This is a genomic window from Flavobacterium sp. 38 (assembly GCF_057799715.1).
Map to the genome: position 1 here is coordinate 576715 of NZ_JBYNWZ010000002.1, position 57671 is coordinate 634385.

The window sequence follows — 57671 nt, forward strand, 5'->3', positions numbered from 1 at the left end:
CTTTTTACAGGAAAAGTGTTTTCTCATTTATGGTTTTTAGGAAAAGAATCGGTTCAAAATATAGCTATTCAGAAATTCATTTATCCAAGAGGAAAATACCGCTGGATAGCGCATTTTTGTATTGCAATCGGCTGTTTATCTGCTTTTGCCATTACTTTTCCGTTGACATTTGGATGGATTCATTTTACTTTGGCACCGAATTCTATTTCAGTTTACGAAGCCCATTTTTTTGGTTTTAAAGTAATGGATTTTGAATTGGGTTCCATAATGGCATTTTTGACTTTTCATGCCTTAAACTGGTCCTCTTATTTGGTTATAATTGGATCTGTTTATTATTTGAGACGCCGCTTAACCAACCCAGGTTTAATTGCGACGCAGACCTTTGAAGGCGATTTGCTGCCACTGATTTTATTGATTGCAATTTCAGTAACAGGTTTGTGCCTGACGTATTCCTATCAGTTCATGAAAGGATTTGCATTTGATTTCCTAGCTGTAATTCATGCTGTGACGGTTATTATGTTTCTGATCTGGATTCCGTTTGGGAAATTCTTCCATATTATTCAACGTCCGGCTCAGATTGGAGCACACATTTACAAACAAGAAGGAATTAAAAAAGGAATGGCTGTTTGTCCGCATACAGGAGAAGAATTTGCAACAAAACTTCATATCGACGATTTAAAAATTGTAACCAAACAATTAGGTTTCGATTTTACCCACGAAGACGGAACATCTCATCTTGATCTTAGTCCTGAAGGAAAAAGATCACGAGTAGCTCAAGCGCACTTAAAAGCTCGAATAGGTGGCGGAAACTTATTTGGATAATTTTTAAAGTTTCAAGTTTAAGGTTTCAAGTTCCTAACAAAACGTGAAACTTGAAAAGTGAAACAAAAATATAACAAAACAAAAAACATGGCAAAACTACCAGTAGAAATAGAAAAAATAATTGAAGATTTTGGACCGCATTTAAACTATGCTCCAGTTGATGGCTATGATGGAAGAGACGAACCTGATGATATTGTAAAAACACACTGTTGTTTCTGCGGTATGCAATGCGGCATACAATTATCTGTAAAAGACAATAAAGTGGTGGGTTTTGAACCTTGGATGGAATTTCCTTTCAACGAAGGTCGTCTGTGCCCAAAAGGAGTACAGCGCTATCTTCAAAACAATCATCCTGACAGACTTTTACATCCGCTTCAAAGAGTGGAAGGGAAAGGTTTTGAAAAAATTTCATGGGATAATGCGATGGATAAAACCGTTTCTGAAATTAAAAGAATTCAAGAGAAATACGGCAAACATGCTTTTTCGATGCTTTCTGGAGTTTCGTTAACCAATGAAAAAAGCTATTTGGTAGGAAAATTTGCCAGAGTCGCTTTAAAAACCAGAAATCTGGATTACAATGGACGCCTTTGTATGGTAAGTGCGGGCGCGGGAAATAAAAAAGCTTTTGGCTTGGATCGCGCATCCAACAATTACTCAGATTTAGAATATGCCGAGGTAATTATTGTGACAGGAGCCAATATCAGTGAGACTTTTCCAACTTTAACCCATTGGATATGGAAGGCCAGAGATCGCGGAGCAAAATTAATTGTAATTGACCCAAGAATGATTCCTTTGGCAAGAACATCCGATATCCATCTCGATGTCAGACCGGGAACAGATTCTGCTTTATATGGTGCAATGCTTAAATATTTGGTGGATAAGGACATGCTCGATCATGATTTTATAGATAATTATACTTCAGGATTTCAGGAAACGATTGATGCCGTAAAAGACTATACTTTAGAATGGGCAGAAGAAGTTACAGGAATCGATAAAGAAAAAATAAAAGCTGCGGCCGAATTATGGGGTAAAGCAAAAACAAGCTTTTTATTGCACGCAAGAGGAATTGAACACCATTCAAAAGGTGTTGATAATGTGATAGGCTGTATTAATCTGGTTTTGGCGACAGGCAGAATCGGAAAGCCATATTGCGGCTACGCAACCATTACTGGACAAGGTAATGGTCAGGGCGGAAGGGAGCACGGTCATAAATGCGATCAATTGCCTGGAAACAGAGATATTGAAAACCCTGTGCATCGACAATATATTGCGGATGTTTGGGGAATTAAAGAAGAAGATTTGCCGCACACAGGGCTTACAGCTTATGAAATTATTGAAGCCATTCACAGAGATGAAATAAAAGGATTGATTTCAATCTGTTTCAATCCATTAGTTTCGCTTCCGAACAATAATTATGTGCGTTCGGCTCTTGAAAAATTAGAGTTTTACGTCTGTATTGATTTCTTTTTGAATGAAACCGCGCGCCACGCCGATATTGTTTTGGCAGGATCTTTACAGGAAGAAGAAGAGGGAACAACCACATCTGCAGAAGGACGCGTAATTCGAATCAGACAAGCGGTTACGCCTCCGGGAGAAGCTCGAACCGATACTTCTATATTATTGGAAATCGCTGAAAGATTGGGAGAAAAAGACAAATTTAATTATAATAATAGTGAAGAAATTTTCAATGAATTGCGTGTGGCTTCAAAAGGAGGAACAGCAGATTATTTTGGAATTACCTATAAAAAAGTTGAAGACCATATGGGTGTTTTCTGGCCTTGCCCAACCGAGGATCATCCAGGAACACCAAGATTGTGGGAAGACAGGAAATTTAAAACACCAGACGGAAAAGCACATTTCAATCCCGCGCCATATAAACTTCCTGGCGAAGTTACCGATGAGGAATACCCGATAACCTTAACAACGGGACGTGTGGTTTCGCAATATTTAAGTGGAACACAAACACGAAGAATTGGAAAATTGGTAGATCAGTTTCCAGAACCAATGGTGGAAATTCATCCCGAAATGGCTCAGAAATACAACATTCAGCAGAGAGAACTAGTGAAAGTTTCAACCCGAAGAGGAGAAGGAATTTTTCCTGCCAATATTGTAGAAACCATTAGAAAAGATACCGTTTTTATACCCTACCACTGGCCAGGGAAAAAATCGGCCAATCAGTTAACGCCAGGAACTTTAGATCCAATTTCTAAAATTCCTGAGTTTAAAGTATGTGCGTGCAAATTGGAGCCACAAGGAACAATTGCCCCACCGGCTAAAGAATCTGAAGCTTACGCAAGTATTTAATCTATAAAAAGAACTTTATGAATTTAACCAATTTTAATACAAGCGAAGAATTTTTTGTAGATATGCAGCGCTGTATTGGTTGTAAAGCCTGTGAAATGGCTTGTGCCGAATGTGAAACAAATGGCCAGCAGACTTTGATAAGTGTAAATTATGTAGATCGTGCATTAACCATTCAAACTACGGTTCAGGTTTGCATGCATTGTGAAGATCCAGTTTGTGCTAATGTATGTCCTGCAGATGCTATTTCTCAGGACGAATTTGGAGTGGTTCACACTGCAAATACAGAAAGATGCATTGGCTGTTCTAACTGTGTCATGGCATGCCCATTCGGAGTTCCGAAAAAAGTCGAAGAATACGATTTGATGATGAAATGTACAATGTGTTACGACAGAACAAGCGTAGGTAAAAAGCCAATGTGTGCAACAGTTTGCCCAAGTGGTGCTTTATTCTACGGTACTAGAGAACAGATAGAAGAAATGAGGCCGAATAGTACACCGATCAATAATTTCATTTTTGGAAAAGAAAAAGTGAAAACTAAAGTCAATATCATGATGCCAAAAGGCAGTACAGAATTAAGAATTTATTAAAAATGGAGTCATGTCTAAAGAAGATAATTTAAATCAGAACTGGAAAAAAGATTTTCCGATAAAAAAACAAGAATCAACTCAAGTCAGCCGACGCGATTTTGCTAAATTCTTAACTTTTGTTTCAGGTGGACTAATGGTTGGAAGCGGTTTTGTTACCGCCAAAGCCTTTTTAATGCCTAAAGAAGAAGTGGAAGGGGAGCATTTTATTTGTAATAAAGAAGATATTCCTGTTGGGGGAACTAGAGGTTTTGTTTTAGAAGGCAGTACGATTCCGTATATTTTGATTCATTTAGAAAGCGGAGATTTTAGAGCTTACGAACAAAAATGTACGCATCTTTCTTGCTCCGTATTCTACAAACCTGGAACAGGAATTATACATTGCCCTTGCCACGAAGGATCTTTTGATGCAATGACCGGAGATGTACTTGCTGGACCGCCGCCTCGTGCCTTGCCTCAATTAGAAGTGTTTTTTAAAGAAAACGCTGTTTTTGTTAAATCATTAATTGAAAAGAAAGACAGTTAATTTAATTTTTGAATTATGAGTACGTTTAGAAGAAGTCAGAATAGCGCCAACCCAAATAAACTGAACAATATACTTTCGACATTAATTTTTATTTTAATTCTTAATGTCAGCATTCAGATTTGGCTTTTGTACGCCTCTTTGAATAATGCATTAGATAATAATAAAGAAATTTTAATTCCTGCTTTTATAGCTTCTGCAATTTTATTTTTTATTGGTTTCTCATGGCTATATTATCTTCCTAAGGGAAATTTTAAAAGGAAATAGAACTAATTCTTAATTTAAAATAGCTATTTTATGTTTTTATAAAAGTTTTGAAAATAAATGCATTAAATTTATAATTCTAAAATAAAATTATAACTAAATAGATTTTAAATAAGTAAAAGTACTTATATTTGTATAAGTATTTTTTGCTTTTAATAAGATAGCATAATGATTAAAGTTGAAGAAGCCATCGCTATTATTGAGGCAAATAGCACGAAAATGCCAACAAAACAGATTGCTGTTAGTAAAGCGCTGGGATATATATTGGCGGATAAAGTAAATTCGCCAATCAATATGCCTCCATTTCGTCAATCAGCGATGGATGGATACGCTTTTACACACAGTATTCGACATCAATACGATATAGTTGGGACTTCGCAAGCTGGAGATCATTCGAATATAAAATTAAAAGCAAGCGAAGCGATTCGAATTTTTACTGGCGCTTATGTTCCTGACAATGCAGATACAGTTGTAATGCAAGAGCATGTAATGGCAAATGAAAATTCAATTTTGATCGCCACAATGCCAGATAAATTAGCAAATGTGCGTCCTAAAGGGGAGCAAATTGCTAAGAATGATGTAGTTTTTGAAGCTGACACTTTAGTCACTCCAGCTGCAGTTGGATTTTTAGCTTGTTTAGGAATTACTGAAGTTGAGGTTTATAAAAAGCCCAAAGTAGCCATTTTGGTTACTGGAAATGAATTGGTTGCTCCAGGTGAGAAACTTAAAAAAGGAAAGATATTCGAAAGTAACTCGATTATGCTTCAGGCTGCGCTTCAAACTATTGGAATTGAGAAAACGAAAGTGTACAGAGTAAAAGATAATTTGAAAGCAACGAAAAAAGCTTTAAAAGAGATCTTGAAAAAAAATGATATTGTTTTGATTTCCGGCGGAATTTCAGTTGGAGATTATGATTTTGTAAAGGAAGCTTTATTGCAAAATGATGTAAAAGAGCTTTTCTATAAAATCAATCAAAAACCAGGAAAACCAATGTTTTTTGGTTCAAAAAATGAAACTCTGGTATTTGCACTTCCAGGAAATCCTGCTTCATCGCTTACAAATTTTTATATTTATGTAGCGCCAGCGGTTAAGTATAGAATGGGTTTTGCAGCAATTCATAGACCAAAAGTAGTTCGAAAATTAAATTCTGATATTAAAAACAATACTGGAAAAACCTTGTTTTTAAAAGCAAAATATAACGAAACCAATGTCACTGTTTTAGAAGGTCAAAGTTCTGCAATGCTTAATACATTTGCTGTAGCGAACAGTTTATTAATTGTTCCCGAGAATATTGAAGAGTATAAAAAAGGTCAAGAGGTCGTTTTATTGCCAATTGATTAGATTTTTTAGAGAATAGAATAAATAAAAGAGAATATAGAGCAAAGAAGATAGATTTTATGGTGGATGATAAAAAGCGCTGTATAAATAAAAACATATAGCTAGTAATTTCCAGATCGATTGGAAAAACTTGAAACCTGAAACTTGAAACAAAGAACAAAGAACAAAGAACAAAGAACAAGAATGAACTTATTAAGCTCAGAAAATATAGTCCTATTTAGTTTTGCATTAATTGTAATTGCATTTTTATATTCAAGTGTAGGACATGGCGGAGCTTCGGGATATTTGGCTTTGATGAGCATTTTTGCATTTCCGATTTCAATTATGAAACCATCGGCTTTATTGTTGAATTTGTTTGTTTCGAGTATTTCATTTTGGTTTTATTACAAGAATAATTATTTCAAACCCAAACTGTTTTATCCATTTGCAATTGCTTCGATTCCAGCAGCATTTATTGGTGGCTTTATAACTTTAGATAATACGATTTATAAAATAATTTTAGGAATTGTATTGGTTTTTGCAGCATTGAGGCTGTTTGGAGTATTTAATTTTAAGGAAAAAGAAGAAGTAAAAATCAATCTTCCGTTTGCTTTGGCAATTGGTTTTTGCATCGGATTATTGTCTGGAATGCTGGGAATTGGCGGCGGAATTATTTTGAGTCCGATTCTATTGTTTTTAGGATGGGCTTCGGTTAAAGAATCGGCGGCGATTTCAAGTTTATTCATTTTTGTGAATTCTTTTGCTGGAATGTTGGGATTCTTTTTAGGAGGAAAAACAGTGCCAATGGAAAGTTTTTATTTGGTTCCAATTGCAATTGTTGGAGGAATGTTGGGAGGTTTTTACGGAAGTGGCTCTTTCTCAAACAGAACATTAAAAATGGTTTTAGGAACTGTGATTTTAATGGCAAGCGTTAAATTGATTTTTCCTTAAATAATGAAATGTTGTGGAAAATCTAAAATAAAAATTAACCGCAAAGTACGCAAAGTTCTTTATCTGAAATGATTTTATTGAAGATAGTAAAGTTCGCAAAGCTTTGTGTTGATTTAGCTTTGCGAATTTGAATAAAAATATATTACAACATAATGAACATTGCCTACGGTTTCAACCGTGGGAACGCATTGTAAATCACCTCTGCGAATCATTATGTAACCACGGTTGAAACCGGGGCTAAGGTAAAAAAGGGAAGGGAATGACAAAGATTGGGAAAACTTGAAACTTGAAACCTGAAACAAAAGAAACCTGAAATAAAAAAACTATGAAAACACTAACAGTATTTATTCTTTGCGGTGGAAAAAGCACCAGAATGCAATCAGAAAAAGGATTGGTTTTGTTTCAGGATAAGCCATTCATTGAGCATATCATTCAGGCGATTTTACCAATTACAGATCAGATTAAATTGATTACGGCATCAAAAGAATACGATTATTTGCAGTATGAAAAAATACCTGATCTTATTGAAGATAAAGGTCCGCTGGGCGGAATTTACACCGCATTATCACATTCTGAAAGTAAGTTTAATCTGATTTTAAGTTGCGATATTCCGTTAATTTCAACCAAATTATTGCAAGAATTAATTTCAAAACATACAAAAGAAGCTGGAATCGCAGTTTTTGCTTCGGAAAGCAAAACACATCCATTAATTGGAATTTATTCTAAAAATATTCTTCCAGTTATAAAAGAAGCAATTGATTCTAATGAACTAAAGATGATGGATTTGTTGGCAAAACTGCCTCATCAGATAATCAATATAGAAGAAAGTGAAAACTTTCCTTTAACCAATATTAATTCGGCAGACGAATTAAACGACCTGAATATCAATTTAACTTAAAGACTATGCGAAATTTAAAAACACCAAAATTGACGATTGTAGGCGCAGGTCCAGGCGATGTTGAATTGATTACGCTAAAAGCAATTAAAGCTTTAGAAAGTGCCGATGTAGTTTTGTACGATGCTTTAGTAAACGAAGAATTGCTGGATTATGCATCAAATGCAGAAATTGTTTTTGTTGGAAAACGATTGGGATGTCACGCTTACACACAAGATCAGATTAACGAATTGATTGTTTCAATGGCAAATCGTTACGGTCATGTAGTACGTTTAAAAGGAGGAGATTCTTTTGTTTTTGGAAGAGGAAGCGAAGAAATTGATTATGCGGTGAAATTTGGTTTGGAAACGGCTGTTGTACCGGGAATTTCTTCTGCATTGGGCGTTCCGGCTACTGCAGGAATCAGTTTAACACAGCGTAAAATTGCGGAAAGTTTTTGGGTTATTACAGGAACAACTTCGAATCACGAATTATCAAAAGACATTCATTTGGCCTCAAAATCAGCGGCAACTGTAGTTATTTTGATGGGAATGCATAAATTAGAAGAGATAATTTCGATTTATCAAGAGAATAGAGCAGATGATCTTCCAATTGCCATTATTCAGAATGGAACAAAAAATTCAGAACAAAAAGTAATCGGAACTATTAGTACAATTACTAAATTGGTATCCGAAAAGAATATTTCATCACCAGCCATTATTGTGATTGGTGAAGTAGTGAAAAATACATCAAAATTGACGGAATATTTTCAAGAGCATTTTGATGATGAATTCATTTTTCAGAATTTAAATTTATAAAAATGATTGAAGTTAAATATTTTGGAGCTGTCGCTGAAAAAACAAGATGCGAATTCGAAAAATTGTCTTGTTCAGAAGAATTATCACTGCAAAAATTATTGCAGGATTTAGACGAAAAATATCAATTGGAATCGCTTACTTTCAGCGTTGCGGTAAATCAAAAAATAGTTTCAAAAGCAAGCGATTATACATTGCAAACCAGCGATGTTATTGCTTTATTGCCACCATTTGCTGGAGGTTAAAAATAAATTTATGAGCGGAACGGCACGATATAACAGACAAATCATACTTCCTGAAATAGGAGATGTAGGCCAGTACAAATTGCTGAAATCTAGAGTTTTGGTAATTGGCGCTGGAGGTTTGGGCGCTTCAATTTTGCCTTATCTGGCTGGTGCTGGAGTGGGCGAAATCGGGATCGTCGATGATGACGTTATCGAAGTTTCTAATCTGCACAGACAAGTTATTTACAAAACTTCGGCGGTTGGAAAAGGAAAAGCCGCAGAAGCAAAAGCGATGATTTCAGAGTTAAATCCGCTTATTCAAGTGAATGTTTTTGCAGAGAAATTGTCGGGGAAAAATGCGATTTCCTTATTTGAAAAATACGATATTATAGTTGATGCAACAGATAATATTGCCATTAAATATCTGATTAATGATGCGTGTCTTGTGACCCATAAGCCAATGGTTTACGGGTCTATTTTTAGGTTTCAGGGTCAGGTTTCGGTTTTCAATTACGAAAATGGTCCAACGTATAGATGTTTGTATCCAGAGGAAAAAGCAAATGCATTGAATTGTGAAGATGCAGGAGTAATAGGTGTTTCGGTTGGAATTATCGGAATGTTTCAAGCTAATGAAGTCCTAAAAATAATTCTCGGAAATGGAGAAGTCTTAAGCGGAAAAATATTGGTTTATAATATGTTGAAAAATGACCAGCAAAAGTATGATTTTGAGAAAAGCTCCAGTTTAGAAATAACTAAAGTAGAGTTTGAAAGAAAATATAATTCTGCTGAAAATCAAATAGAAGAAATTAAATTTGAGCTTCTTTTGAGTGAAATAGAAAATGAGGAAGTTCTTTTTTTAGACGTTCGAAATGAAGACGAACTGCCCAAAATAAAATTGATTAACAGTATTCAGATTCCGTTAATGAATTTAGAAAATGAAATGGAAAAACTGAATAAAAACCAAACGATTTACGTTTTCTGTCAATCTGGAATTCGAAGTAAAATCGCGGCTGAAACGCTTCAGAAAAATCAATTTCAAAAGGTAAAAAGTGTTATTGGTGGAGCTTTAGCAATGAAACAAATATTAAAAGAAGAGAAGATATAGCGACAGATTATATGGATTAAAAGGATTTTTCTGTGCGTGGATTTTTTGCCACGAATTGCACGAATTTTCGCGAATTGTAAAATTAAAATCAAAAAAATTAGAGCAATTTGTGTAATTCGTGGCTAAAGAAAAAATCAAAATAATCTTTTTAATCTGTGGCAAAAAAAATAAAAAGTAATGAGTAAAAATGTATTTGTAGAAGGACCGATCTCGCCTGAGTTTATAGCAGAATCGATCGCTAAACACCAATCTAAACATACGATTGGAGCGCATAATATTTTCTTGGGGCAAGTTCGCGCGGACGTGATTCACGACAATACGGTTGTTGCTATCGATTATTCGGCATATAAAGACATGGCAAATGAAGCGTTATATGCAATTCGAGAAAAAGCCTTCGCTAAGTTTGATTTAACCTGCATGCACATTTATCACAGTTTAGGCGTTGTAAAAGCGGGCGAAATCTGTTTGTTCGTTTTTGTTTCGGCTACACGACGCAAGCAAGTTTATGAAGCCACAGAAGCCATTGTAAACTGGATTAAAACCGATGTGCCGATTTTTGGTAAAGAAATGTTTGAAAACGATACATTCACTTGGAAACAAAATACCTAAGAAACTATAATGGTAGATATTACACATAAAATAAACACTTTAAGGAAAGCAACTGCGACTGCAATCGTAAAAGTCAGCAAACAAGAAACGATTGATGCTGTTGTCAATAACTTGGTGCCAAAGGGAAACGTGTTCGAAATGGCCAAAACGGCGGGATTATTTGCAGTAAAAAACACGCATTTATCCATTCCAGATTGTCATCCGCTTCCAATTGAATTTACTTCTGTAGAATACAATATTGAAGGCTTAGAAATTCATATCATTTTCAATGTAAAAACCGTTTACAAAACGGGAGTTGAGGTTGAGGCGATGCACGGAGCATCTATTGTTGCTTTGACCATGTACGATATGCTGAAACCGATTGATAAAGAAATCGAGATTTCGACCATCAAATTAATAAATAAAGAGGGCGGAAAATCTTCGTTTAAAAATAAATTTTCGAATGCAATTAAAGCTGCAGTTTTCGTTTGTTCCGATTCGATTTTCGCAGGAGATAAAGAAGACCGATCTGGAAAAGTTATTGTAGAGAAATTAGATTCATACGGAGTTGAAACTTCTCACTATGAAATTATCCCTGATGAATTGGATATTATTCAGGAAAAAACAAAAGCTTTCGCCAAAGAAAATCAGCTGGTGATTTTTACTGGCGGAACTGGTTTGTCACCAAGAGATGTAACTCCGGAAGCTTTGGAACCATTATTAGAAAGCAGAATTCCGGGAATTGAAGAAGCGATTCGTAATTATGGACAGCAAAGAATGCCTTATGCAATGTTATCCAGAACAGTTGCGGGAACTTTAGGCAAAACGGTAGTTTTGGCTTTGCCAGGTTCTACAAATGGAGCGAGAGAATCTATGGATGCTGTTTTTCCGCATTTGTTGCACGTTTTTCATATTTTAAAAGGTAAAAATCATGACAGCCTCTAACACTATTTTGACGGATGGTTTTGGGCGCAAGCACAATTATCTGCGCATTTCGCTGCTGGAAAAATGCAACCTGCGTTGTACATACTGCATGCCAGCTGACGGAATCGCGCTTTCTCCAAAAGCAAGTTTAATGACTGCAGAGGAGATTTTTGCCATTGCCCAGACTTTCGTAAATAATGGTGTTGACAAAATAAGATTAACAGGAGGAGAACCTCTGTTGAGAAAAGATTTTCCTGAGATTGTTTCGAAATTAGCAGCGCTTAATATTTCGCTTTCCATCACAACAAACGGGATTTTAATTGACCGTCATATTGAGGTTTTAAAGCAGTTTAAAATCAAAAAAATCAATTTGAGTTTAGATACTTTAATTGCATCAAAATTTCATTCGATAACGCTTAGAAATCAGTTTGAGAAAGTAATTGATAATCTGCATTTGCTTTTAAATAATGATTTTAAAGTAAAAGTAAATGTCGTTTTAATGAAAGGTTTCAATGATAACGAAATTGTTGATTTTGTAAAACTGACTCAGTTTCTGCCTATTTCTGTACGCTTTATTGAGTTTATGCCTTTTGCAGGAAACGAGTGGGATAGAAGCAAAATGGTTTCTCAGAAAGAAGTATTGTCTTTTGTAAATACTCATTTTGATGAGAATCAGGTGGAGAAACTTGAAGATGAAAAAAACTTTACGGCAAGAACGTATAAAATAAAAGGCTTTCAAGGTGATTTTGGAATCATCAGTTCGATTACCAATCCGTTTTGTGACAGCTGCAACCGCATCCGCTTGACGGCTGACGGAAAAATAAAAAACTGCCTTTTCTCCAATTCAGAAACTGATTTGCTGACTGCTTTTAGAAATGGAGAATCTATCACCGATTTGATTTCGGAATCCATTCAAAATAAAAAGAAAGTAAGGGCAGGAATGACTACAATTGCTAAGATTAACGATCCAGCACTTCATTCTGATAATCGCAGTATGATTTCGATTGGGGGGTAATAAAAAAAAGAACCCAAAGGATTCTTTTTAAGTCTTCCAAATTGGAATTTGGAATTAAAATATTGGAATTTTCAACTCCTATTTTTTCTTTTTAGCTTTAGCCTTTTTCAACGCTTTTGCTTTCTTTTCAGCAGCTTTTTTAGCTTTGGCTTTATCCTTTGCCTTTTTAGCTTTTTCTTTTTTCTTCTCTGCAGCTTTTAATTTTGCTTTTTTAGCTTTTTCTAGTTTTTTGATAACCGCCTTAATCGCTTTTTCCCTTTTCTTTTCTTTCTCTTTTTTGGCTTTAAGTTTAGCTTTAAGCTTTGATTTTATATCGTTTTTTTCTTTGCCAATTTTCTCCACAGTTACAACAGGTTTGTTTTCTTCAAAAGGCACTGGAATATCTTCGGTTTTAATTTCCACAATTTCAGAAACGATAGGTTCTGCTTTTGCAGGCGCTGTTGCTGTTTTTTTTACAGTCGCTCTCGGCGTTGTTTTAGACGCAGCTCTAACAGGTGTTTTTGCGGCAGGTTTAACAGTCGCAGCAGGTGCTTTTGCAGCGGTTGTTCTTGAAGCTGGCGCCTTTGTTGCTGTTGGTTTTGCAGCAGTTCTTGTTGTTCTTTTTACCGTTGTCTTGGTTTCTGGCTGTATTTCTGTAGTCTTTTCTACAGTTGTTTCTGCTGGAATATCAGTGTTGTTTACAGCAGGAGTACTTGGATTTCGTTTTATCATAACTGTATTTTTTATTGAATAATAGATAGTAACCAAGTAATTTTAAAGCTTTTGAAGTATAGAGCTTTAATATAAATTCTTAGTTAAGCTAAATATACGCAATTTTTGAATACGAAATACTGTGCTTTTATCGAAGTCATTAATTTTCAACTGCTTCTAGAATTCTAAAATTACTTTTTGGTGCTTCGCATAAAGAACAGCAATATGTTTCTGGCAGATTTTCAAATAAAATCCCTTTGGGAACTCCTTGGGTTTGATCTCCGTATTCAGAATTATAAAGAGTCAAGCATTCCTGGCATTGATAAACATCCAATTGCGGTTTTTCTTTTTTCTGCGGATTCTCAGCTGTTTCAGCTGCTACATTTCCAAGGCCTTCAAAATATTTTCGGCTTAATTCAATTAAAATAGTAGGAAGCTCGAGTTTATCAATATCTTGTGAATGAACAATGTATTCGCGCGTATTTGGGTCGAAATTCTTAGCAAACAAAACATTGTAAGTATCTCTGATTTTAATAGATTCTAAAGCAGCGGGAAGTTCATTTTTTTCGATAACAATCGAAGTAAAATAATGACCGTCACGATTGTATTCCGAAATTCCGAAATTCAATCCGTACGTGCTGATGTCAAATTGATCGAGTGTACGAACTAGAAATGTTTTCAAGTTTAAAGCCCATTCCATTGCAACTGGCAAATGCCAATTTAATTCTAAAAGGGAATGGCGAACATTGATTCCTCTTTTACCTAAAAACTTTTCCCATTCCAATTTTCTGTCTTTTGGAATTCCTTTGATAATGAAAGATTTCCAAGGTGTAATGCAGATTTTACCAATTTTGCATTCAAAGCATAAATCGCACATTTCTTTCAGAAAATCGAGATCGTAAAGATTATTTCTCCAATACAATCCCAGCCAATATTGATCAATTCCCATTCTATTCATTCCTTCGTAATACGGAAATGGATAAAACGGAATATTCAATGGTTTGTCAATTGTTCTGTTGTTGGTATCTAAAGCTTCGCTAACTAAGGTAAAAAGCATTTCAACATCAATAGAATCTTCTTCAGAGATTTTCTCGATTTCGTAATAAATTTTAGCCAAATCCCAGCTGTAAATCAAAACAGGATAAACTTCTATTTTTTCCCATTTCGGGAGACGAATATATAAATACCAATAATCTTCATGTTCTGAAGCGATAAAATTCAAATGTCCGGTAAACAAAGGAACCAATTGTTGCTTCGGATCGGTTATATTGACTTTTAGTTTTGGCTGTTCTTTAAATTCTTCTAGAACGTATAAAAAACGATTTCCCGTAAGCCAATTGGTATTTCTAAAAATATCTGTCGAAACGTAAGAAGAGACAATATTGTTGCCGCTTTTTTGATCAGGATACACAAAATGATGCTTCCCTAAAGTGGTTTTATCTAAAGACTTAAACCCTTTCGGAAAAATAATATCCTGTCTGGAACCAAAAGAAATTGAATCCAGTCCTTCTTCCAAAGCGATATTAACGACTTCGCGCAATTCTCCTGGCGAAATAACGCCTCCTTTTACTATTAATCTTGTTAGTTCCATAGTTTTTTGTTTCAGGTTTCAGGTTTTCTTTGTTTCACGTTTGTCAGGCAGAGCGGAGTCGAAGCCCGATTCCAATTGGAACGCCCTTCGACTCCGCTCAGGGTGACATTTCGTTGTTTTTAGTTTCAAGTTTCACGTTCCAATAACTTGAAACTTGACCCGAGGCTGAAAGCCGAACGGGCGAAGCAAACAAAGAAAACCTGAAACAAAATTTAAACCTTACATTTCGCCAATATCTCTTTAACTTCAGTTTTACAGCTTCCGCAGCCTAATCCTGCGCCAGTGTTTTTGCATAAATCGGTAAAATCGCAGACACCACTTTTTATGGTCTCTTCAATGTTTCCGGCTCCGACTTGACTGCACGAGCAGACTAATTTGCCCAAAACCGGTTTTGCGTTCGAACTTCCTCTTAAAAGCGTATTTCGTTTGTCTGATAATTCGATTTTGCTTTCAATCATGGTTTTAAATTCGGCAAACTCGTTTTTATCGCCCATTAAAATCGCTCCAACCAAAAGATCGTCTTTTACAATACATTTTTTGTAATAACGTTTTTTCAAATCGGCAAAAACAATTTCTTCGTACGAATCGTCATTTTCGGGGATATTAATATCGCCAATACTGCACAGGTTAATATCTTCTAGTTTTAAAATATTCATTAAAATAGAACCTTTGTAATAACTGCTGATATCGCCGGCTAAAAAGTTGGCCAAAATATCTGCCTGTTCTTCTGCCGCAGAAGTAATTCCGAATAATTTATTGTCAAATTCGGCAATTTCGCCAATAGCAAAAATATCTGGATTTGAAGTCTGAAGATATTGATTTACTTTAACGCCACGTCCGCAGGCCAAACCGCTTTCGCGTGCGATTTCAATATTCGGAATCGTTCCAATCGTATATACAATCGCATTGGCGGTGATGATTTTGCCACTTTTTAAAGCAATTTCAATTTCATTCGGATTATCGGTTTCAAAAACAGTACTTACTTCATTATCAAAATAAATCTGAATGTCACGAAGCTGCACTTCTTCTGCCAGTAATTTGCTTGAAATTAAATCCAATTGACGCTCCATTAATCGCGATGCACGCTGAATTATAGTGGTTTTTACTTTTTTATGTTTTAAAGCCGCTGCCAATTCCAAACCTAATAAACCGCCACCAATAATAACAACGTGCTGTTCTTCTGGCGGAAGATTAGTGCTGTCTAAATGTTTTTTCAAACGATCAGCATCTTCTTTTCGTCTAACGGTAAAACGTCCAGGCAAATGAAGCTGTGCATTTTCTGGAATAAAAGGACGGCTTCCTGTAGCGATAATCAAAGAATCAAAACTGTGGATTTCTCCCGTACTGTCTAAGATTGTTTTTTGTTTTGCATCTAATTTTTCAATTGCAACCCCAGCTTTCATGGTAATTTTTAATTTATTGAAAGCTTCGCCGTCTTTTACTTTCAAGAGCTGTTCCCAAGTAAATTCTCCCGTCATATATTCTGGAAGCAAAACACGATTGTAAAACGGATTTACTTCATTCGAAAAAACAATAATTTCGTCGGTTGAATTGAATTCACGGTAATTTTGAATAAATCGGAAAGAAGCCGCTCCAGCACCTACAATGGCAATTTTCTGAAATGGTTTTACATATTTTTTAATGGAAACCGTTGTGAATTTAAAATCAGGTTCTTTTGAAACTGGATCTACAACTGTATTTGTTAAATTGTTTGTTCTGTTTAAATCATTTTCAAGTTGTTTTCCCCAATGCATCGGCAAGAAAACGACTTTTTCTTTGATCGAATCGGTTACTTTTGCTTTTACGCGAACTTCGCCATTTTGACTTGAAACCACAACGATATCACCATTTTTAATATCATTTTTAAAAGCATCAATCGGATTGATTTCTAATACCGGACTCGGAATATGTGTTAACAATCGAGATACTTTTCCCGTTTTGGTCATCGTATGCCACTGATCTCGGATTCGTCCTGTTGTCAGAATAAATGGAAATTCTGCATTAGGCTGAACTGATGTGTTTTCTATAGAAACCGGCAAATTAAAAATGGCTTTTCCCGAAGGCGTATAGAATTTTTTATCGGTAAATAACCTTGGAGTTCCCGGATGCCCATAATCTGGAACTGGCCATTGGAAAGTACCTTCGTTTTTTAAACGATTGTAGTTTAAAAACGAAATATCAATATTGGTGTTTTTGGTAAGCGCGCAATGTTCTTTGTAAATCTCTTCTGCACTGTTGAAATTGAATCCGTTGAAATTCATTTTTTTAGCAAAACGAATTAAGATTTCAATATCTGGAAGCGCTTCTCCAGGCGCATTGATTCCTTTTGGCAGATACGAAATACGACGTTCCGAGTTTGTCATCGTTCCTTCTTTTTCCAGCCATCCAGCAGCAGGCAATAATAAATCGGCAAATTTTGCTGTATCTGCATTATGCGAAATATCTTGAACCACAACAAATTTGGCATTTTTAAGCGCTTTTTCGGCTCTTCTCGAATCTGGTAAACTCACTAATGGATTGGTACAGATAATCCACACCGCTTTCATTTTTCCAGATTCTAAAGCTTCAAACATTTCTGTGGCGGTTAAACCTGGTTTGTCTGATATCTCGTCTACACCCCAGAAATCTGCAACTTCTTTTCGATGCGTCGGATTTGCAATGTCTTTGTGTGCGGCCAAAAGTGTAGCCATTCCGCCAACTTCGCGCCCGCCCATAGCATTCGGCTGACCTGTTAATGAAAATGGTCCAGAACCTGGTTTTCCAACTTGCCCTGTTAATAAAGACAAATTCAGCAATGCCGTATTTTTATCAACCCCAACAGCGCTTTGGTTTAAACCCATTGCCCAAAGCGAAATAAATCCTTTTGCTTTTCCGATAATATCGGCGGCAAGTTTAATGTCTGGCACCGAAATACCGCAAAGTTTAGAAGCTTTTTCAAGCGAAGTGCCTAAAACCAAATCTTTATATTGTTTAAAGTTTTCGGCATTATTTTTAACGAAATCATGATCTACATAGCCTTTTTCGATAATTCGTTTGGCTATGGCGTGATATAAAATAATATCAGAACCTGGAATAATCTGCAAATGTAAATCGGAGAAAACAGCGGTATCGGTTCTCCTCGGATCGATACAGATTATTTTTGTTTTCGGATTTTTCTCTTTATGTTTTTCAAGTCTTCTGAGTAGAATAGGGTGGCACCAAGCAGGATTGGCTCCTGTAATTAAAAACGTATCGGCCAATTCGATATCATCGTAAGCAATGGGAACCGAATCTTCGCCAAAAGTCTTTTTATATCCTACAACTGCAGAACTCATGCAAAGTCTGGAATTGGTATCGATATTGTTGGTTTTCAAAAAACCTTTGACCAGTTTATTGACTAAGTAATATTCTTCTGTTAAGCACTGTCCCGAAATATAAAATCCAACGCTATCTGGACCGTGTTTTTTTATAATAGAAGAAAAAACGGCAGCAGCTCGGTCAAGTGCAGTATCCCAGCTTACGCGTTCCAGCGGATAAGATTTACTGCCTCGCATTTCAGGATATAAAATTCGATCTGAAGTATCATTAACTACGTAATGCAGGTTCATTCCTTTAGAACACAGCATTCCTTTGTTTACAGGATGATCTTTATCGCCTTCGACCATTACACCATTTTTAGCATCGTTGGTCACGATTATGCCGCAGCCAACGCCGCAGTAGGAACAGGTAGTTTTGATCTTCGTAGTTTGCATTTGGTGTTCTATTTAGAGATACTACTTTTATTGAATAGTCTTACTTTAGATAAGTACTTATGCAAAAATAAGTACTTTTTACGTATTAATACTTAATTTTTGAATTTATTTTTTTATTTTTGATGAAAATAAATGAGGAACAACACATTAGTTTTTAATCTGCTAAATATTAGAACTCATGAAAGAAGAGCAAGCTGTATGTTATTCCTGTACAAATGAGAATTGTTTTATAAAGAAGCATCTGCATTTAGAGCAGATGACCAATTATATTTCTAAAAAGCAAAATATAATCTGCAAAAAATCGGATCGATTTATTACGGAAGGTGCGCCTTTGCAAGGGCTTTATTTTATTTGCAAAGGAAAAGCTAAAACCGTCAAAACCGGAATTAACGGCCGTGAACAAATTGTGCGTTTAACTAAAAACGGTGATATTATCGGTTTCCGCGGATTCGGTACGAGCAAACGTTATCTGATTGGTGCTTATGCCTTAGAAGATACGGTTTTGTGTAATTTCAGCAACGAAACGATGCTGGAAATTTTACAGCACGTTCCTGAGTTTACTTATACTTTGATGTTGTTTTATGCCGAAGAATTAAACAAAAGTGAAAATAATATCCGCAAAATTGCACACATGAATGTCCGCGAGCGTGTGATTGATTTGCTATTGTATATTCATCGCAAATTCGGACAAACTAATGGTTTAATTGATATTGAGCTTTCGCGAAAGGAAATGGCCGACTTTGCCGGAACTACAGAAGAACAGGCGATTCGTATTTTATCCAGCCTTAAAAAAGAAGCTTTGATTAAAACCGAAGGAAAACGTGTTGGGATTATTCATGCCGAAAAACTTCGCTCAGAAATTATGGAGCATAAGTATTTTTAAGGTTCTAAGCTACTAAGATTCTAAGATGCTAAGACTTTGCTCTTAGTTTTTATTTTACTTTTTTACCATTTTCGTAGATGAAATTTAATTCTTCTCCATTTTTAGATAAACAAAATTGTTTTCCATTTTTCTTCCCGTTTTTATACTCGCAACTGTAAACTAATTTACCTTCTGAAAAAGATTCCTCTAGAATTTTGTTTTCATTTTCATCAAAATAAGTCGAGAGATATATCTTTCCGTCAAAATCTAATTTGTCTTCTTTTTTCTTTTTTAAAACAAGATTTTCATGATAATATATTTTTCTACATGGAATACCCTTTTTGCTTTTGTTATAATATTCAGAATAAAGCATTATTCGGCCTTCTTTAAAATCAGTTTTTGATAATAAAACATCATTTGATCGACGATTTTCTATGGATCCTGAAAAAATAGAGTCATTACTGACTTTGTAAACAAGTCCATCTTTAGCGTATAAATCTTGAGATGTAAGAGTTGTGTTTTCTTGCCCAAAAGCTTGAACAAATAGGAATAAAAATATAACTACTATTTTTTGATGCATGATTATTTCTTATTTTTTTCTTCCAACAAATCGAATCACAGATCCAGTTCCGTTATGGAATAAACCTTCACTAAGTTCAATTTCTTTTTCTTCTAATTCTATGATTTCATAATCGGGAAAATCGGCTTTTATTTCTTCAATAGAAAATAAAGATTCGATGTCTTTTGGTCCGCCGACTTTTTCATTTTTGGTTACGTATTCTAAATGTTTTTTACTGAAAGCTTCAAAAATAATTATTCCGTCTTTCTTTAAAAGTTTATCCAACTGTTTGTGGATTTTAGATTTTAGAACAGCAGGAAAATGAGCATAAATTAAAGCAATCGCATCAAATTGTTGTTCTTCGAAATCCAAAGTTTCTAATTCGCCAACCTGATAATCAATCGAAACATTATTGTTTTTAGCGAGAAGAAGCGCTTTGTTCCTGCCTTCTTCACTAATGTCAAAAGCCGAAACTTGCCAGCCTAATTTTGCTGCAAAAATAGCATTTCGTCCTTCGCCTTCAGCAGGAAAAAGAATCGAACCAATTTCTAATTTTTCAATTTGTTCTTTTAAGTAATTGTTGGGTTCTTCGCCGTATGCAAATTCTTCGCTTTTGTAACGGTCATCCCATCTTTTTGTCCAAGTGTTGTTCATTGTGTTATATATTGAATTTGATTATTAAAGGTTTATGATCACTATGCATCGTCCAGTCTTGATAACGTCCGATTTCGACATTTTCTAAAGTTTCGATAAAATCATTTGAAGCAAAACAATAATCAAGATGATATGGTTTGTTTTCATGACGATAGAGATACCAGGTTGGGTGCGCTTCTTTACCTTGAATTTGATTGAAGTATTTATGATACGTGCTGAAAATATTCTTTTCTGCTAATTTATTTACGACTGTAGTGTGATTTCCTTCTCGTCTTGGTTTGTCCCAAATCGTGTTGCTGTTAAAATCTCCAATTAAAATGGTATTTGTTTCTTTAATCAAATCTTCATAATAATTAATCGCTTTCCAAACTTGCGTGACGTAAGGACCATCTTTATCTGTTGGATTATTTGCCCAAATAGCAAACATGGTAAAATCAATTTTTCCGCCTGTAACAGCAATTGGGAGAATATTTTTGAAATTTGGATTATGGCATTCCATTAATTGAAATTTGTATTCTCCGTATGAAAAAACACCAATTCCTTTATGCGGATTTGTTCCATACCAAAGAATATCTGAAGGAGATTTTGCGTCTTCTGGAAATTTCAACCTTTCAGGATTTTCACATTCAGAAATTACGGCAATATCAGGATTGAAAGCTAGAATATATTGAGCTTTTTTCCTGAATGCCATATTGCAATTCCAAGCAATGATTTTCATACATATTAATTAAAAAAAAATAATTAAAAAGTGAAATCAAATATACCTAATTATTAATATTTTAATGTTTCTTTTTACAACAAAAAAAGCCCTTTTTCAAGATCAGGAAAAGGGCATTCTATTATTTGTAAATTTAATTTATTGTAGTTCTGTAATCTTAACCAACAAGTCTTGTTGTGCCGCAATTGATATCAATTTCTGCAAAATGATGTTTTCCCATCACGATAAGTAGCCTGTCTGAATTATAACCAACATATCTTATTTCAGGAGTTCCTTTTTTCGGTTTTCCGCAAATAGAAATCACATTGGTTTGCCATTTCAATTTCTTTCTTTTGTAAGCAGAAATGGTTTGTAAATCATTTTCAACATAGTAAACAATGTTGTTTTTTTTAATGCCTCTTTTTTGCGTTTTTGCAAAATTTATTTCTGAGCCTTTTGAAATCAAGGCATCATTAAATTTTTGGGCAATACCAGTTTGGGTAACCAAAAAGGTTAACATAGATAATTTTAGAAATGGTTTCATTAGGATAGAATTTGGGGTTCTTAATCGGCTCAAATATAAATAATTAAAACATATAATGTGTATTTATTACATTAAAAAAAATACCCTTTTCCGAAATAGGAAAAGGGTAAAATATAGAAGCTAATTTTATAGAAAAATTATTTTTTCCAGCTAAAAATTCTTGGATTCACAGAAATCATTAACCAAGCCCAGTTGTTAGTATGGCCTGCATAACCAGGAGACTTTAAAACTTCTAATGTTTTAGAGCCAAACATTTGAGAATAACCTCCTGTAACTGTGATATCTTTTTTGAAATTGTAACCAAAAGTTGCATCAATTTCCGTTCCTAAATACGAATCCATTTTGTTGTTTGCCACAACCACATCAGCAGCAGATAAGAATACATGTGGCATTAAAGCAAATTGCCATTTGTTTACATTATAACCCAATTTAACGAAAGCATCTTGCAACCCAACATTGTTTAAGTGATTTCCAACATAAAAGTAATCCATGTAACCGTTGAATCCGTGGTTGGTTCCGAATATTGGATTGAACGATTTAATCACTGTACTTCCGTCGTTTGAATCTTTTCCAGATAAAAATTCATAACCTAAACCAGCTTTAAAGGAATCAGTTATAGCATAGTTAAAATTAGCGGCAACGTTATAGGCACTTACTTCTGCATCACTACTTTTTCCTGTTTGTCCGTACAGCCAAAAGTTGCTGTCAATTTTATCTTTTTTATAAGTAAGGTAAGTACCAAAAGTTTGTTTGTAGCTTAATAATAATTCAGTAGGAGCAGTAGTCCTTGTATATTCATATCCAGTATTCAATACTAAAAAACTTAAACCTAAATCACTGCTAAATTGATTGTGATACCAAGCGTATTGCATTGCTTTATAGTTAGCAACAGTATAAGGTGTCTGAAACACATTTTCTGCTGTTGAATTATAGGCGCCTCCAAAATCTAACTTTTGTTTTTCGGTTTTATAAGTAATCGTTAACGCGTCATGACTTTGCCCTTGTTGCGCCCAGTCCATTTCTCCAAGAATACGCTGATTATCGTAAGAAAGCACTTGTCGTCCCATTTTTGCACTCCACTTTTCGGTAAAATTATATTGTGCCCAAGCTTCAAATACAGCTACGCCATTTTTATCGGCAGTAGTTGCAGGGGCAACATCTCCCCAAGTCCTGGTATTTTGAAAAGTCAGTCTCACCGTTAAATCGTCTTGTTTGAAATTTAGATTCAAGCGAGAACGCTGCGAAATTTGCGAAGTTCCTTTTTGTCCTTCTGGCAAAAGTGTTTTGTATCCGTTTCTATATTCAAAACGCGGTCTGATCTGCAGATTTGCATCCAATTCCTGAGCCTGAAGATCAATACTTAATCCTATTATAAGTATTAAAACTAGTTTAAGTTTTTTCATAAATTGTCATGTTTATTTTCTTAGTGTAAATTTATAAGAAAAAGCCGTCATTTAAATATGATTTAAATCATATTTCTAATTTTTTTTTAATTTAAGTCTAATAAGCAGGCTCTAATTTTGCTTTACTTACTTTAATTTGTTTTTCTTTAGATAGTTGTGCAATAGTGAAATGCATCCAAACAAGACAAATAGTAGAAAATATTAAAATGAAAATCCATGAACTTGACCAGATTCCAGTTGCGGTTAATAAATATCCGAAGATAATTGGACCAAAAAATCCGCCTAACCCGCCAATCATACCAACCATGCCGCCTACAACACCAACTTCGCTAGGGAAATATTCTGGAATATGTTTGTAAACTGCTGCTTTTCCGATTCCCCAAGAAATTCCGATCAGAATTACTAAAACTAGAAATACCCACATGTTGGCATCAAATTTAATGACTGTTACACCTTTAGCAATCAGTTCTTTTTTTGCAACACTTTGATTGTGTGACACAACGACATCCTGCCAGCTCGAGGAAGTTGGAAAAATGGTATTTTCAGCCGTGTTAGCGGTTTTTTGTGCAATCGGATATTCTTTATCTCCAATTTTTACCGTTTTATCATTAATTTCATTAACAACGCCTTTCTTAGCGGCTAGTATTCCTGGACCAGAAGTGGTGATTTCCATTTTAGGAATCGATAATAAAGCACTTAAAATTACTGAAGAACCCAAAACCCAATACATTACTTTTCTTGCTCCGAATTTATCAGACAAGTAACCGCCAAAAGCTCTAATTACGCCAGAAGGCAAACTAAACATGGTAGCAAATAAACCTCCCATAACCAAGCTCGTTTGGTAAACGTTCATGAAGTTTGGCAATAACCATTGTGAATAGGCTACAAAACAGCCAAAAACTAAGAAATAATAGGCTCCAAAACGCCAAACTCTTTGTGATTTTAATGGAGTTAGCATTTGAGAAATAGTTTTTCCGTTGCTTTCTATTTTTTTATTTTTTGCGAAAATTAAAAAAGCAATGCCAATTACGACTAATGAAACAGCATAAATAATAGGAAGTGTTTTCCATCCATTTTGCGGATCGTCAATTGAAAAATGATTTAGTAATGAAGGAGCAAGAAAAGTAGTGATAGCTGCGCCTGCATTTCCCATTCCGAAGATTCCGAGTGCGCGACCTTGCCATTCTTTTGGGTACCAGATTGAGGTATAGCCAATTCCGACTGCAAAACTAGTTCCGACCATTCCGAATAGAAAGCTTAGTAAAGCAAACATTGCAAAACTGTCAGCATAGGGAAGAAGAAACAGCGGAATAGAACAAAGCAGTAATAAAAGTGAAAAAACATATTTTCCGCCAAATTTATCCGTCAAGATTCCGATTGGAAGGCGCATGATAGAGCCAGTTAAAATTGGAATACCTAAAAGCCATCCTACTTGAATAACATCCCAATGGAAAATTCCATTATCAACTAAAAAAGTTACTAGAACACCATTTAATGTCCAGCAGGCAAAACACACTGTAAATGCCAATGTGTTCAAAAATAAAATTTTGTGTGATTGCGATAGTGAGTTTGAATTTTTCATAGTACTTATATTTTTATGTAAAAGTAAGTACTATAACTTAGTAAAAACCTGCTAAAACGCAGTTTTTGAAAAATAATTACGTATTTATACGTATTTTTTAAATCAAAGAATACTCAGCTGCTTTATTTGAAAGTTCCATTAAGTTTTTCACTTTCAGTTTTTTCATTAAGTTGAAACGGTGTACCTCGGCAGTTCGTTTGCTGATGTCTAAAGCTTCGGCGATTTCTTTGTTTCCTTTTCCAGATAATAAAAGAGTAAGTATTTCTTTTTCTCTTTTGGTAATCATCATTTCTTCGCCTAAAGTTTGTTTAGGTTCTAATGATGCCGAAGAACTAGTTAATTGACCAATTAGGATAGAAGAAATATCCCCACTGAAATATTTTCCGCCACCAGAAACACTATGAAGTGCTTTTAAGAATTCTTCTTTGCTTGAGCCTTTTAGTAAATAGCCGTCGGCTCCCGCTTTTATAGATTTTAACACATATTCTTCCGATTCGTGCATTGAAAGCATGATGATTTTTACGTTGTTATTCTCGCTTCTAAGTTTTTCTACTACCTCAATGCCCGTTAAGTTAGGCATACGAATATCTACTATAAGTAAGTCAGGCTTTGTCGCAGCAACTACTTCTAGCGCATCTGCACCATCTATTGCTTCACCTACAACCTCAATGTTTGCTTCGTTTTCCAGTAAAGATTTGATTCCGTCTCTAACAAAAACATGGTCATCTGCCAGTACTACACGAATGTTATTACTCATAGTTTACTTAATTTTGATTCTCGATTTTTACGTATATTCATCTAAAAAGAAGATGCTAATATACGTACTTTTTTTAAAAGTAAATTCCAATATTAAAATTTCTAATGTTGAAAATTCCAAATTCCAATTGCTGATGGACTCAACTTTGACAAAGTTAGTTCCTTCCAGTTTGTCATTCTGAGGCACGAAGAATCTTCGTAAGTAGCTCTACAAAGATTGTCGATTTAGATTTTGGAGTTTCTCGCGAAGATTGCTTCGCCAATTCGCTGTCGCTTGTGTCTTCGTTCCTCAGAATAATAAAAATGGTGTTATTTATTATAATATTGCGTTCAATTGCCTCCAGCTTTAGCTGGAGGTTTTTAGAGATAAAGTAGAAGGCTTTAGCCAAATGTGTAAGTTTGGCTAAAGCCTTTTCAGGACTTATTTATGTTCCTCCAGCTAAAGCTGTAGGCAATTGATTTTTATTTTTATGATATCTGAATTAATAAAAACATTTTCTGAAAACGACTGCCCGCGAGAGGGATAGAAGCTGGCTACCGAAGTAGCGCGGATAGCCCGACAGCATCCTGAGAAAAAGGGGTATTAGCGCAAAGTAAATTTCCCTTTTTGTCGGGATGGTGGCTCGCCCTTATTTTAATTAGATAATGTGTTAATTAGATAATTGGTCAATTAGTCAATTAGATAATTACTATCAGTTACTTTAAATAATTATCTAATTGACAAATTATCTCAATTGACTCATTTTAAAATTGGAATGTTGAATGTAATTCGGGTTCCTTCTCCAGGAATGGAGTTCATGAAAACGCGGCCGTTAATGTATTGAATTCTTTCTTTCATAAATAAGAGACCCATTCCAGATTCGCTATTGCGTTTTTTGTGGACTGCGTTGACATCAAAACCTTTGCCATTGTCGTCTACTATAATACTTAACAATGTTTCACTGTGAGAAAGTTGCACTATAATATGCGACGATTCGGCATACTTTATGGCGTTGTTGATGGCTTCCTGCGTGAGACGGTAAATGTTGATTTCGATTAAGGAATCTAAGCGCTGGTCAAAATCGGTTTTGTTGTAGAAAAGGATTTCTTTTCCTGTAAGTTTTGAAAGTTCTTGTGTTAGTTTTGATAAAGACGAAACGATTCCGTGATCGCTCAATTCTGGTGGCATTAGGTTGAAAGTTGCCGTTCGGACGCCCTTGATAATATCCAAAGAAAGTTTCTTCAAATACTCAATTTTTTGTTCCGATTTTTCTCTGTCGTCGAGATTGATGCTTTCCAAACTGAATTTTAAACCCGTTAACATCTGTCCAATTCCGTCGTGAATTTCTTTGGCGATTCGGTTTTGTTCGTTTTCCTGATTTTCAACAATTTTGCTTGAAATAATCTTCTGCTGATTGATTTTTTCTGTTGTATTTTCAAGATTCAAACGTTCGACTTCGCGCTGTGCTTTTTTACGTTCGGTAATGTTGAAACAAACAATTAAAAGTTCCAGTTCGTCTTTTTTGATCATAACGGGAACCATCGATAAATCGAGCCAGATTTCTTTTTCGTCTTTATTAATGATTTTGATTTCACCTTGCCAACCACTTCTTTGTTTTTCGAAGATTAAGCGATCAAAATTCACCTGCTCTTTTTCGTCTTCGGTTAAGACTTCTGAGAATTTTTTGTTGGATGAAAACTTGGTGTAATTAAGCAGTTTTGCAAATTTTTCTCCAATATGAATGATGGAACCGTCTGGCGAAATTCGGCAGTACAGCAAAGTGTTTTCCATCGCATAATTAAGCGATTTCAGCTCTTTTACCGAGTTTTCTTTAATTTCACTGATAATTTCAGTGTCGTATGCCAGTTTTAAAGCTTTCTTTTCAGAAGATAAAAGCTGGGCAATTAATCTTTCGATTTTTTTGTTGGTTGGTTTGAAAATGAAGAAAAATTCTAAAAGTAAAACCAATAAGGTAAAACCAAAAATCCAATATTCGATTCGGCGCTGTTCGGTTACTTTTTCGTGTGCTTCAAGATCGTATTGGGTTACAATCTGATTCATTTTAGAAAGAAAAAGGCCTTCGTTTTCTAAAATGGTCTGAACCAATTTTTGATTTTCAGCAACTGATTTTTTCTCTTGTAAATTCAGTAGAAAAGAATCCGTTGTTTGTGCTATTTTATTGAAAATCGGATTGATTTCCAGATAGAGTTTGTTGAGGGTTTCACTTTTTTCTTTCGGAAAAGCGAGGCTGTCATTTCCATTTTCGAGTGCATTTTGATTCTTTTTCCACAGTTCTAAAACCTCTTTTAAATGGGAAGCTTTTTTGGCTGTAGCCGAATCGGAAACGTAATGTAAAATGAGAACTTCTTTGACAATTTTCTGGCTCAGCATTCTTTGCTTTCCAGAAAAGTTAATGATTTTAGAATCGCTTAATTGTTGGTTCAGATTGTATTGAACCAAGAACTGACTGATAATTATAGTTAAGGCAATAGTAAGAAGCGCAAAAAAATACAGTCGTCGTAAATTTTTGAAAGTGATTTTTTCTGCAGCTTCCTGATTGCTTTTCTTCATTTAAATCTTTTTACAATCCTAAAGATGCTTTTATAAGGTTTAAATTCTCTTCAGAATATTTGATTTTAAGGGCTTCGGCATGTCCTTTGTCCGACATTTTATCCCAAGTTTTCTTGATGATGTTTTTTAGTTTTTCTTCATCATGTTTTTGAACGAAAGGTTCTAAGTAATAATCTAAAAACACCAGACAGATCACGTCTTCAAGCAATTGGGTTTCGGCGTCTTTTTTAAGTAGTTTTTTTTCGATTAAAAAAGAAACGCGATCTATAAAGGTCTGATCGTAACCTGCTTTTTCTAAAATTCCTGCAGTAGTTTTGGCGTGAAATTTTTTCAGTTCTTCTCTCCATTTTAAATAACCAACACGATCCATTGGGTATGATTCTCTCGCAACTTTCCATCTGCAAATGTGCTGTGCTTTTGAGGCAATCTGAACTTCTTCTGAAGCATTGGGTTCAAACTGCATCAGTTTTTTGTACATCCTGTTGGAATATAGCAATTCTTTAGGATATTCCTGATTTTGATCGATTTCGATGTTCGGATCTTGAGCGTTTTCAGCATCAATCCATTCGCTTGCTTTTTGGAAAGGTGTTGTCATTTTTTGGTTTAGTAATAGATTTCAAAGATACGGAATAAAGTTTTTTAGCCACGAATTCACGAATGGATATTTTTTGCCACAAAATAAAAGTGTTAAACTTTATGTGTAATTTTTTTTGCCACAGATTATACAGATTGAAAGGATTAGATCTTTGTGCATAATTTTTTTCGCCACGAATTTCACGAATCGGCACGAATTAAATTAGTGTAATTTGTGAAATTCGTGGCTAAAAGAAAAAAATAATCCTTTTAATCTGTATAATCTGTGGCATATAAATTAATCCACAAAGCCTACGAAAACTTCGTCTTCTACAATTTTTACAGGATATGTTGCAATTCGATAATCGTCGCCGTTTAGGTTGGAACCGTCAACAAGTGAAAAGGTTTTTTTGTGCATTGGGCAGGCAATTTTCGGAATATCGTCTGTTGAGCCAGTCATTCCTCTTGAAAGTACCATTTCCATTTTGTGCGGACATGCATTTTGGCAAGCATACCAAGCGTTGCGACGCGCGAAATTGAAAATTGCGATTTGCTTGTTTTTGTATTTGATACAGCCGCCGCGATTGGTTGGAAAATCTTCAATTTTGCCCGCTTTGAACCAAATTGTCGCATCGCTCGCGTGTACAGTTTCGTATTGATTTAAGATTTCTTCCATGATGCTTTTTGTTTTATTTCCTGTTTCTTAGCCCTCTTTTTACAATCATGAGAGTTATGATGGCGCAGTAAAAAAGAGGGTAAGAAGGACAGCAAACGTTTAATTTATTTTTTTTTCTTTTTTTTGGAGCTTATTGTTTTTGCCACGAAGACGCAAAGGCGCTAAGTTTTTTATTTCTATTCTTTATTTTTTAGTCGCGCAAAGTCGCAAAGTCGCAAAGTTTTTTTTCTTTTTTTGGAGCTGATTTTTTAAACACATAGACATAGATTTAACTAGTTTGAAAAAAGAATTGTCAAAAGAAAATCATTTAAATGGAAAGTGAAATGTCTTTTTGGGTTCGCAAAATCTATGTCTCTTTGTGGTTATTATTTTATTTATGACCACGCTTTTGGCGCCTTTTGATCTCTTAATGGAACAAAAGCAATGTTGTCGTCTTTTTCGTCTGAGTTCACAAAATGATTGAAACGTTTCAATAATCTTGGTTTTTCTAATACTTGTTTCCACTCGCATTCGAAAGTATTTACCAAAGTCTCCATTTCAGCTTCTAACGTTTCACAGATTCCTAAACTGTCTTCGATAATTACTTGTTTTAAATACTCTAAACCGCCGTCTAGTTTTTCTAACCAAGTTGAAGTACGAATCAGCGGACCAGCCGTGCGGATGTAATACATTAAGAAACGGTCCATATATTTAATTACAGTTTCCTTGTCGATTTTCTCGGCTAATAAAACAGCGTGTTTTGGATTTGCGCCGCCATTTCCGCAGATGTATAAATTCCACCCGCCTTCAACAGCGATTAATCCGAAATCTTTTCCACGTGCTTCGGCACATTCGCGAATGCAGGCTGAAACACCGCCTTTTAGTTTATGAGGAGAACGAATTCCTTTGTATCTATTTTCTAGTTCGATGGCAAATCCGGCACTGTCGTCCATTCCGTAGCGGCACCATGCATTTCCAACACAACTTTTTACGGCACGAAGTGATTTTCCGTATGCGTGACCGCTTTCAAAACCATTGTCTATTAATATTTTCCATATTTTTGGCAAGTCACTTAAATGCGCTCCGAATAAATCGACTCTTTGTGCTCCAGTGATTTTAGTATATAAATCGAATTGTTTTGCCACTTCGCCAATTACGATTAGTTTTTCGGCTGTAATTTCACCTCCGGCTACTCTCGGAACAACAGAATAAGTTCCGTTTCTTTGAATGTTAGCTAAAAATCTATCGTTTGTATCTTGAGTTGTAACGTGTTTATTTGCAGTGTCGTTGTAAATACTAGAGAAAATAGAAGCAACAACCGGTTTGCAGATTTCGCATCCGTCGCCTTTTCCGTGATGATCCAGAACATCGTAGAAATTTTCGTATTTGTTGATTTTAACCAAATCAAATAATTCCTGACGTGTATAGCTAAAATGCTCGCAAATAACTTCTTTTACTTCTTTTCCTAATGATTTCTGAGCTGCTTTCACCAAGTCTGAAACCATTGGTTTACAGCCTCCGCATCCTGAAGTTGCTTTTGTAGCTTTTACAACATCTGAAAAAGTGGCACAGCTTTCGTCTAAAATTTTACAGCAAATTGAGCCTTTAGTAACATTTTCGCAAGAACAGATTACAGCTGTATCTGGCAAATCCATTACACTTCCCATTGAAGAACCTTCAGAACCGTCGCGTGAACCTAAAATCAAATCTTCTGGATTTTTAGGCAATGCCATTTCGTTAATGTAAATCTGGAAAAGTGAATTGTAATCGCTAGAATCTCCGACTAAAATTCCGCCCAACAATTTTTTAGAATCTTTGGTAACGTTGATTCTTTTGTAAACACCACTTAATTTGTTTTCATAAATAATTGCCGTAACCTCATTATTTTCAATGAAAGGATCACCAAAACTTGCCACTTCAACACCAATTAATTTTAATTGTGTAGACATATCAATGGTTTCTCTCATAGTTTTATCACCATTCAAGATTTGCTCTGCGGCGACATCAGCCATTTCGTAACCAGGAGCAACCAGTCCGTAAATATTATGATTATAAAGAGCCGCTTCACCAATTGCAAAAATCGCTGGATCTGAAGTCTGCATTTGATTGTTAACCACAATTCCGCCTCTTACGCCAACTTCCAATCCTGAAACTCTTGCTAGTTCGTCGCGAGGTTTAATTCCAGCAGAAATTACCAGCATATCGACTTTTAACAATTCATCGTTAGCGAACATCATTCCGGTTATGCATTCTTTTCCGTCAATATATTGCGTTGCTTTATTCAGATGAATTCCGATGTTTAATTCTTCGATCTTAGACTGAAGCATATCACTTGCGCCTTGATCCAATTGTCTTGGCATCAAACGCGGAGCAAATTCCACCACATGCGGATTCAATCCTAAATCTCTAACAGCTTTTGCAGCTTCTAAACCTAATAGTCCGCCTCCTAAAACCGCCGCTTCTGTAGCGCCTTTTTGTTTTATCTTTTTGGCGTAAGCCATAATTGCATCCAGATCTTCGATGGTTCTGTATACAAAAACACCTTCTTTTTCTACACCATCAATTGGCGGTACAAAAGCAGAAGAACCTGTCGCTAAAACTAAGTAGTCGTACGTATGTGTTTTTCCTAGATGCGTATGAATTGTTTTTGCATCACGATTAATATCTGTAATTAATTCAGATGTATTGAGAGTAATATTATTTTCTAAGTACCATTCAGTTGTTGATAGTGATAAATCATCAGCTGTTTTTCCTCCAAAGTATTCGCTTAAGTGAACGCGATCGTAAGCTCGCCTTGGTTCTTCTCCAAATACTGTCACTTGATACTTTTCTTGTCCTGATTTTGCAACAAACTTTTCGCAAAATTTATAACCAACCATGCCGTTTCCAACTACTATTACTCTAATCATGATTTCTTTAATTAAGTATTACTACGCAAATATAAGTATTTATACTTATAAAAATACGTAAATATTTTATTTTTTAAGTACAATGTGTGTTTCGATTACTACGTATTTTGACTTAATCTTTTACGTAGTGCGGGTTTTGAGTGATTTTGCAGTTACTTAGTTTTTTTAAATTTGAAAACATTCTAAATAAGCATTTCAAAAAAATGTCGTAAATTCATAGGAATTTTATAGGTGTTTTGAAAAAAGGAACATTTTTAAACTGAGATCTCATGAAAAAAATACTTTCAATATTGTTGTTTTCATTTTTAGTGATAGGCTGTAAAACGACAGCAAATAAAGAAGCTGCAGGAGTTGCCGGAACCACTTCAACAATTTCTACAGAAGAAGATTTAAAATATTATTTTAAAGGAACTGGAAATGAACCGTTTTGGGGAATCAAAATAGGGAATGAGGAAATTGTTTTTACGTCGTTAATAGCTGGTAAAGAAAAAATAACTTTTCCTGCTGTTGATGCAATTAGGGCAATGGATGCTAATGTAAAAATGTATAAAGTAAGTAACGAAAGCACTTCGGCAACGATTACAATTCAGCAGGTGGATTGTCAAGACTCGATGTCTGGCGCGATTTCTCCTTATAGTGTAAAAGTTGAAATCAAGAATAATTCAGAATTAGAAACGAAGAAACTTAGTGGTTGCGGAAAATATCTTACCGATTATCGTTTGCATGATATTTGGGTTTTGGAAGAATTGAATGGTTATAAAGTTTTTGCTACTGATTTTCAAAAAGAAATGCCAAGAATCGAAATTAATTCGTCAGAAAATAGATTTTCTGGTTTTGGCGGATGCAATGCGATTAGTGGACAAATCTTTTATGAAAAGGATTTACTGCGATTTACAAAAGTGATTTCGACCTTAATGGCGTGTCCGCAAGGAAATAAAGAAGGGGAGTTTTTGAAAGCTTTGCAAAGCACAACAACCTATTCTATTGGAAATAATCAATTGACTTTGTCCAATCCTTCTGCGAAATTGGCTGTTTTTAAGAAAGTGGATTAAAATTATTTTTCTCCCGCAGATTTAGCTGATTTTGGAGATTTTTTTCTGCCACTCCCGATAACTATCGGGATTCACAGATTAAATGAATTTTTATCTATATCTGCAAAATCTGCGAGAGATTTTTCGCGTAGTTTTGTCATTTCGACGAAGGAGAAATCTTCGCGAGAAACTCTACAAAGATTGTATTTTCGATGCGGAGCTACTTGCGGAGATTTCTCCTTCGTTGAAATGACAATATTGTGTGAAATTCGTTAGACTAACATTGTTTCTATCACTCAAACAATTCCTTCGGTTCGTCATTTTCTTCTTCGTCGCCTTCAACAAAATCCAATTCCAAAGCTTTTACACTTTGAACCGCATTTCCGGCAATACCTCGAATCGAACCGTACATTCCTAAAGTATTATGGACTACTTTTTCGATTTGTTTTTCGCGCTGTTTCCAGATTCTCTGCATCGCTCTTTTTTCAGAATCGAGATCGCTTTGCATTTGCGTGAAACCTTCTACGATTCCTTCAATCTGCAAACGGAATTCGTTGCTGGTTAAGAAATCATATAACATCGACATTTTATCACCTTTGTTTTCTTGCGCCTGAACTGCCTGATTAATTTGAATAAGTGATTGACGTAAAACAGCGCTCAAACCTTTAAATTCTTCATAAGTACAAATCCAGATTCCGTCGCGCATTCCCATTCGTTCCATTCCAGAAGGCATAACTTCGGTTACTAAAACTCCGATATTGGCTCTTTTGGTGCGAATATCGTTTTTGAATTTCTCAATCCATGAAGGCTGAAAAGCTTTTGTTCTTTTGCTTTCGTAATAAATTGAACCGCAATTTTGATGTTCACGGGTATTTACGATTTGAAGGCAATCGGCACCATTTGCACCTTTTTTAACTTCGTCTATACTGTCAAGAGGAAAGTTGTTTGCCAGCCATTCTTCAATTGCCAATTCCATTACTTCGCCTTGCAATTGCATCGAACCTTGTTCTTGTTTGCGTTTCATTTCTTCGGTCAGCTTTTTTTGTTCTTCAAGCTGTTTCTGAAGTTCTTTAAATTTAAGTTCGTTTTTATCGTCTTCCTGCTTTCTGATTTTTTCACGTTCCAATGCCAGTTGCGCGTTTAACTGCTTTTCGGCTTCGGCTTGAATCGCTTCTTTCATTTCCAGTTTTTCACGCTGTAGTTTCGCGATTTCACCTTCCATTTTATTCAATTCTCTGATTTTTTCCGATTTTTCAGAGAGTTCTTTTTCCATCAAAAGCAGACGGTCTTTGTTTTCTTCTTCAAGTTTGGCTTTTAGTTTTTCGCCAATTTCTTTTTCAGCTGTTTTTTTCTCGCGCTCCAAACGTTCAGCAAAAAGTTCGTTTTCTTGCTTTTTCTTCGCTTCAAATTCCAGTTTGGCTTTTTCCAATTGTTCGTTTTTAAGTTCTAATTCCTTGTTTTGAACATTAGCTTTTTGTTGAAACTCTTTACGGATGCTGTCTTCCAACTGATGTTTTAAAACATCATTGACATCGATAGGGGTTCCGCAGTTTGGACACTGAATTGAAGATTGCTCAGCCATTTTTATTGATTGTATTATTGTAGCATTATAATTTGCTAAGGTATTTAAAAGTTCTCTTTTTCTAATGTGGATTTCTGTACTAAATTGTAACGATTTTTTGTTATAGCTATTTTTTTTGCCACGAAGACGCAAAGGCGCAAAGTTTTTTTTACAAAGTGGCCACTTAGTGTGTCTTCCTGAGCGAAGTCGAAGGACACATACTGTATATCAAACCTTTGTGGATTTAGCATGAGATCCTTCGACTTCGCTCAGGAAGACATAAAAGGGATATAAAAACTTTGCGCCTCTGCGACTTTGCGCGATTAAAAAAACTTTGTGCCTTAGCGCCTTTGCGGCAATAAAAACTCAACAGCAGATTGCGTAATTTCAGAATGATCGTCTTTTGAAGTTATTAGGGAAACATTCGTAAATAAATTAACTTTTTTCAATTCAATAAATCCAATCTCTGAATCATGATTATTTTTGGCAATATTGGACGGAACAATCGAAATTCCTAAACCGTTTTTAACCAATTGTACGATTGAATTAATATTATTGGCTTCGTGAATAATCTTTGGCGTAAAGCCATAAAATGCACAAAGTTCCAGTAAAACTTCGTGATAATGCGGAGCGTAATCTTTATTGAAGAAAACAAAAGTTTCGTCTTTCAGTTTTAAAATCTCATTTTCTGATTTTATTGAAACCGAATTCGTATTGTAGACCAAAGAAAATCCATCCTTAAACCATAAATGCGCTTTTATTTTAGGTGAATGAATGGGCGATCGAATAATTCCCATTTCGATTTTTCCTTGTTCTAAAGCATCGATTTGTTTGATGGTTGAGATTTCGAAAAGCTTAAAATTTACGTATGGGAATTGTGCTTTCAAATGTTTTATCAAATCTGAAATTACAGACGAATAAATCGAACTGATATAAGCGATTCTAAATTCGCCCGAAACGTTTTCTGCAATTTTTTTGGTTTTTACTGAAATGCGCTCTAAGTTTTGAAAAATCTCTTTTACCTCTTTTTCGAAATATTTTCCAGCTTCGGTGAGTTCTACTTTTTTATTGTTTCTGATGAAAAGCTTTGCCTGAAGCTCGTCTTCCAATTCGGCTATTTGACGGCTTAGTGGTGGTTGCGAAATAAAGAGTTTTTCTGATGCTTTGGTAAAGTTCAGTTCTTCGGCAACAGCCAGAAAGTATTTTAAGTGACGTAATTCCATGATACTTTAAAAGTATTATTAATTGATAAAAATAGTATTTTTAAAGTATATATTGAATTTTTAGTTTTGGAAAAAGAAAAAATAAGTCTCTCGCAGTCCCGATAGCTATCGGGAGCAGATACAGCAGATTATTAGTTTTGATAAAATCATTTAACTACAATTTCCAATCTATAATAGCACAAAGATTCGCTCGATCTGCTCCGGATAGCTATCGGGACTGCGGGAGAAAAAATTTTAGCCACAGATTACACAGATTTTTAATCTTTTTAATTTTTTAATCTGTGGCAAATATTAAAAACAAATCATATGAAAAAATCAACTATTGAAGAAATCAGAGAGCGTTTTGACAATGATGTCGAACGTTTTGCAAATTTAGAAACAGGACAAGTTGCTACAATTGATGCGACAGTTTCTTTAGAATTAATAACGGAAGCCTGTAAAAGAATTAAACCAAATGCTACAACTATTTTGGATATTGGCTGTGGCGCTGGGAATTATACTTTAAAAATGCTTTCGAAAGTTCCAAATTTGAATTGTGTTTTGGTAGATTTAAGTAAGCCGATGTTGAATAAAGCTTTAGAAAGAGTTTCTGCTGAAACTTCAGGAAGGGTAGAAGTGAAGCAAGGTGATATTAGAGAAGTTGATTTGCCGGAAAATCATTTCGATTTTATTTTGGCGGGTGCGGTTTTGCATCATTTGAGAGATGATAACGATTGGGAAACCACTTTTGAAAAATTGTTTAAATTATTGAAACCAGGAGGTTGTTTGATGATTTCGGATTTGATTACGCAAGACACCGATTTATTGAATGAATATACTTGGCAGCGTTATGGCGATTATTTAGAAGGAATCGGCGGCGCTGAATATCGCCAGAAAGTGTTGGATTATATTGAAAAAGAAGATTCACCAAGATCGATGAATTACCAATTGGATTTGATGAAAAAAGTTGGTTTTTCTAAAGTCGAAATTTTACACAAGAATATGTGTTTTGGTGCTTTTGGCGGAATTAAATAAAGAGTTTTTAGCCACGAATTACACGAATTTTATTTTTTAAAATCTATACGCAAAGTATTTAAAATAATTCGTGAATTCGTGGCGGAAAAACTTATAGAATCTGTGCGGTTTTGTATACCTGAATGGGGCTTGAAACTAAGTTTTCTGTTTTTTGAATGAATTCCTTTAAATAGGATTGTTCGTTATGTAAATCCAAACCAGGCTGATCTCTCCATTCTTCCCAAAGAATAAAAACATTTTCTGAAGTGTGCAAATCGTAACGAATACAAGCGGCTTCTTTTCTGGTTTCGGTAACCAAATGGTTTAACAGATTTTGAACTTCAATTAAGTTCTCAGGTTTGCTTTTTAAGATGGCAGTAATTGAAATCATAATTATAAGTTTTTAAAGGTTTCTTCTAGATGTTTGGTATAATTCTCTTTAAAGATAACGATATTTTCTGGTGTAGCGCCTTTTTCTACATCATGAAAATGAAATCCGTTTATGCGTTCCATTCCGGTGAATTTGTTCATTTTGTGAAAACCAAACATTACGCCGTCGTCAACAGAAGTCTCATCGAAGAACTCGCCTGGGAGTGTAAAAGCGGTTGCAGGTGCGTTCCAGCTTGTTGTAAGCATATATTTGCGTCCGTGCAAAAGTCCTCCAGTTCCGTAATTGATATCTGGATTTACACGGCTTCTTCCGTCGCTTTTGTAGATTCCGTTGTTGTGTCCTTGTGTGAAAACGTCGTCGATGTATTTTTTGAAAAGATTTGGTAATTGAAACCACCAAACTGGTGTGTGATAAATGATTAAATCTGCCCAAACGAATTTTTCTACCTCTTTTTGAAGATCGATTTCGTCTTCAATATGAGTTGTTTTTATTTCGTAATTGTTGTTTTTTGAAAGGAATTCAACTGTCCAATCCTGAACAGTTTTGTTGAATTGTCCTCCTGAATGGGCAAATTTCTGCCCGCCGTTTATTATAAATATCTTTTTCATTTTTAACTGTTACTTCTTTTGAAAACTGATGTGTGAGGGATAGAGGCGGTATCTCCCGATTTAGAAAAACAAGGCTTTTTAGCCGTAGTTTTTGTTAATCGGGAATTTAGCCGAAAGCCCGACCCGCTTTTTCTGCGGGGCACACCCAAATTATTTTAATGTTTGAGATTTTTTTTAAACACATAGGAACATAGTTTTTTTTCTTTCTGGAAAAGGAAGTGGAAAGAAACTAGTTTCTCACACATAGTCCCGAAGCTTTGGGATGAATTGATGCAAGTGAAACGCCTTTATGCTCAAAGTTGAACTATGTTTCTATGTGTTTAGAATATATATAAAGTGTTATTTCACTTTTGAAATTGCCTGATTGATGAAATCTAATTCTGAGGCTGAAAGATCAAAATCTAATGCTTTTGCGTTTGAAATAGCTTGTTCTGCATTTCTGGCTCCGGCTAAAACTATTGAAATTCCTTTTTGTAAAGTCGTCCAGCGAAGGACTAATTGCGAAATTGAAATGTGTTTGTCGTTTGCTAAAGAACTTAATTCTTCGATTAAAGTTTTTACTTGTTGTAAATCGAATTTTCCGAAATAGCCGTTTCTGTGATCGTCTTCTTTTAGTTTGCTGTCGGTGAAATATTTCCCTGTTAATAAACCTCTTTCCATTGGACTGTAAGCAATGATTCCGATGTTTTCTGCTACTGTAAATGGAATTAAATCATTTTCGATTGAGCGATTTAACATGCTGTACGCTACTTGATTTGACGCAATTTGAACTGTTTTTTGAGCTTCTTTAATTTGATCGATATTGTAATTGCTTACTCCAAAAGCTTTGATTTTTCCTTGTTGAATTAGTTTTTCAACCGCTTCCATAGTTTCAGAAATTGGCGTTGTTGAATCTGGCCAGTGAATTTGTAATAAGTCGATATAATCGGTTTGAAGTCTTCTTAAACTGTCTTCGATTTCTTTGATTACGTTTTCTTTTGATGAATATTTGTAAATCGGCACTTTTTTACCGTTATCGTCAGCGTCGAAAAAGAAATCGCCTTTTCCGTTGTTGCTTCCGTCCCAAACCAAACCGAATTTTGTCAATAATTGCACTTTAGAACGATCAACGCTTTTAACAGCCTCGCCAATCATTTCTTCGCTTAAACCAAATCCGTAAAAAGGAGCGGTGTCAATTGTAGTAACGCCACTGTCAATTGAAGCATGAATTGAGTCGAGTGAATCTTTCTTTTCTGTTCCGCCCCACATGGTGCCGCCAATGGCAAATGCGCCGTATGTGATTGCTGATAATTCTAGTTCTGAGTTGCCTAATTTTCTATATTCCATGATTGTGATTTTTTCTGTTTAAAATTGATGAGGCAAAATTATACTGTTTTTACGAGTTTTATTTGGTATATATTTGTCTTTTTTAGGTATATTTGCATCTTCAAATAATTTCGACATGAAAAAAGAAAATTTATATGAGCCTTTTACGGTTTCGTTTGAAACGCTGAATGAATATCCAGATGTGGGAGATCGTCATAATTTTTTTGAGCTGGTTTATATTTTGGAAGGCACTGGTTCTCAATGTATCAATAAAAATATTTTTACGTATGATCCGGGTCATTTGTTTTTATTGACGCCAGAAGATTGCCATAATTTTACGATTGAAACGAAAACGAAATTTTTCTTTTTACGATTCAATGATATTTATTTGAAAAACTCGAGTCTGCAGAATGAAAATATTCAGCGATTGGAATATATTCTTCAAAATGCGAATCATCAGCCGGGTTGTATCTTAAAAAATGATCCTGATAAATGTCTGGTAAAAGTGATGATTGAAGCGATTTGCCGCGAACATCAGGATAAAGATGTGTACAATCAGGAATTGATTCAGCAGTTGGTGAATACGCTGATTATTATTGTGGCACGAAATATAGCGAAATATCTTCCGGAGCAGGTTTCTATTAGTACGGAAGCTAAAGCGATGGATATTCTGCAGTATATTCAGAACAATATTTATTATCCTGAAAAGATTAAAGCGGAATCAATCAGCGATTATTTTGGAATTTCGAATACGTATTTAGGTCGTTATTTTAAGAAACATGCGAGCGAAACGATGCAGCAATATATTAGCAATTATAAAACGAAACTGATTGAACATCGACTGCAATTTAGCGATAAGCGTATTAATGAAATTGCGTATGAGTTTGGTTTTACGGATGAAAGTCACTTTAATAAATTCTTTAGAAAGCAAAAGGGGTATAGTCCATCTGAATTTAGAAAGACGATTCGATTGAGTGCTTAAACACGAATTGCACTAATTTGCACGGATTTTTTTTGCCACGAATTACTCGAATTTCCACTAATTTTTATTTTGCCACTGATTAAATGGATTATAGAGGATTTTTTGTGACTTGATAATTTTTGCTCTCGCAGATTTAGCAGATTAAACAGATTTTTCTAGAATAAATCCGCGCAATCTGCTAAATCTGCGAGAGAAATAAAAAATAAAATCCGTGTAAATCTGCGTTCGCGAAAGTGAATCCGTTTTATCCGCGTGCTTTAATTTTCTTTGCCAATAATAAAATCGAAATGTTCTGTTTTACCGGTTTTTAGATTATTGATTTCGTTTTGAATTAATTCTTCCAGAGAATTGGCAACAATTTCTCGTGACCAAGATTCATTTTGAAGTTCGATAATCTGACCGAATTTTCCTTTTGAGGCTGGATCGGTATCGAAAACTAAATAATCTCCGTTTCTTCCTGTAGCAAACGGAATCCATTTTGGGTTGGCGTAATTGTCTGTGTTGATTTTTTCGAAGTCTATTTCTTGTTCTGGCAAATCATCTTCATCAAATTGTAAATCTTGTATCGAATTCCATTCTTCTTGAATGTCTTCAAACGGAATCAAATCATAACTCCAATTGTTTACTCCAAATTGAAAAACTGCAGTTACGGCATCGTAATCGACATTTTGAACTTTATAAAAATTTAATAGAGCAGAAGGGATGGTTATTTCGTCTTCTATAACGGAATGATTTTTTATGTCTTCTTCTGAAATTCCTTCTGTAAGATTGTAGTAGTCGTTGTTTGTAGAAACAATTTTATTGATTTCTGAAATCCATTCCTGCCATAAAGGTTCGTATACTTTAAATTCAGGGTCAAGAGCGACTGCGGTTTTTTTAGGTTTTTCTTCTTCTTCGCGAGCAGAAATACTTAAGCTTGTGATTTTTCCGTCTTCTTTATCAAACCAAACGCTGATTCCATTTAGGATAAAAGCACCGCTTCTGTCGCCTTTAAAAAGTTTGACAAGCTGATTTTTGTTGTTTTCGTAGTAGTGAAATAATTCTAGTCCGTCGAAAATAAATTGGCCGCTAAAGATGTTTTTTGCACAATAATCATATTCTCTAACTTCAAACTCAATTGCAAGACTTTCTGCTTTTTCTCCTTCTTTAGAAAAAGCCATAATGCCTTGATCGTCCCAAGTGTAAACGTGATTATGCTTTTTTTGAATGTGTCTAGAATCTCCTAAAGCTTGTTTTAAAACTGTTATATCAATTGGGAATTCGATGTTTATGCTGTTAATCTGAAAGCCGTTTTTGGATAATTCAATTTTTGTCATTGCTGCTTTTTTGAGGAGTTTAAACTAGATGATTTTCTTAATTACGCGTAGATTATGTGTGTGTTTATTCAGTTCAGGATTATAAATGCCAGAGTGATCCAAACGGTCAATACGAACTTTACCGCTTGCATGGATAATGTAATTGTTTTCCATAATGATCCCGACGTGAATGATGTTTCCTTCGGCATTATCAAAAAAAGCTAAATCGCCTGGTTCGCATTCTTCGATAAAGCTTAAAGGTTCACCTTCAAGTGCTTGTTGCGATGCATCGCGGTGAATTTTATAGCCGTTTAATTTGTAAACCATTTGGGTAAAACCAGAACAATCAATTCCGAAAGGCGTTTTTCCGCCCCACAAATACGGAGCATTCAAATACATAAAAGCAGTTTTAATAAGCGCACTTTTAGGTTTTATGCCACTGGTTTTAGTTCCTTCAAAATCAAAATTAGAAGTGTTGATTTCGTTATTGTTTAGAAAAGATAACGAAGCTCCCAACGGAATTGGAAGTAAAAGGTTATTTGGAGCTGTGATGTAATCAATTAAATCGGCATTTAAGATAATTGCCTCTTTGCTCAACTGATCAAATTGCTCTTTTGAAATTACCTGATATTGCTTAGAATCGACCCAACCTTCGTAGTCGTCAAACTGAATCCGAATTTTAGCCCACTGATTTTGGCGTTCTAAAATTTCGATGTGTTCGCCAAACAAAAGCTGTGTTACGATTTCACTTCTGTCACTAGCTTCAGCTCGAACGGGTACTATGGCAAGATTGCAGATTCCGAACATGTATGGAAATTTATAAGTTGAAAATCAGGAGTTGTTTATTGATAACTCCTGATTTTTATTGATATTGTTTTAAGCTCTTTCGATAACAATTGCCGATGCTCCACCGCCACCGTTGCAGATTGCAGCAGCTCCAGTTTTTGCATTGTTTTGTTCTAAAACGTTTAGCAAAGTTACAATGATACGCGCTCCAGAAGCTCCAAGAGGATGTCCAAGAGAAACAGCGCCGCCGTTTACGTTCACTTTGTCGTTATCCAAATTTAAGATTTTTGCATTAGCTAATCCTACAACAGAAAATGCTTCGTTGAATTCGAAATAATCCACATCTGAAATTGAAATTCCAGCTTTGTCTAAAGCTTTCGGTAACGCTTTTGCTGGACTTGTAGTAAACCATTTTGGTTCTTGCGCAGCGTCTGCATAGCCTTTTATGTACGCTAAAGGTTTTAATCCTAAAGCGTTTGCTTTTTCTTCAGACATCAAAACTAAAGCTGCAGCTCCGTCATTGATTGTTGAGGCGTTAGCAGCAGTTACAGTTCCGTCTTTAGTAAAAACTGGTGCTAAAGAAGGAATTTTATCTAATTTTACATTAGTATATTCTTCATCTTTTGAGAAGATAACTGGTTCACCGCGTCTTTGAGGAACTTCAACTGGAACCACTTCGTTATCGAACTTTCCAGCGTCCCAAGCTTTTGCACTTCTTTCGTAAGATTGAATTGCGAAAGCATCTTGTTCTTCACGGCTGATTTTATATTCAGTTGCACATAGATCAGCGCAAACTCCCATTGCGTTGTTATCGTAAGCATCTGTCAAACCATCTTTCTGCATACCGTCCAACATTGTAGCTGGACCAAATTTGTTTCCAGCACGCATTTGCACATAGTGTGGAATCAAACTCATGCTTTCCATTCCACCCGCAACTACAATTTCAGCATCTCCGCATGCAATTGTCTGAGCGGCGAACATTACAGCTTTCATTCCAGAAGCACAAACTTTGTTTACAGTTGTAGCAGCAACTTCTTCAGACAAACCGGCAAACAGTGCTGCCTGACGCGCTGGAGCTTGTCCAACACCCGCCTGAATTACATTGCCCATGAAAACTTCATCCACAAGTTTTGGGTCAAGATTGATTTTTGAAAGGGCTCCTTTTATGGCAGCAGCTCCTAATTTTGGTGCAGGTACAGTAGATAACCCGCCCATGAAACTTCCGATAGGTGTTCTAACGGCAGAAACGATAACAACTCTTTTGTTCATGTTCTGTTTAATAATAGTTATCTAGCAAATTTACTGTTTATTTGAATAAATTCAAATTTTGTATTGAATCGGGTGAATTTTAAATTTAAGGTGAAATTTTTGTTAATTCTATTCGTTTGATTGTGAAGTGGTTTTGAAAAAAGATGAAAAAAAACTAAAAAAACTCAAAAAAAAGCTTGTGAGAAATGGAATGTTGTTATACATTTGCACTCGCAAAACGGAAGCAATTCCTTGAGCAAGGAGAGGTGCCAGAGCGGTAATGGAGCAGATTGCTAATCTGTCGACGGGTAACCGTCGCCAGGGTTCGAGTCCCTGTCTCTCCGCTTAAATTTTGCCTCGGGGTGTAGCGTAGCCCGGTTATCGCGCCTGCTTTGGGAGCAGGAGGCCGCAGGTTCGAATCCTGCCACCCCGACAGAAACTTTGCCATAAGTTTTAAAAGTAATGGTTCCATAGCTCAGCTGGATAGAGCAACGCACTTCTAATGCGTAGGTCGAAGGTTCGAATCCTTCTGGGATCACAACAAAAGCCACTCAAATTGAGTGGCTTTTTTGTTTTGTACAATCTGCTCATTTTACCGATGATTTTTAAGGAGTTTTCGATTTAATTGATTTAGAATTGTATTTTTATATAAACTTTTCTAATACCACAAATCAATGGAATCTCTTATATCAAAATATAAAAGTCTTGGAATTGCTGATGTATTGCATTATGAGAAATTTAATTTGATTTCCATTAGCCATCATTCTACAAAAATTGAAGGATCAACGTTAACTGAATTAGAAACTCAAATTCTCTTAGATAACGGTTTAACACCTAAAGGAAAACCAGTGAATGATACATTTATGGTTACAGATCACTTTAATGCACTACATTTTATCATTGAGAAAGCAAGAAATAAAACGCCAATAACAATAGAATTGATTAAAGAAATTAATTTTTATGTAATGAAAAATACGGGAGGCCTTTATAATACTGTTTTTGGAGAGGTGGATGCTAGCAAAGGAATGTTTAGAAAAGGAAACGTAACTGCTGGAATTTCCTATTTTCCTAATTATGATAAAGTAGAAAGATTGACTAATGATCTAATTGGATTTATTAATGAAAAAATGAAAACAAATTTATCAGTCGATGAAAAATTAAATTTATCGTTTGATGCTCATTTTAATCTTGTTAGTATTCATCCGTTTTATGATGGAAATGGCAGAACTTCAAGATTGCTGATGAATTATATCCAGGCATTTTATGATGTTCCACTTGCCATTGTTAATAGCGAAGATAAGCAAGAATATATTCAGGCTCTGATTGATACAAGAGAAAAAGAGGATATTGGGATTTTTCGAGAGTTTATGAAAAAGCAATATGAAGAATATCTTTTAAATGAAATTAAAAAGTTTGAAGATGGGTTTACTTCAAAATCAGGAAAAGGGTTTGGTTTTCTTTTTTAGATCATGTTTTACCAGTTAGGAGCGTCCCTTTATTTTATTCGAAGAAAATAGTGGCTTAAGGTCCTCTCTGATAATAAAATTCCGTTATCGGCAAAATATGCAATAAAATATCCTGCTCGAATAGTTTATTTTTGCCGATAGCGGAATTTATGATGTTTTACTGTTTTAAAAAATTAATGCCAATCTTTTGAACTCAATTCAAGTGACGAAATTTTTAGCATTTTTAATGTTCATCATGGCCTGTAGAATCTTTTCCCTCAGTCATATCTATAGTTTTTGGATGCAGGGTCACCAGCTGTAAAACGATGGCAGTGACAACAACAAATAAGAGCATTATAAAAACGTTTCTCATTCCTCCATTATCAGCTGCTTTTCCTAAAAACTCAGTAATAACGGCTCCAGCCGAAATACCTACAAAATTCATAATTCCATATCCAGTAGCCCTGTAGCGAGGTGCAACAAACTGACAAAGAATCGGCATATTGTTCGTGTCGTATATTCCAAATCCAAGTCCAAAAAGTATAGCCCCAAAAATAATAGCCTCTATATTAAAGCAGTAACCAAATAAAAATAATGCCGGGATGGTAAGAAATAACCCAATAACACTGGTGTAAATTCGTCCTTTAAGATGTTTCATCACCCATCTGTCTGAAATGGCACCACCAATTAAAACGCCAAAAAAAGAAGACATGGAAATGGTGACGGTTGCCATTGGTCCCGCTAAAGACATATCTAAATGTAAAGTTTCGGTAAATAAGGTGGGCAACCAGTTTTTGGCAGCCCAGCCTGGTAAACTTGGCGCAGCAAAATAAAAGAGTAAAACCCAAAAGGAGATATTTCCAAATAATATTCCCAATCCTTTGAACATTTGCCTGAATTCATAATTGACAGATGATTTTTTTGAAGGATCAAAAAAGTAGACTTTCTTTTCCTGTAAAAAAAACAGCAGTACTATACTATAAAGCACACCGAGTAAACCTACAGAGTGAAAGCTGAAATGCCAAGAAAAATGCTTCGAAATAGTGGCTCCAAAACCACCGAGTGCCTGTCCTAAATAAATTCCAGTAGTATGAATCGCAATTGCAAAAGAGCGTGTTTTTTCCTGATGGTAATCTGCAATCAAGGATAGTGCAGCTGGAATATAAAAGGCTTCGCTAAAACCCATAATGCCACGCAAAATATAAATCTGATTGAAAGTCGTGGCATAACCCATCGCCATAGTCACCCCTGACCAGATAAAAAGACTTCCTATAATTATTCTCTTTCTGTTAAACCGATCCGCTATAATTCCTGAAACAGGACTCATGAGTGCATATATCCAAAGGAAAATAGCCATCAAAAGACCGAAATTTTCAGCTTTAGCCAATTCAGGAATATCATCCATCATCGCTGATTTCATAGTAGAGAGCATTTGTCGGTCTAAATAATTCAATAAAGCAACAAACCATAATAGGGCAACAACAATCCATGGATAGGATTTTTTTTCATTCAATTTTGCAATCATTCTCTTTTTTCAAAATAAAGGCCGAATATACGAATTCAAACGCAACAGCAAAGAATTGACTTTCCAGGTTGCTTGTTATAATTTGTGCCTGCACTAAACTAGTTAAGACAAATTAGAATCTTTAATTTATTAAAAGAGAGGTTCTTAGAATGCTTGTCATATCTCTTCTACTATTTACATATTTTAAATACTTCATTAAATGATTGTTATGTATAAAATATATAAAGCAAAAGCCTTCATAAATGAAGGCCTAGCTGTTAATTTTTATTTGAAAAAATAAAAATGGAAAATAAATTTGAAATCAGAGCTGCAATCACCCAAGACCGCATCCAGAGGAATATAAAATTGTTGCTTTCACCATAATTTGTATATGCTAATGTTAGGGTTATAAAGAAGGTAGTTATCAAATTTTTTAAAATTTTTCTAAATGATTTCTTTATGATGACTTCTTTTACTTGCATCTTAATTTAAATTTATCAGTTGAGGACCAAATTCTTCGTAAAAAATATTTTCTTCACTTATATTTAAATTGAGCAGGCTCTGATATTGTGTTCTGATAAAAATTTCTGGACCGCAGATATAAAATCTCGCTCCGCTGAGCTTAATTGAGGTACGGCATTTTTCAAGATCTACTCGTCCGAGTGAAGTATTTGATGGCAGGTCTGTATCATTTTCAATTGTTTCATAAAAGGTATAAGTCTCGAGCCATTCTGAATTTTGATTAAAATGCTCAATCTGTTTTTTAAACGCATGTACAGATTCATTTCTGCATCCATGGATCCAGACTGTTTTTTTATTCTGTAGAGAATTTATGTTCGTTTCCAGCATACTTAACATTGGAGTAAGTCCAACACCTCCGCTTATAAGCACCAAAGGGTCTTTTGAATCTTTTTCTAAGTGGAAAAGACCGGCAGGAGCAGAAATTGAAATAATATCTCCTTCGGACTTGGAATGCAGGGCATTCGACACTCTGCCTGACGGATTTGAATTCATACCAGTTTCTTTTTTAACAGAAATTCTATAGTATTCTTTATTATAAGAGCTTGACAAACTGTATTGTCTTGGCTGAAGCAGATTTAGTTCCTTGATAAAAACTTGGACACTTATGAACTGGCCAGGATGAAAATCGGGTATTTCTTTTCCGTCCTTCGGATAGAGGTAGAATGATTTAATCTCTGATGATTCCTGTTCGATTTTTTTTATAATAAATTCTCGCCAGCCATTCCATCCTCCGTTTTTAGATAAATTTTCAGCGTAACGCTCTTTTTCAATGTTTATCATAATCTCTGCCAGCTGGTAATAAGCAACCGTCCACGCTTCTAGAATTTCATCTGTGGCTGGCTCACCAATTACTTCCTTAATTGAAGCAATCAGATGATTTCCTACTATTTTGTAATGCTCGGGCTGTATGTTCAGGCTGACATGTTTTGATCCTATGCCTTTTAGCACGCCAATCAGTACGCTTGGATTCTCGATATTTTCAGCGTAAGCTAGTACGGCATTGGCTAAAGCCGATTTCTGTTTTCCGTTGGCTTGGTTACCCATGTTGAACATATTTTTAAGTTCAGGATGGTGCCTAAACATTCTTTCATAAAAATAATTGGTAAGCACTTCACCGCTTTCGCGGAGGATAGGTACTGTTGCGGCGATAAGCTCTTTCTGATTTGCTGTCATTTTGTGTTCTTTTAGATTTTATAAATATTTGGAATTCAGTTATTCAAATTGCATTGAATTCTGCATCCACAAATTTAATCTGGGAGATATGCTGCTTTTTATGATTTCAATCATAAAGAGAAATGATCATTGGGTGACACAGATATTGACTTCAAAAAAGTTTTAATTTCTGTATCTGGAAGTATTTGTAGTTCTGTTATAAAAAATGATCCAATATTGGAAGGTGATTTTATTGTTTAGGATAAAGGTCTCAATAACACAGATAAAACAAATCAGATTTTCGGTAAATAGGCAAATCGGTCGTTGAAAAAACAATTAGCCTCATAAGCTCTTAATTGAGTTTTTTTTGTTTTAGTAAATAAAAAACTCAATGTTTACGGGCGTTTCTGGCTTTTAAAAATATTTTGAAGTAAATTGCATCTTCATTTTAATTCTAATAACAAATAAAAATTTTTACTACGCCCCATGAAAGAAGAAACAAATCTGTACAGAAATACCAAGAAAACCAGAAACTTACTTTTGTATGCAAGCGGAATCAGTGTTTTATTAGCCATTGCATTTTTATATGGTATCGGAACTTTTGATGGAATATTTAAGGTAAAGTTATCGATTGCCTCTGGCGCTATTCTTTTAATAATGCTTGTTTTGACATTTAAAATGCTTGCAAGTGTAAAAGATAAGTCTCCGTTGATTCAAATAGATTCAAATGGGTTTTCTGGAAGAACAACTCCAGTCGCAAAAGCCTTTGGAAGAATAGAATGGCAAGATGTTACCGATGTGCAATTAAACAAAGTGGGAGGTGACACTTTGGTTGCGGTTACAATTGACAATATTACGAAGTACGAAGGCCGTGTCTCTAAGTTTCTTTGGAAAATGGCTCATGATGAACAAAATTCTAAACTGAATATAATGTACTCTGCATCTGAAGTTGATATTGATGCAAAAGCTTTATACGATTTATTTTTAAGCTATTGGAAAAAATAAAACGAAAACGCCACTCAACTGAGTGGCGTTTTCGTTTATAATTAATTTCTTCCGAAAGCCCAAAAAATAGAATTTCGAAGCAGCGTAGTGTAAGCTTCATTTTGAAATAATTCTGGCGCGTGTCCCATAAAAATATATACATTTCGGGAAGCAAAATGATCGTTTGTCCATACCACAGGATGATCTCCCATTTTTATTTTTGAATCGGGCTGGTAAGTAGATTCGTCGACAGAAGCCAGAACATGAACATTTGGCCGCGGACTTTTATCATAAGTATACCATTCTTCTTTTTTGATGAGAAAATCAGATGCAACTCCTTTCGTTACGGGATGAGATTTGTCTTCAATAGTAACTTTACCACTTGCAAAATCTGGAATGTAATTCTTAAATGTGATTCCGCCCATAAAATCAGAAAACCATTTCCACATTGGGTATCCGTCAAATTCTCCGAGTAAAGTTGCATGATGCAAGCCAACCCAGCCGCCTTTTCCGCTGTTCATATATTTTTGAAAGGCCTGCATCGATTCTTCGCTCCAGGTATAAGGAGGATAATCTAATTGTATGAAAACTTGATAGTTTTTTAAAAGTGCTTCATTGATTGTTTTTGTACTTTCAATATAATCAATTGTAAAACTGCTGTCAGCTGCAAGTTTGTTAAGCCAAGGTTTTGCAGCTTTTGTAAAATCCAGATGATGTCCGCCATTTTCATATAAAACCAAAGCTTTAAAATGAGACTTTTTTTGTTTTTGGGCTAAACAATTCTGCTCTACAAAACAGCTTAAAATAAGTAAAATAAAAAATATTGAATTTTTCATGAAAGCATTTTTTATGTTTAATTAAGGCTCAACCATTGCGGTTATGGCTTGTAAAAACCATGCTGAATGCGGAATCCATTGTTCGGTCCAGCGCCATTCGTTGCCTTTGTCTTCTGTTTTAAAATCAATTCCAGAACCATCTCCATTTCCATCTTTGCCCGTAATTCCGTTAGAGATTCCGCCTTTTTCTGAACCGTGTCCGTAATTAGAATGCATATAAGGAACGTTGTTTTCTCCAAATTTGTACAAGAAACACATTGAATAGGGATTACAGCCTAAAATCCAAGACAATTGCTGTGATGCGAATAAATCGAGTTCTTTTTTTGAGTTGCTGTTCTTTGGAATCGAAATACTTTTTCCGCCTTCTATTGCTGCAGTTGCTAATGAAGCTAATCGGGCATTTTCGCCTTGCCACCACCAGCCAGTCTCATTTTCATGCGGAATAAAAAATCCGTCTTGAATTTTATTATTATATAAAAAACTTTGTCTCGCGTATCCAAACGGGTTTGCCACATTGTTTGTAACAGATAAATTATAGTCTAAAGCTTTTTTAATGACATTTTGGGCAGCATTCCTTTCTTTATTGTCAGTTTCCTTTTCCAGATATCTTGTAAGCGCAACGATTGGCAAACCTGCATCGGCGGCGTGCCAAAACGGACGATTTCCGTCATTGCTTCTAAACCATCCTTTATCCGTCATTCGGTCTTCAAGTTTATGCGCCCATTTTCTGGCTTCATTTTTATAAAAAAAATCATTGGTCGCAATCCATAATTCTGTCGCCGCCATCAAAGCACAATAATCGTCTATAATGTTTTCTTTTCCGTCGTCGTCATATTTGGTATTGTTACTTAAAAGATGCGCATAAGCTCGTTTGGCACCGTCTAAATATTGTTTTGAAGTAAAATCGCCGCTTTTATTCCATTTTGAAATTCTGGCAAGTGAGGCTATTGCTATTCCTGCCCCTTCGCGAAAAGCAGATTGGTATTCATCTGTCGTAACACTATTGGCTTTGAGTCCAACAATTCTTCTCGCTGCTGGATTTTTATCAAAATAACTGAAAACAATCATATAGAAATAATCTTCATCAGAAAGACAGCGCATCATATAATCGGCACCCCAAATAGCTTCGCTATCTAGAGAATCTTTTATTTTCCATTGTTGAAGCTGTTTTGAGATTTTTTCAGAAGTATTGATTAACGACCAAGTCACCAAAGGCGTCTGCTGAGGCGATACAAAATTGGCGTAAGCTAAATGAGAAAAATATTTGCTTACATCTCCAGATGCATCGCACCATCCGCCGTGAACGTCTACTTTTTTTGTGCTTCCAAATAATAACATGTTCTTGTCTGCTTCTAGTTCTTCAGGAGTATTGGCTCTTTGCTTGTTGTAATAATGAACAATTGAAGAAATGGTTCTTTTAGCCAATATGTTTTCTTCTATAGAAAAACGGGCAGAAGTATAAATTTGATCAGCAATTTTGAATGTAACTTTATAATTTCCCGGTTTTTGAAAAGAGGAAAAATCGGCTTTATAATAAAAAATGCCAAGTTTCCAATCGGCTACACTTTCTGCTTTTCCAATTTTAGAAGTAAAAACTGTTTTTCCAGAATCGGCATCTATAAGGTCAAAAGTTGAATTTAAAAGATTGCTATAATATTCAATAATGGCAATTTTTGGGCTCTTCGGATCAAACCCAACTTGATTGACAAAAATAACCGTTTTGCTATAAGCCGAAACAGAAAAGAACAAAACTAGTAATGCACAACTTAATTGTTTTCTGAATTTAATCATGGTTTAGTTTTTAGCTAGTAGAATAGGCAAATTACAAAAAAGAGAAATTTTACCTAAACCAAATTGTTTTGTTCTAAAAATCAAAAACCTGCAAAACAGATTAATTTTAGTATCGTTTATGCTAAAATTTAAAAAATGCTGATGTGTATTTGATGTGATTTTTTGCTGGCAAACAGTTTTAATTCATTATCCCTTTCACGTTTTTCATCTGGCTGAAACATTTAGAGTGAATTTCTAGTCCTTCTTTGTACTGCTCTGCACTCATTCCGTACAAATAAGGCGTATTTTCTAAATCAATTTTATTATAAGAGGAAATTTCAAATTGATTTTGAATGGAATCTGACTGTCTGTTATCTTTTTTATTGGTATTTTGGTTTGTCATAAAATTAAAACTTAAATGGAAAAATGGGTTATAGTATTTTAATTGCTTACGAGGTTAAAAGTTTTATTTTTTCGATTGCTTGTTTGTTTTCATGAGCGACTTCTACTAAGGCGAGTAAAACATCATTTCTTAAAATTGTTTTGTTTCTAACGTTTCTAATTAATGCTTTGCTTGGTGCTGGTTGCCCTTTTTTGACCATACAAGCAATGGTAAGATCTACATAAGTTACAGGTAAATGCTTATCTATAAATTCGTAAGCTTTTTTATTGTGAGAATTATCTTCTTTAAAATTGCTATTATTGATTAATTTTGACATATATTTGCTAATTATTATTTACATGGTAATGGTTTATGTAAATGTAAGAATATTATTATATTTATTATTCTTTTTAATGTTAAAAAATATATTTTGGCTATATATTTCTATGAATTTTAATGATGATGTATCACGAGAAACTAAGTAAATTCTTTAAGGATAAAGGATTAAAGCAGAAAGAAGTTGGGGCAATCTTAGGATTTAGCCCTGCTATGATTGGAAGATATTTACATGGAACGGCTAGTATTGGTTCTGAATTTATTATTAGCTTAAGTAAAAATTTTCCGGATGTGGATTTGAATGATCTTTTTGCTCATGATGAGCAGAATATGGTTAATGAAGCTGGAGCAATTTATGAAAAGCAAACTATTTTGAATGATCTGCAAGAAATAGAAGGCCGTATTCATGATATAAGGTTGCGCTTGGCAGACACAAAGTTTGAGGAATAATACATAATGAATTCCAAAAACAGCTAACAATTCTAAATTTTACAGTATTAATTAAACCACTCTATTAGAGTGGTTTTTTCTTTTAAAATAGCTGACTTTTAACTAAATAAATGCTAAAGGGTTAAGCTTTTTTTTATTAAATTTGGTTAACAATTTCTAGCAGTAACCAATATGGAAAAATTAAAACGACCGGTTTATGTTAAACCAGGAGCGGATGATTTTTTTAAAAAGATGCGTTTAGAAGTGAATGAAACGGTCTTAAAAAACTCGTCCTTGTATGTATTAAATGTTGTGAAGTCTTTAGGGCTTCTGGCAGTATTTTTTTTGTTCTACGCCTGTATTTTAATTTTCGGGAACCAGACCCCTTTATTATTTCTTTTTTATATTTTGTCTGGTATTACAATGATCGTTTTATTTATAAATGCTTTTCATGATGCTGCACACGGAGCTTTGTTCAAAAAGCCAAAGCATAATGAGTGGTTTTTATATGTTTTAGAACTTTTTGGCAGTAACCATTGGCTTTGGATGCGGCGGCATATAGGCCTGCATCATGCGTATCCAAACGTGCCAGATTGGGATATTGACATCAAGCAAAGTGATATTATTCGAATATTCCCAAACAGTCCACTATTTAATTATCATAAATACCAACATATTTACATGTGGTTTATTTATCCGCTTTACAGTCTAAATTGGCTTTACATAAGAGATTTTAAAGACTTTTTTGGCAAAAAAAATAATTACGTAAAGAAAGTAGTAGACAAAATTCCAAAGCAGGAAATCTACAGGCTTTTTGCGGCCAAGATTATCAATCTCATATATTTGCTTTTTATTCCGATGATGCTTTTGAGCCAGCCTTGGCACATGGTTTTGTTGGCTTGGCTGTCTATGCACATGTGCGGCAGTGCAATTGGTGTGGTGGCTTTGGTTTCGACTCACGTTGACGAAGATGCCCATTTTCCAGGCACAGATGAAGACGGAAATCTTTCGGATACTTGGGTTGTGCATCAAATGATTGTAACAAAAGATTTTAGCACAGAAAGTAAATTGGCTAATTTTTTATACGGCGGATTTACGCATCACGTTGCACATCATCTTTTTCCAGCTGTTGGACATACCTATTATCCGTATATAACGCCAATTATAAGACGTTATGCAGAAGAATATAATCTTCCTTATACTTCTTATCCATTTTATCACGCAGTTCGTTCTCATTTTAGAATGCTGAAAAACAAAGGTGTAAAGGAAAATATTTTAGCTACAGGTGAGATATAGCTGTAAAAGGTACATATAAAAAAAGCGGTTTTAAAAAACCGCTTTTTTTATGCTTGTATTATTCTTTAATTTCAGCATTTTGCTTTTTGGTGTTCAGATCTTTTAAAAACGGACCTGTAATTTTAATATCAAAATTATCTTCTTTAAAAACCGTCAATTTTGATTCCGCAAATTTGTAGACATTGATTTTATTGTTTTTAACATCAATAAACAAGTCATACGAATAAGTGCTGCAGTCATGCTGTTTGCATCCCCAAGCGTGCAGGATATTATCTTGCTTTTCAAAAGGAGTTTCGGTATTCCAGTTTTTTACCATTTGGTCGTAATCAGAACCTAATAGTTTTTTTAATCTTGGAGCTAAACTGCTTTTGGTTAAAAACTGCGTTCCGATGACGCTGGTAGAATTTAAATTGTATAAAGAATCATTTGGGTTTATAACAATACTGTCTTCTTTTAAAGCTTCTGTTTTTATAGAAGTAGAATCTGTTTTAGGAATACTTTCTATTGTTTGTTTTTTGCACGAAATAAATATAAAACTGCTTAAAATAACTGTTGAAAAGTATGTGGCTCTGTAATTCATAATATAACTGGTTTTAGAATTAATAATTTTAATTTACAAAGTCGTAATGATCTTATTTTCATAAAGATATTAAAAATAATGTTGCTTTAGAAGTAATTTAGTGCAGATTGTAAATTTTAAAAATGGAAATCTGATTAATCAGTTTTTAAGTTTTTTTGTTTAACTTCAAATTTTTAAAATTATCAGGCAATGAATCACATTCTCAAAATCTTAGTTTTTGCTCTTTTCGGAATTAGTTCTTTACAGGCTCAGAATGAAGTTTATACATCTTCAGTAGAAGTTACAATTTCAGATACGACATTTGTAAATCTGAGAGATTACAGCAATGATTTTGTCTATGACATGAAATATGCAACCGAAGATAATTTTCTAAAAACCAAAGTGTACGACTGTGCAGAATGCATGCTTCGTTTAAAAACTGTAAAAGCTTTAATTGCGGCCAATAAAGATTTTTTGAAGAAAGGTTATAGAATCAAAATATTTGACTGTTACAGACCTTTAGATATTCAGAAAAAAATGTGGGAGATTGTATCGAATCCGATCTATGTTGCCGATCCAAAAAAAGGCTCCATCCATAATAGAGGAGGAGCCGTTGATATTTCTTTGGTTGATATAACAGGAAAAGAAGTGGATATGGGAACTTCTTTTGACTTTTTTGGAATTATGGCCAGTCATAATTTTAAACAGCTTTCAAAAGAAATTCTTTCGCAAAGAGCCTATTTAAAAAAGACAATGATTAAAAATGGCTTTAATTCATTTGATTCGGAGTGGTGGCATTATAATTTAAAAACCGGTTTAAAAGATAAAGTGTCCAACCAAAAATGGAAATGCGATTAATTATTCAACGCACCTAATATTTTCCATAAAATAAGTATTCGGATTGGTAACTTTTCCGGTTAACTCAGATGTAAGTTCTCTTTTTACAATGTAATCTTCAATATTAGTAAGGTATTTTACTCGCATAATCGAAATCGGAGACTTTTTAAGTTCTTCGTAATTGTCTTTCATAAACATGAAAATACCTGTGTTTACACGATTATTGTACCCTTTTTCATCACGAATTAAGGTTCCGCAATTTTCTTGATCGATATGCATTAAGGTTACAATTTTTCCGTTTTCTAACTGTAAAAAGATTTTAGAGTTCTTATCAAAACAATTGGCTTTAATAAAGTCTTTACTTTTTTGAATTCCTTGTAAATTTAAAGTAGGCAATCCGTCAGTTTGAGCTAATGAGAAGAAAATATAATTAGAGTTTCCTCCAAAATGTTTTTCGCTCATTAGGTACTCATTCGTCACTTTGTAGCTCCCGATTGAGTCATTTACATTTACACTGTATTCACATGGTTTTTGTGCAAATGCGGTAAAAGTCAATAAAAAAAGAGTTAGTGTAATTAGTTGTTTCATTGTATTAGTTTATTTTGGTGCAAATTAAAACTATTTTGTTATCTTTTACATCAGTTGTAAAAAAACAATACAAATTACCTCCATTTTTTATTTTCCATTTTTTTCGAATGTTTTCTACCGTTTCAGGAAAGTTACGAGTTGTAATATTGGCCTGTTTATTCGCCAATTCGTTTTTCATTTCATTTTTATTGTATGAAATGACTTTTTGAACTTCAAACTTTCTTCCAGGAAAATCAATTAAATCATCTGAAGTATACAGATGCGAATGCTTGTGCAGTTTGTCAATTGAAAAAATACTGCTTACTTCATCAAAACCGCCCGATTTCATGATAGCAGCATTTGGCTCGTAAAGATATTTCTTCGGAAATCCATAAGATAAAGATGAGGTTTCTCCGCCTAAAACAAACTCAAAAGTTTCTGTTTTTTCCTTTAAAAGATTAGCGGTTTTTAAAGTTACTTCGCCAGAATAATTTTTGTGAATTTCAAAAAGCAGTTCTTTAACTTCGTTTTCGAGCGCTATGATATGAATGTTCTTTACATTTTTTAATTCTGATAATCCTGCCGAAATATCCAATAAAGGGGCCGTTTTAATTAAAATATGATCTGATTTTTCGAAATAGAAATCAAGCAATTCAGGAACATTTGGAAGACAGTCTTTCAGCATAAAAACTTTGCCTTTGCTATCATTTCTTCGCGAAGGATCAATATAAATCCAATCAAACTTCTGATTTTCTTTTTCTAATACATGAATAGAATCGCCAGCATAAAAAGTACAATTTTCAACTTTTAGCTGTTTAAAATTGTGCGACACAATTGCCGATAAATCTTCGTTTATTTCGCAATGCGTTATCGATTTAAATTGCTTCGAAAAATAATAATCGTCAACTCCAAAACCTCCAGTTAAATCAATTAAAGTCTCTCCGGAAATTAATGACGCTTTGTAAGCCGCAGTCTTTTCTGAAGAAGTCTGTTCTACAGAGATTTTACTCGGATAAATAATGCTTTCGGCAGCAAACCAAGTCGGAAGTTTTTCCTTAGCTTTTGTTCGAGCTTCAATTTGGTTCAAAATTACAATCCAGTCCATTTCTGGAAACGGATTTTTTTGGAGCGCCAATTTTGTTATATCTGCACCAGTATTTTCAATTATATATTTCTGAATATCTGGATGCAAAATAGAAGTATTCAATTTTTAGATTCTTTCGGTTAATACGGAGACAATTTTATTGTTTGGAAAAAATTCTTTTAAAATTACTTTAATCATTGTAAAAGCTGGAACCGCGATAATCATACCGACAATTCCGAATGTAATACCGCTGATCAAAATAATTAAGAATATTTCTAACGGATGCGAATTTACGCTTTTTGATGAAATTATAGGCTGACTGACATTATTGTCAATGGCTTGAACGACTAAAAAGCCTATAATTACATAAATTGTTTTCGGTAAAATTTCCGATTGAAAATCTTGCCCAATCATACTGATCATGGTTAAAATTCCTGCCAAAGTTGTTCCGATAATTGGCCCTAAATAGGGAATGATA

55 protein-coding genes and 3 tRNA genes (2 of these 58 only partly in view) are annotated in these 57671 nt (G+C 34.7%); 26 read left to right on the plus strand and 32 right to left on the minus strand.

The annotated features are described in order from the left end of the window. From AC3E9W_RS07565 to moaA, 14 genes are all read left to right on the plus strand, one after another. A protein-coding gene (locus tag AC3E9W_RS07565) for an MFS transporter (RefSeq protein WP_488767866.1) crosses the window boundary here: on the plus strand, positions 1–822 show its 3' portion. The gene continues 228 nt to the left of window position 1, outside the view; the window shows 822 of its 1050 coding nt (coding positions 229–1050); its start codon lies off the left edge, out of view; it ends in the stop codon at positions 820–822. A gap of 87 nt (positions 823–909) precedes the next feature. Continuing rightward, positions 910–3126: a molybdopterin oxidoreductase family protein gene (locus tag AC3E9W_RS07570; RefSeq protein ID WP_488767867.1), complete on the plus strand. Its 2217-nt coding sequence runs from the start codon at positions 910–912 to the stop codon at positions 3124–3126. Between the two features lie 17 nt (positions 3127–3143). Beyond that, positions 3144–3713, plus strand: coding sequence for a 4Fe-4S dicluster domain-containing protein (locus AC3E9W_RS07575; RefSeq protein ID WP_488767869.1), 570 nt, complete (start codon positions 3144–3146; stop codon positions 3711–3713). A gap of 10 nt (positions 3714–3723) precedes the next feature. Continuing rightward, positions 3724–4236: a QcrA and Rieske domain-containing protein gene (locus AC3E9W_RS07580; RefSeq protein WP_456896429.1), complete on the plus strand. Its 513-nt coding sequence runs from the start codon at positions 3724–3726 to the stop codon at positions 4234–4236. A gap of 15 nt (positions 4237–4251) precedes the next feature. Further along, positions 4252–4500: a DUF6755 family protein gene (locus tag AC3E9W_RS07585; RefSeq protein WP_306159906.1), complete on the plus strand. Its 249-nt coding sequence runs from the start codon at positions 4252–4254 to the stop codon at positions 4498–4500. 165 nt (positions 4501–4665) lie between these two features. Then, positions 4666–5838: a molybdopterin molybdotransferase MoeA gene (locus AC3E9W_RS07590; RefSeq protein ID WP_488767871.1), complete on the plus strand. Its 1173-nt coding sequence runs from the start codon at positions 4666–4668 to the stop codon at positions 5836–5838. 180 nt (positions 5839–6018) lie between these two features. Continuing rightward, positions 6019–6765, plus strand: coding sequence for a sulfite exporter TauE/SafE family protein (locus tag AC3E9W_RS07595; RefSeq protein WP_488767872.1), 747 nt, complete (start codon positions 6019–6021; stop codon positions 6763–6765). A gap of 325 nt (positions 6766–7090) precedes the next feature. Beyond that, positions 7091–7663, plus strand: coding sequence for a molybdenum cofactor guanylyltransferase (locus AC3E9W_RS07600; protein ID WP_488767874.1), 573 nt, complete (start codon positions 7091–7093; stop codon positions 7661–7663). 5 nt (positions 7664–7668) lie between these two features. Continuing rightward, positions 7669–8457 (plus strand): uroporphyrinogen-III C-methyltransferase, encoded by a 789-nt coding sequence (gene cobA, locus AC3E9W_RS07605; RefSeq protein WP_488767876.1) that lies wholly within the window; start codon positions 7669–7671, stop codon positions 8455–8457. Between the two features lie 2 nt (positions 8458–8459). Further along, positions 8460–8699 (plus strand): MoaD/ThiS family protein, encoded by a 240-nt coding sequence (locus AC3E9W_RS07610; RefSeq protein ID WP_488767878.1) that lies wholly within the window; start codon positions 8460–8462, stop codon positions 8697–8699. Positions 8700–8709: 10 nt separating this feature from the next. Beyond that, a complete protein-coding gene (locus AC3E9W_RS07615; protein ID WP_488767879.1) occupies positions 8710–9783 on the plus strand; it encodes a ThiF family adenylyltransferase in 1074 nt (357 codons plus the stop codon). 177 nt (positions 9784–9960) lie between these two features. Then, entirely contained in the window at positions 9961–10392 is a 432-nt protein-coding gene (locus tag AC3E9W_RS07620; RefSeq protein ID WP_066034044.1) for a molybdenum cofactor biosynthesis protein MoaE, read from the plus strand. Between the two features lie 9 nt (positions 10393–10401). After that, positions 10402–11316, plus strand: coding sequence for a bifunctional molybdenum cofactor biosynthesis protein MoaC/MoaB (gene moaCB / locus AC3E9W_RS07625; RefSeq protein ID WP_488767881.1), 915 nt, complete (start codon positions 10402–10404; stop codon positions 11314–11316). Beyond that, a complete protein-coding gene (moaA, locus tag AC3E9W_RS07630) occupies positions 11303–12310 on the plus strand; it encodes a GTP 3',8-cyclase MoaA (protein WP_488767883.1) in 1008 nt (335 codons plus the stop codon). The genes moaCB and moaA overlap by 14 nt, the downstream gene beginning before the upstream one ends. 78 nt (positions 12311–12388) lie before the next feature. On the opposite strand, the gene AC3E9W_RS07635 is transcribed toward moaA, so the two are convergent. From AC3E9W_RS07635 to AC3E9W_RS07645, 3 genes are all read right to left on the minus strand, one after another. Then, a complete protein-coding gene (locus tag AC3E9W_RS07635; protein ID WP_488767884.1) occupies positions 12389–13021 on the minus strand; it encodes a hypothetical protein in 633 nt (210 codons plus the stop codon). Positions 13022–13160: 139 nt separating this feature from the next. Next, positions 13161–14591, minus strand: a complete 1431-nt coding sequence (locus AC3E9W_RS07640; protein ID WP_488767886.1) for a rubredoxin — start codon at positions 14589–14591, stop codon at positions 13161–13163. Between the two features lie 212 nt (positions 14592–14803). Next, complete coding sequence (locus AC3E9W_RS07645; protein WP_488767887.1) at positions 14804–18322, minus strand: molybdopterin-dependent oxidoreductase; 3519 nt, start codon at positions 18320–18322, stop codon at positions 14804–14806. Between the two features lie 178 nt (positions 18323–18500). On the opposite strand from AC3E9W_RS07645, the gene AC3E9W_RS07650 reads away from it, so the two are divergent. Beyond that, entirely contained in the window at positions 18501–19205 is a 705-nt protein-coding gene (locus AC3E9W_RS07650; protein WP_306160569.1) for a Crp/Fnr family transcriptional regulator, read from the plus strand. Positions 19206–19254: 49 nt separating this feature from the next. Here the strand turns inward: AC3E9W_RS07650 and AC3E9W_RS07655 are convergent, their stop codons facing one another. The 11 genes from AC3E9W_RS07655 to nirB form a co-directional block, all read right to left on the minus strand. Then, entirely contained in the window at positions 19255–19764 is a 510-nt protein-coding gene (locus tag AC3E9W_RS07655; protein WP_488767889.1) for a hypothetical protein, read from the minus strand. Positions 19765–19773: 9 nt separating this feature from the next. Further along, the gene (locus tag AC3E9W_RS07660) at positions 19774–20397 is read right to left on the minus strand and encodes a class I SAM-dependent methyltransferase (RefSeq protein WP_488767891.1); all 624 of its coding nucleotides are present in this window, start codon (positions 20395–20397) and stop codon (positions 19774–19776) included. Positions 20398–20401: 4 nt separating this feature from the next. Further along, positions 20402–21115, minus strand: a complete 714-nt coding sequence (locus tag AC3E9W_RS07665) for an exonuclease/endonuclease/phosphatase family protein (RefSeq protein ID WP_488767893.1) — start codon at positions 21113–21115, stop codon at positions 20402–20404. Positions 21116–21272: 157 nt separating this feature from the next. Further along, entirely contained in the window at positions 21273–21638 is a 366-nt protein-coding gene (locus AC3E9W_RS07670; protein ID WP_306160559.1) for a hypothetical protein, read from the minus strand. 137 nt (positions 21639–21775) lie between these two features. After that, complete coding sequence (locus AC3E9W_RS07675) at positions 21776–23041, minus strand: alginate export family protein (RefSeq protein WP_488767895.1); 1266 nt, start codon at positions 23039–23041, stop codon at positions 21776–21778. A 97-nt stretch (positions 23042–23138) separates the two neighbouring features. Continuing rightward, on the minus strand, positions 23139–24623 hold the full coding sequence (locus AC3E9W_RS07680) for an MFS transporter (RefSeq protein WP_488767896.1): 1485 nt from the start codon (positions 24621–24623) through the stop codon (positions 23139–23141). Between the two features lie 97 nt (positions 24624–24720). After that, positions 24721–25380 (minus strand): response regulator transcription factor, encoded by a 660-nt coding sequence (locus AC3E9W_RS07685; RefSeq protein ID WP_306160553.1) that lies wholly within the window; start codon positions 25378–25380, stop codon positions 24721–24723. Positions 25381–26118: 738 nt separating this feature from the next. Next, positions 26119–27930: an ATP-binding protein gene (locus AC3E9W_RS07690; protein WP_488767898.1), complete on the minus strand. Its 1812-nt coding sequence runs from the start codon at positions 27928–27930 to the stop codon at positions 26119–26121. Positions 27931–27940: 10 nt separating this feature from the next. After that, on the minus strand, positions 27941–28525 hold the full coding sequence (locus tag AC3E9W_RS07695; protein ID WP_488767900.1) for a DUF4202 domain-containing protein: 585 nt from the start codon (positions 28523–28525) through the stop codon (positions 27941–27943). Positions 28526–28801: 276 nt separating this feature from the next. Further along, on the minus strand, positions 28802–29179 hold the full coding sequence (gene nirD / locus AC3E9W_RS07700) for a nitrite reductase small subunit NirD (RefSeq protein ID WP_306160548.1): 378 nt from the start codon (positions 29177–29179) through the stop codon (positions 28802–28804). Positions 29180–29553: 374 nt separating this feature from the next. After that, entirely contained in the window at positions 29554–32067 is a 2514-nt protein-coding gene (nirB, locus tag AC3E9W_RS07705) for a nitrite reductase large subunit NirB (RefSeq protein ID WP_488767902.1), read from the minus strand. 269 nt (positions 32068–32336) lie between these two features. On the opposite strand from nirB, the gene AC3E9W_RS07710 reads away from it, so the two are divergent. Beyond that, positions 32337–33119: an META domain-containing protein gene (locus AC3E9W_RS07710; RefSeq protein ID WP_488767904.1), complete on the plus strand. Its 783-nt coding sequence runs from the start codon at positions 32337–32339 to the stop codon at positions 33117–33119. A gap of 271 nt (positions 33120–33390) precedes the next feature. Here the strand turns inward: AC3E9W_RS07710 and AC3E9W_RS07715 are convergent, their stop codons facing one another. Then, entirely contained in the window at positions 33391–34680 is a 1290-nt protein-coding gene (locus AC3E9W_RS07715; protein WP_488767906.1) for a DUF2130 domain-containing protein, read from the minus strand. 320 nt (positions 34681–35000) lie between these two features. Then, positions 35001–35882 carry a LysR family transcriptional regulator gene (locus AC3E9W_RS07720; protein ID WP_488767908.1) on the minus strand — a complete coding sequence of 294 codons (882 nt, stop codon included), beginning with the start codon at positions 35880–35882 and terminating at the stop codon, positions 35001–35003. Between the two features lie 306 nt (positions 35883–36188). Between AC3E9W_RS07720 and AC3E9W_RS07725 the strand changes: the two genes are divergently transcribed. Further along, positions 36189–36896 carry a class I SAM-dependent methyltransferase gene (locus tag AC3E9W_RS07725; RefSeq protein WP_488767909.1) on the plus strand — a complete coding sequence of 236 codons (708 nt, stop codon included), beginning with the start codon at positions 36189–36191 and terminating at the stop codon, positions 36894–36896. A gap of 91 nt (positions 36897–36987) precedes the next feature. On the opposite strand, the gene AC3E9W_RS07730 is transcribed toward AC3E9W_RS07725, so the two are convergent. The 3 genes from AC3E9W_RS07730 to AC3E9W_RS07740 form a co-directional block, all read right to left on the minus strand. Further along, positions 36988–37266, minus strand: coding sequence for a putative quinol monooxygenase (locus AC3E9W_RS07730; protein ID WP_456896477.1), 279 nt, complete (start codon positions 37264–37266; stop codon positions 36988–36990). 2 nt (positions 37267–37268) lie between these two features. Then, positions 37269–37874 (minus strand): NAD(P)H-dependent oxidoreductase, encoded by a 606-nt coding sequence (locus tag AC3E9W_RS07735; RefSeq protein ID WP_488767912.1) that lies wholly within the window; start codon positions 37872–37874, stop codon positions 37269–37271. A 339-nt stretch (positions 37875–38213) separates the two neighbouring features. Continuing rightward, positions 38214–39200 (minus strand): aldo/keto reductase, encoded by a 987-nt coding sequence (locus tag AC3E9W_RS07740; protein ID WP_488767914.1) that lies wholly within the window; start codon positions 39198–39200, stop codon positions 38214–38216. 115 nt (positions 39201–39315) lie between these two features. On the opposite strand from AC3E9W_RS07740, the gene AC3E9W_RS07745 reads away from it, so the two are divergent. Further along, positions 39316–40161 (plus strand): AraC family transcriptional regulator, encoded by an 846-nt coding sequence (locus AC3E9W_RS07745; RefSeq protein ID WP_488767915.1) that lies wholly within the window; start codon positions 39316–39318, stop codon positions 40159–40161. 257 nt (positions 40162–40418) lie between these two features. Here the strand turns inward: AC3E9W_RS07745 and AC3E9W_RS07750 are convergent, their stop codons facing one another. From AC3E9W_RS07750 to AC3E9W_RS07760, 3 genes are all read right to left on the minus strand, one after another. Beyond that, complete coding sequence (locus AC3E9W_RS07750; RefSeq protein WP_488767917.1) at positions 40419–41477, minus strand: SMI1/KNR4 family protein; 1059 nt, start codon at positions 41475–41477, stop codon at positions 40419–40421. Between the two features lie 24 nt (positions 41478–41501). Continuing rightward, complete coding sequence (locus AC3E9W_RS07755; protein WP_306160524.1) at positions 41502–42263, minus strand: C40 family peptidase; 762 nt, start codon at positions 42261–42263, stop codon at positions 41502–41504. Between the two features lie 69 nt (positions 42264–42332). Further along, entirely contained in the window at positions 42333–43511 is a 1179-nt protein-coding gene (locus AC3E9W_RS07760; RefSeq protein ID WP_488767919.1) for an acetyl-CoA C-acyltransferase, read from the minus strand. Positions 43512–43750: 239 nt separating this feature from the next. Here AC3E9W_RS07760 and AC3E9W_RS07765 point away from each other — a divergent pair. The 4 genes from AC3E9W_RS07765 (at position 43751) to AC3E9W_RS07780 (ending at position 44956) form a co-directional block, all read left to right on the plus strand. After that, a tRNA-Ser gene (locus AC3E9W_RS07765) sits at positions 43751–43834 on the plus strand. A gap of 14 nt (positions 43835–43848) precedes the next feature. After that, positions 43849–43923 (plus strand) — tRNA-Pro (locus AC3E9W_RS07770). Positions 43924–43954: 31 nt separating this feature from the next. Further along, positions 43955–44028, plus strand: a tRNA-Arg gene (locus AC3E9W_RS07775). A 136-nt stretch (positions 44029–44164) separates the two neighbouring features. Next, a complete protein-coding gene (locus AC3E9W_RS07780; protein ID WP_488767921.1) occupies positions 44165–44956 on the plus strand; it encodes a Fic family protein in 792 nt (263 codons plus the stop codon). A 223-nt stretch (positions 44957–45179) separates the two neighbouring features. On the opposite strand, the gene AC3E9W_RS07785 is transcribed toward AC3E9W_RS07780, so the two are convergent. Together AC3E9W_RS07785 and hmpA are read right to left on the minus strand one after the other, a co-directional pair. Beyond that, complete coding sequence (locus AC3E9W_RS07785) at positions 45180–46460, minus strand: MFS transporter (RefSeq protein ID WP_488767923.1); 1281 nt, start codon at positions 46458–46460, stop codon at positions 45180–45182. A 462-nt stretch (positions 46461–46922) separates the two neighbouring features. Next, positions 46923–48134 (minus strand): NO-inducible flavohemoprotein, encoded by a 1212-nt coding sequence (gene hmpA, locus AC3E9W_RS07790; RefSeq protein ID WP_488767925.1) that lies wholly within the window; start codon positions 48132–48134, stop codon positions 46923–46925. A 465-nt stretch (positions 48135–48599) separates the two neighbouring features. Here hmpA and AC3E9W_RS07795 point away from each other — a divergent pair, with 465 nt between their 5' ends. Further along, the gene (locus AC3E9W_RS07795; protein WP_488767927.1) at positions 48600–49118 is read left to right on the plus strand and encodes an STM3941 family protein; all 519 of its coding nucleotides are present in this window, start codon (positions 48600–48602) and stop codon (positions 49116–49118) included. Between the two features lie 41 nt (positions 49119–49159). Here the strand turns inward: AC3E9W_RS07795 and AC3E9W_RS07800 are convergent, their stop codons facing one another. The 4 genes from AC3E9W_RS07800 to AC3E9W_RS07815 all read right to left on the minus strand — a co-directional run bounded on the left by AC3E9W_RS07800 (position 49160) and on the right by AC3E9W_RS07815 (position 52422). Beyond that, positions 49160–49933: a ThuA domain-containing protein gene (locus AC3E9W_RS07800; protein WP_488767928.1), complete on the minus strand. Its 774-nt coding sequence runs from the start codon at positions 49931–49933 to the stop codon at positions 49160–49162. Positions 49934–49954: 21 nt separating this feature from the next. Further along, entirely contained in the window at positions 49955–51724 is a 1770-nt protein-coding gene (locus AC3E9W_RS07805; protein WP_488767930.1) for a glycoside hydrolase family 9 protein, read from the minus strand. Positions 51725–51902: 178 nt separating this feature from the next. Further along, complete coding sequence (locus tag AC3E9W_RS07810; protein ID WP_488767932.1) at positions 51903–52106, minus strand: hypothetical protein; 204 nt, start codon at positions 52104–52106, stop codon at positions 51903–51905. Positions 52107–52152: 46 nt separating this feature from the next. Further along, positions 52153–52422, minus strand: coding sequence for a hypothetical protein (locus tag AC3E9W_RS07815; protein WP_306160508.1), 270 nt, complete (start codon positions 52420–52422; stop codon positions 52153–52155). A gap of 119 nt (positions 52423–52541) precedes the next feature. On the opposite strand from AC3E9W_RS07815, the gene AC3E9W_RS07820 reads away from it, so the two are divergent. Next, a complete protein-coding gene (locus tag AC3E9W_RS07820; protein ID WP_306160506.1) occupies positions 52542–52871 on the plus strand; it encodes a helix-turn-helix domain-containing protein in 330 nt (109 codons plus the stop codon). A gap of 171 nt (positions 52872–53042) precedes the next feature. After that, on the plus strand, positions 53043–54146 hold the full coding sequence (locus AC3E9W_RS07825; protein ID WP_488767934.1) for a fatty acid desaturase family protein: 1104 nt from the start codon (positions 53043–53045) through the stop codon (positions 54144–54146). Between the two features lie 58 nt (positions 54147–54204). Here AC3E9W_RS07825 and AC3E9W_RS07830 read toward each other — a convergent pair whose 3' ends face one another. Further along, complete coding sequence (locus AC3E9W_RS07830; protein WP_488767936.1) at positions 54205–54726, minus strand: Ivy family c-type lysozyme inhibitor; 522 nt, start codon at positions 54724–54726, stop codon at positions 54205–54207. Positions 54727–54915: 189 nt separating this feature from the next. Between AC3E9W_RS07830 and AC3E9W_RS07835 the strand changes: the two genes are divergently transcribed. Then, positions 54916–55563 (plus strand): M15 family metallopeptidase, encoded by a 648-nt coding sequence (locus tag AC3E9W_RS07835; RefSeq protein WP_488767937.1) that lies wholly within the window; start codon positions 54916–54918, stop codon positions 55561–55563. Here AC3E9W_RS07835 and AC3E9W_RS07840 read toward each other — a convergent pair whose 3' ends face one another. The 3 genes in view from AC3E9W_RS07840 to AC3E9W_RS07850 are tightly spaced (at most 4 nt apart) and all read right to left on the minus strand, a layout consistent with a single transcriptional unit that may run on beyond the window. Beyond that, on the minus strand, positions 55564–56130 hold the full coding sequence (locus AC3E9W_RS07840; RefSeq protein WP_456896512.1) for a hypothetical protein: 567 nt from the start codon (positions 56128–56130) through the stop codon (positions 55564–55566). A gap of 4 nt (positions 56131–56134) precedes the next feature. Next, entirely contained in the window at positions 56135–57316 is a 1182-nt protein-coding gene (locus tag AC3E9W_RS07845; protein WP_488767939.1) for a THUMP-like domain-containing protein, read from the minus strand. A gap of 3 nt (positions 57317–57319) precedes the next feature. After that, positions 57320–57671 carry the 3' portion of an AI-2E family transporter gene (locus AC3E9W_RS07850; protein ID WP_488767940.1) on the minus strand. Its footprint extends 740 nt past the window's final position, so 352 of the gene's 1092 nt are visible here — the last part of the coding sequence; its start codon lies off the right edge, out of view; its stop codon occupies positions 57320–57322.

Bases quoted from the DNA above. Each gene is read 5' to 3' on its own strand.
- AC3E9W_RS07570 (WP_488767867.1), top strand. From the start codon at position 910: ATGGCAAAACTACCAGTAGAAATAGAAAAAATAATTGAAGATTTTGGA.
- AC3E9W_RS07575 (WP_488767869.1), top strand. From the start codon at position 3,144: ATGAATTTAACCAATTTTAATACAAGCGAAGAATTTTTTGTAGATATG.
- AC3E9W_RS07580 (WP_456896429.1), top strand. From the start codon at position 3,724: ATGTCTAAAGAAGATAATTTAAATCAGAACTGGAAAAAAGATTTTCCG.
- AC3E9W_RS07585 (WP_306159906.1), top strand. From the start codon at position 4,252: ATGAGTACGTTTAGAAGAAGTCAGAATAGCGCCAACCCAAATAAACTG.
- AC3E9W_RS07590 (WP_488767871.1), top strand. From the start codon at position 4,666: ATGATTAAAGTTGAAGAAGCCATCGCTATTATTGAGGCAAATAGCACG.
- AC3E9W_RS07595 (WP_488767872.1), top strand. From the start codon at position 6,019: ATGAACTTATTAAGCTCAGAAAATATAGTCCTATTTAGTTTTGCATTA.
- AC3E9W_RS07600 (WP_488767874.1), top strand. From the start codon at position 7,091: ATGAAAACACTAACAGTATTTATTCTTTGCGGTGGAAAAAGCACCAGA.
- cobA (WP_488767876.1), top strand. From the start codon at position 7,669: ATGCGAAATTTAAAAACACCAAAATTGACGATTGTAGGCGCAGGTCCA.
- AC3E9W_RS07610 (WP_488767878.1), top strand. From the start codon at position 8,460: ATGATTGAAGTTAAATATTTTGGAGCTGTCGCTGAAAAAACAAGATGC.
- AC3E9W_RS07615 (WP_488767879.1), top strand. From the start codon at position 8,710: ATGAGCGGAACGGCACGATATAACAGACAAATCATACTTCCTGAAATA.
- AC3E9W_RS07620 (WP_066034044.1), top strand. From the start codon at position 9,961: ATGAGTAAAAATGTATTTGTAGAAGGACCGATCTCGCCTGAGTTTATA.
- moaCB (WP_488767881.1), top strand. From the start codon at position 10,402: ATGGTAGATATTACACATAAAATAAACACTTTAAGGAAAGCAACTGCG.
- moaA (WP_488767883.1), top strand. From the start codon at position 11,303: ATGACAGCCTCTAACACTATTTTGACGGATGGTTTTGGGCGCAAGCAC.
- AC3E9W_RS07635 (WP_488767884.1), bottom strand. From the start codon at position 13,021: ATGATAAAACGAAATCCAAGTACTCCTGCTGTAAACAACACTGATATT.
- AC3E9W_RS07640 (WP_488767886.1), bottom strand. From the start codon at position 14,591: ATGGAACTAACAAGATTAATAGTAAAAGGAGGCGTTATTTCGCCAGGA.
- AC3E9W_RS07645 (WP_488767887.1), bottom strand. From the start codon at position 18,322: ATGCAAACTACGAAGATCAAAACTACCTGTTCCTACTGCGGCGTTGGC.
- AC3E9W_RS07650 (WP_306160569.1), top strand. From the start codon at position 18,501: ATGAAAGAAGAGCAAGCTGTATGTTATTCCTGTACAAATGAGAATTGT.
- AC3E9W_RS07655 (WP_488767889.1), bottom strand. From the start codon at position 19,764: ATGCATCAAAAAATAGTAGTTATATTTTTATTCCTATTTGTTCAAGCT.
- AC3E9W_RS07660 (WP_488767891.1), bottom strand. From the start codon at position 20,397: ATGAACAACACTTGGACAAAAAGATGGGATGACCGTTACAAAAGCGAA.
- AC3E9W_RS07665 (WP_488767893.1), bottom strand. From the start codon at position 21,115: ATGAAAATCATTGCTTGGAATTGCAATATGGCATTCAGGAAAAAAGCT.
- AC3E9W_RS07670 (WP_306160559.1), bottom strand. From the start codon at position 21,638: ATGAAACCATTTCTAAAATTATCTATGTTAACCTTTTTGGTTACCCAA.
- AC3E9W_RS07675 (WP_488767895.1), bottom strand. From the start codon at position 23,041: ATGAAAAAACTTAAACTAGTTTTAATACTTATAATAGGATTAAGTATT.
- AC3E9W_RS07680 (WP_488767896.1), bottom strand. From the start codon at position 24,623: ATGAAAAATTCAAACTCACTATCGCAATCACACAAAATTTTATTTTTG.
- AC3E9W_RS07685 (WP_306160553.1), bottom strand. From the start codon at position 25,380: ATGAGTAATAACATTCGTGTAGTACTGGCAGATGACCATGTTTTTGTT.
- AC3E9W_RS07690 (WP_488767898.1), bottom strand. From the start codon at position 27,930: ATGAAGAAAAGCAATCAGGAAGCTGCAGAAAAAATCACTTTCAAAAAT.
- AC3E9W_RS07695 (WP_488767900.1), bottom strand. From the start codon at position 28,525: ATGACAACACCTTTCCAAAAAGCAAGCGAATGGATTGATGCTGAAAAC.
- nirD (WP_306160548.1), bottom strand. From the start codon at position 29,179: ATGGAAGAAATCTTAAATCAATACGAAACTGTACACGCGAGCGATGCG.
- nirB (WP_488767902.1), bottom strand. From the start codon at position 32,067: ATGATTAGAGTAATAGTAGTTGGAAACGGCATGGTTGGTTATAAATTT.
- AC3E9W_RS07710 (WP_488767904.1), top strand. From the start codon at position 32,337: ATGAAAAAAATACTTTCAATATTGTTGTTTTCATTTTTAGTGATAGGC.
- AC3E9W_RS07715 (WP_488767906.1), bottom strand. From the start codon at position 34,680: ATGGCTGAGCAATCTTCAATTCAGTGTCCAAACTGCGGAACCCCTATC.
- AC3E9W_RS07720 (WP_488767908.1), bottom strand. From the start codon at position 35,882: ATGGAATTACGTCACTTAAAATACTTTCTGGCTGTTGCCGAAGAACTG.
- AC3E9W_RS07725 (WP_488767909.1), top strand. From the start codon at position 36,189: ATGAAAAAATCAACTATTGAAGAAATCAGAGAGCGTTTTGACAATGAT.
- AC3E9W_RS07730 (WP_456896477.1), bottom strand. From the start codon at position 37,266: ATGATTTCAATTACTGCCATCTTAAAAAGCAAACCTGAGAACTTAATT.
- AC3E9W_RS07735 (WP_488767912.1), bottom strand. From the start codon at position 37,874: ATGAAAAAGATATTTATAATAAACGGCGGGCAGAAATTTGCCCATTCA.
- AC3E9W_RS07740 (WP_488767914.1), bottom strand. From the start codon at position 39,200: ATGGAATATAGAAAATTAGGCAACTCAGAACTAGAATTATCAGCAATC.
- AC3E9W_RS07745 (WP_488767915.1), top strand. From the start codon at position 39,316: ATGAAAAAAGAAAATTTATATGAGCCTTTTACGGTTTCGTTTGAAACG.
- AC3E9W_RS07750 (WP_488767917.1), bottom strand. From the start codon at position 41,477: ATGACAAAAATTGAATTATCCAAAAACGGCTTTCAGATTAACAGCATA.
- AC3E9W_RS07755 (WP_306160524.1), bottom strand. From the start codon at position 42,263: ATGTTCGGAATCTGCAATCTTGCCATAGTACCCGTTCGAGCTGAAGCT.
- AC3E9W_RS07760 (WP_488767919.1), bottom strand. From the start codon at position 43,511: ATGAACAAAAGAGTTGTTATCGTTTCTGCCGTTAGAACACCTATCGGA.
- AC3E9W_RS07780 (WP_488767921.1), top strand. From the start codon at position 44,165: ATGGAATCTCTTATATCAAAATATAAAAGTCTTGGAATTGCTGATGTA.
- AC3E9W_RS07785 (WP_488767923.1), bottom strand. From the start codon at position 46,460: ATGATTGCAAAATTGAATGAAAAAAAATCCTATCCATGGATTGTTGTT.
- hmpA (WP_488767925.1), bottom strand. From the start codon at position 48,134: ATGACAGCAAATCAGAAAGAGCTTATCGCCGCAACAGTACCTATCCTC.
- AC3E9W_RS07795 (WP_488767927.1), top strand. From the start codon at position 48,600: ATGAAAGAAGAAACAAATCTGTACAGAAATACCAAGAAAACCAGAAAC.
- AC3E9W_RS07800 (WP_488767928.1), bottom strand. From the start codon at position 49,933: ATGAAAAATTCAATATTTTTTATTTTACTTATTTTAAGCTGTTTTGTA.
- AC3E9W_RS07805 (WP_488767930.1), bottom strand. From the start codon at position 51,724: ATGATTAAATTCAGAAAACAATTAAGTTGTGCATTACTAGTTTTGTTC.
- AC3E9W_RS07810 (WP_488767932.1), bottom strand. From the start codon at position 52,106: ATGACAAACCAAAATACCAATAAAAAAGATAACAGACAGTCAGATTCC.
- AC3E9W_RS07815 (WP_306160508.1), bottom strand. From the start codon at position 52,422: ATGTCAAAATTAATCAATAATAGCAATTTTAAAGAAGATAATTCTCAC.
- AC3E9W_RS07820 (WP_306160506.1), top strand. From the start codon at position 52,542: ATGATGATGTATCACGAGAAACTAAGTAAATTCTTTAAGGATAAAGGA.
- AC3E9W_RS07825 (WP_488767934.1), top strand. From the start codon at position 53,043: ATGGAAAAATTAAAACGACCGGTTTATGTTAAACCAGGAGCGGATGAT.
- AC3E9W_RS07830 (WP_488767936.1), bottom strand. From the start codon at position 54,726: ATGAATTACAGAGCCACATACTTTTCAACAGTTATTTTAAGCAGTTTT.
- AC3E9W_RS07835 (WP_488767937.1), top strand. From the start codon at position 54,916: ATGAATCACATTCTCAAAATCTTAGTTTTTGCTCTTTTCGGAATTAGT.
- AC3E9W_RS07840 (WP_456896512.1), bottom strand. From the start codon at position 56,130: ATGAAACAACTAATTACACTAACTCTTTTTTTATTGACTTTTACCGCA.